51 protein-coding genes (1 of these 51 cut by a window edge) are annotated in these 56,893 nt (G+C 65.9%); 34 read left to right on the top strand and 17 right to left on the bottom strand.

Going from position 1 to position 56,893, the window contains the following annotated elements; genetic code table 11:
* Positions 1-446 carry the 3' portion of a DUF1631 family protein gene (locus tag WH367_RS08565; protein WP_339535488.1) on the top strand. It extends 1,927 nt beyond the left edge of the window, so 446 of the gene's 2,373 nt are visible here — the last part of the coding sequence; the start codon falls outside the window, past its left edge; its stop codon occupies positions 444-446.
* A gap of 11 nt (positions 447-457) precedes the next feature.
* On the opposite strand, the gene dprA is transcribed toward WH367_RS08565, so the two are convergent.
* Both dprA and WH367_RS08555 read right to left on the bottom strand, forming a co-directional pair.
* On the bottom strand, positions 458-1,633 hold the full coding sequence (dprA, locus tag WH367_RS08560) for a DNA-processing protein DprA (RefSeq protein WP_339535486.1): 1,176 nt from the start codon (positions 1,631-1,633) through the stop codon (positions 458-460).
* 30 nt (positions 1,634-1,663) lie between these two features.
* Positions 1,664-2,887 (bottom strand): LysM peptidoglycan-binding domain-containing protein, encoded by a 1,224-nt coding sequence (locus WH367_RS08555; protein ID WP_021026993.1) that lies wholly within the window; start codon positions 2,885-2,887, stop codon positions 1,664-1,666.
* A gap of 171 nt (positions 2,888-3,058) precedes the next feature.
* On the opposite strand from WH367_RS08555, the gene def reads away from it, so the two are divergent.
* The 9 genes from def (at position 3,059) to WH367_RS08510 (ending at position 9,891) form a co-directional block, all read left to right on the top strand.
* Positions 3,059-3,580: a peptide deformylase gene (gene def / locus WH367_RS08550; protein WP_312986833.1), complete on the top strand. Its 522-nt coding sequence runs from the start codon at positions 3,059-3,061 to the stop codon at positions 3,578-3,580.
* Positions 3,581-3,635: 55 nt separating this feature from the next.
* On the top strand, positions 3,636-4,106 hold the full coding sequence (locus WH367_RS08545; protein ID WP_312986832.1) for a hypothetical protein: 471 nt from the start codon (positions 3,636-3,638) through the stop codon (positions 4,104-4,106).
* 51 nt (positions 4,107-4,157) lie between these two features.
* Positions 4,158-5,141: a methionyl-tRNA formyltransferase gene (gene fmt, locus WH367_RS08540; protein ID WP_339535483.1), complete on the top strand. Its 984-nt coding sequence runs from the start codon at positions 4,158-4,160 to the stop codon at positions 5,139-5,141.
* Complete coding sequence (locus WH367_RS08535) at positions 5,138-5,962, top strand: AzlC family ABC transporter permease (RefSeq protein ID WP_021026997.1); 825 nt, start codon at positions 5,138-5,140, stop codon at positions 5,960-5,962. The genes fmt and WH367_RS08535 overlap by 4 nt, the downstream gene beginning before the upstream one ends.
* Positions 5,959-6,303 (top strand): AzlD domain-containing protein, encoded by a 345-nt coding sequence (locus WH367_RS08530; protein WP_021026998.1) that lies wholly within the window; start codon positions 5,959-5,961, stop codon positions 6,301-6,303. The genes WH367_RS08535 and WH367_RS08530 overlap by 4 nt, the downstream gene beginning before the upstream one ends.
* 129 nt (positions 6,304-6,432) lie before the next feature.
* Entirely contained in the window at positions 6,433-7,626 is a 1,194-nt protein-coding gene (locus WH367_RS08525; protein ID WP_339535480.1) for a phosphoglycerate kinase, read from the top strand.
* A 173-nt stretch (positions 7,627-7,799) separates the two neighbouring features.
* Positions 7,800-8,438 (top strand): hypothetical protein, encoded by a 639-nt coding sequence (locus WH367_RS08520; protein WP_021027000.1) that lies wholly within the window; start codon positions 7,800-7,802, stop codon positions 8,436-8,438.
* Positions 8,435-9,013, top strand: a complete 579-nt coding sequence (locus WH367_RS08515; protein ID WP_312986827.1) for a FlgO family outer membrane protein — start codon at positions 8,435-8,437, stop codon at positions 9,011-9,013. The genes WH367_RS08520 and WH367_RS08515 overlap by 4 nt, the downstream gene beginning before the upstream one ends.
* Before the next feature lie 359 nt (positions 9,014-9,372).
* Entirely contained in the window at positions 9,373-9,891 is a 519-nt protein-coding gene (locus tag WH367_RS08510) for a DUF2165 family protein (protein WP_312986826.1), read from the top strand.
* 31 nt (positions 9,892-9,922) lie between these two features.
* Here WH367_RS08510 and WH367_RS08505 read toward each other — a convergent pair whose 3' ends face one another.
* Positions 9,923-10,807, bottom strand: a complete 885-nt coding sequence (locus tag WH367_RS08505) for a DMT family transporter (protein WP_339535476.1) — start codon at positions 10,805-10,807, stop codon at positions 9,923-9,925.
* 84 nt (positions 10,808-10,891) lie between these two features.
* Between WH367_RS08505 and pyrF the strand changes: the two genes are divergently transcribed.
* Positions 10,892-11,713, top strand: coding sequence for an orotidine-5'-phosphate decarboxylase (gene pyrF / locus WH367_RS08500; protein WP_339516059.1), 822 nt, complete (start codon positions 10,892-10,894; stop codon positions 11,711-11,713).
* A 162-nt stretch (positions 11,714-11,875) separates the two neighbouring features.
* The gene (locus tag WH367_RS08495) at positions 11,876-12,862 is read left to right on the top strand and encodes a Bug family tripartite tricarboxylate transporter substrate binding protein (RefSeq protein WP_339535474.1); all 987 of its coding nucleotides are present in this window, start codon (positions 11,876-11,878) and stop codon (positions 12,860-12,862) included.
* 22 nt (positions 12,863-12,884) lie between these two features.
* Here WH367_RS08495 and WH367_RS08490 read toward each other — a convergent pair whose 3' ends face one another.
* A complete protein-coding gene (locus tag WH367_RS08490; RefSeq protein WP_339535472.1) occupies positions 12,885-13,826 on the bottom strand; it encodes an EamA family transporter in 942 nt (313 codons plus the stop codon).
* A 93-nt stretch (positions 13,827-13,919) separates the two neighbouring features.
* Entirely contained in the window at positions 13,920-15,119 is a 1,200-nt protein-coding gene (locus WH367_RS08485; protein WP_445228093.1) for an NAD(P)/FAD-dependent oxidoreductase, read from the bottom strand.
* A gap of 42 nt (positions 15,120-15,161) precedes the next feature.
* Between WH367_RS08485 and WH367_RS08480 the strand changes: the two genes are divergently transcribed.
* Entirely contained in the window at positions 15,162-16,319 is a 1,158-nt protein-coding gene (locus WH367_RS08480; RefSeq protein WP_339535468.1) for a PQQ-dependent sugar dehydrogenase, read from the top strand.
* Here the strand turns inward: WH367_RS08480 and WH367_RS08475 are convergent.
* Together WH367_RS08475 and uvrA are read right to left on the bottom strand one after the other, a co-directional pair.
* Complete coding sequence (locus WH367_RS08475; RefSeq protein WP_339535466.1) at positions 16,316-16,777, bottom strand: GNAT family N-acetyltransferase; 462 nt, start codon at positions 16,775-16,777, stop codon at positions 16,316-16,318. The genes WH367_RS08480 and WH367_RS08475 overlap by 4 nt on opposite strands.
* A gap of 46 nt (positions 16,778-16,823) precedes the next feature.
* Complete coding sequence (gene uvrA / locus WH367_RS08470; protein ID WP_339535464.1) at positions 16,824-19,967, bottom strand: excinuclease ABC subunit UvrA; 3,144 nt, start codon at positions 19,965-19,967, stop codon at positions 16,824-16,826.
* 315 nt (positions 19,968-20,282) lie between these two features.
* Between uvrA and WH367_RS08465 the strand changes: the two genes are divergently transcribed.
* Positions 20,283-21,482, top strand: a complete 1,200-nt coding sequence (locus WH367_RS08465) for an MFS transporter (RefSeq protein ID WP_021027011.1) — start codon at positions 20,283-20,285, stop codon at positions 21,480-21,482.
* 190 nt (positions 21,483-21,672) lie between these two features.
* Positions 21,673-22,266 carry a single-stranded DNA-binding protein gene (ssb, locus tag WH367_RS08460; protein WP_021027012.1) on the top strand — a complete coding sequence of 198 codons (594 nt, stop codon included), beginning with the start codon at positions 21,673-21,675 and terminating at the stop codon, positions 22,264-22,266.
* Positions 22,267-22,383: 117 nt separating this feature from the next.
* Here the strand turns inward: ssb and WH367_RS08455 are convergent, their stop codons facing one another.
* Both WH367_RS08455 and WH367_RS08450 read right to left on the bottom strand, forming a co-directional pair.
* Complete coding sequence (locus WH367_RS08455; RefSeq protein WP_339535462.1) at positions 22,384-22,845, bottom strand: DUF417 family protein; 462 nt, start codon at positions 22,843-22,845, stop codon at positions 22,384-22,386.
* Positions 22,846-22,884: 39 nt separating this feature from the next.
* The gene (locus WH367_RS08450; RefSeq protein WP_339535460.1) at positions 22,885-23,445 is read right to left on the bottom strand and encodes a TetR/AcrR family transcriptional regulator; all 561 of its coding nucleotides are present in this window, start codon (positions 23,443-23,445) and stop codon (positions 22,885-22,887) included.
* 352 nt (positions 23,446-23,797) lie between these two features.
* Between WH367_RS08450 and WH367_RS08445 the strand changes: the two genes are divergently transcribed.
* From WH367_RS08445 to WH367_RS08430, 4 genes are all read left to right on the top strand, one after another.
* On the top strand, positions 23,798-24,571 hold the full coding sequence (locus tag WH367_RS08445; protein ID WP_339535459.1) for a transporter substrate-binding domain-containing protein: 774 nt from the start codon (positions 23,798-23,800) through the stop codon (positions 24,569-24,571).
* On the top strand, positions 24,568-25,041 hold the full coding sequence (locus WH367_RS08440; RefSeq protein WP_339535458.1) for a YbaK/prolyl-tRNA synthetase associated domain-containing protein: 474 nt from the start codon (positions 24,568-24,570) through the stop codon (positions 25,039-25,041). The genes WH367_RS08445 and WH367_RS08440 overlap by 4 nt, the downstream gene beginning before the upstream one ends.
* 53 nt (positions 25,042-25,094) lie before the next feature.
* Positions 25,095-26,609 (top strand): rhomboid family intramembrane serine protease, encoded by a 1,515-nt coding sequence (locus WH367_RS08435; RefSeq protein WP_339535457.1) that lies wholly within the window; start codon positions 25,095-25,097, stop codon positions 26,607-26,609.
* 132 nt (positions 26,610-26,741) lie between these two features.
* The gene (locus WH367_RS08430; RefSeq protein ID WP_339535456.1) at positions 26,742-28,079 is read left to right on the top strand and encodes a hypothetical protein; all 1,338 of its coding nucleotides are present in this window, start codon (positions 26,742-26,744) and stop codon (positions 28,077-28,079) included.
* A 4-nt stretch (positions 28,080-28,083) separates the two neighbouring features.
* Here WH367_RS08430 and mnmA read toward each other — a convergent pair whose 3' ends face one another.
* From mnmA to WH367_RS08415, 3 genes are all read right to left on the bottom strand, one after another.
* Complete coding sequence (gene mnmA, locus WH367_RS08425; RefSeq protein WP_339535454.1) at positions 28,084-29,211, bottom strand: tRNA 2-thiouridine(34) synthase MnmA; 1,128 nt, start codon at positions 29,209-29,211, stop codon at positions 28,084-28,086.
* Between the two features lie 125 nt (positions 29,212-29,336).
* Positions 29,337-31,805 (bottom strand): penicillin acylase family protein, encoded by a 2,469-nt coding sequence (locus tag WH367_RS08420; RefSeq protein WP_339535452.1) that lies wholly within the window; start codon positions 31,803-31,805, stop codon positions 29,337-29,339.
* Between the two features lie 141 nt (positions 31,806-31,946).
* Complete coding sequence (locus WH367_RS08415; protein ID WP_021027024.1) at positions 31,947-32,450, bottom strand: NUDIX hydrolase; 504 nt, start codon at positions 32,448-32,450, stop codon at positions 31,947-31,949.
* 106 nt (positions 32,451-32,556) lie between these two features.
* Between WH367_RS08415 and WH367_RS08410 the strand changes: the two genes are divergently transcribed.
* The 6 genes from WH367_RS08410 (at position 32,557) to WH367_RS08385 (ending at position 41,233) form a co-directional block, all read left to right on the top strand.
* Positions 32,557-33,999 carry an aminopeptidase P N-terminal domain-containing protein gene (locus WH367_RS08410; protein ID WP_339535450.1) on the top strand — a complete coding sequence of 481 codons (1,443 nt, stop codon included), beginning with the start codon at positions 32,557-32,559 and terminating at the stop codon, positions 33,997-33,999.
* Positions 34,000-34,216: 217 nt separating this feature from the next.
* Positions 34,217-35,662 (top strand): pyruvate kinase, encoded by a 1,446-nt coding sequence (pyk, locus tag WH367_RS08405; protein ID WP_021027026.1) that lies wholly within the window; start codon positions 34,217-34,219, stop codon positions 35,660-35,662.
* Between the two features lie 401 nt (positions 35,663-36,063).
* A complete protein-coding gene (locus WH367_RS08400) occupies positions 36,064-37,266 on the top strand; it encodes an imelysin family protein (protein ID WP_339535449.1) in 1,203 nt (400 codons plus the stop codon).
* Between the two features lie 20 nt (positions 37,267-37,286).
* The gene (locus WH367_RS08395) at positions 37,287-38,846 is read left to right on the top strand and encodes a di-heme oxidoreductase family protein (protein ID WP_339535447.1); all 1,560 of its coding nucleotides are present in this window, start codon (positions 37,287-37,289) and stop codon (positions 38,844-38,846) included.
* A gap of 80 nt (positions 38,847-38,926) precedes the next feature.
* Positions 38,927-40,012: an imelysin family protein gene (locus WH367_RS08390; protein ID WP_339535446.1), complete on the top strand. Its 1,086-nt coding sequence runs from the start codon at positions 38,927-38,929 to the stop codon at positions 40,010-40,012.
* Positions 40,013-40,027: 15 nt separating this feature from the next.
* Positions 40,028-41,233 carry a DUF1513 domain-containing protein gene (locus WH367_RS08385; RefSeq protein ID WP_339535444.1) on the top strand — a complete coding sequence of 402 codons (1,206 nt, stop codon included), beginning with the start codon at positions 40,028-40,030 and terminating at the stop codon, positions 41,231-41,233.
* 12 nt (positions 41,234-41,245) lie between these two features.
* Here the strand turns inward: WH367_RS08385 and WH367_RS08380 are convergent, their stop codons facing one another.
* A complete protein-coding gene (locus WH367_RS08380) occupies positions 41,246-41,959 on the bottom strand; it encodes a phosphatase PAP2 family protein (protein WP_339535442.1) in 714 nt (237 codons plus the stop codon).
* A 99-nt stretch (positions 41,960-42,058) separates the two neighbouring features.
* Between WH367_RS08380 and WH367_RS08375 the strand changes: the two genes are divergently transcribed.
* The 9 genes from WH367_RS08375 (at position 42,059) to WH367_RS08335 (ending at position 53,275) form a co-directional block, all read left to right on the top strand.
* A complete protein-coding gene (locus tag WH367_RS08375; RefSeq protein ID WP_182344707.1) occupies positions 42,059-42,760 on the top strand; it encodes a response regulator transcription factor in 702 nt (233 codons plus the stop codon).
* A gap of 2 nt (positions 42,761-42,762) precedes the next feature.
* Positions 42,763-44,112 (top strand): histidine kinase dimerization/phospho-acceptor domain-containing protein, encoded by a 1,350-nt coding sequence (locus tag WH367_RS08370; protein ID WP_339535807.1) that lies wholly within the window; start codon positions 42,763-42,765, stop codon positions 44,110-44,112.
* Between the two features lie 121 nt (positions 44,113-44,233).
* Positions 44,234-45,298, top strand: a complete 1,065-nt coding sequence (fba, locus tag WH367_RS08365; RefSeq protein WP_021027034.1) for a class II fructose-bisphosphate aldolase — start codon at positions 44,234-44,236, stop codon at positions 45,296-45,298.
* Positions 45,299-45,467: 169 nt separating this feature from the next.
* The gene (gorA, locus tag WH367_RS08360) at positions 45,468-46,868 is read left to right on the top strand and encodes a glutathione-disulfide reductase (RefSeq protein WP_339535439.1); all 1,401 of its coding nucleotides are present in this window, start codon (positions 45,468-45,470) and stop codon (positions 46,866-46,868) included.
* A 103-nt stretch (positions 46,869-46,971) separates the two neighbouring features.
* The gene (locus WH367_RS08355; RefSeq protein WP_339535438.1) at positions 46,972-48,204 is read left to right on the top strand and encodes a M48 family metallopeptidase; all 1,233 of its coding nucleotides are present in this window, start codon (positions 46,972-46,974) and stop codon (positions 48,202-48,204) included.
* A 175-nt stretch (positions 48,205-48,379) separates the two neighbouring features.
* Positions 48,380-49,252, top strand: a complete 873-nt coding sequence (locus tag WH367_RS08350) for a hypothetical protein (RefSeq protein WP_339516104.1) — start codon at positions 48,380-48,382, stop codon at positions 49,250-49,252.
* Between the two features lie 188 nt (positions 49,253-49,440).
* The gene (locus WH367_RS08345) at positions 49,441-51,129 is read left to right on the top strand and encodes an AMP-binding protein (protein WP_021027038.1); all 1,689 of its coding nucleotides are present in this window, start codon (positions 49,441-49,443) and stop codon (positions 51,127-51,129) included.
* A 103-nt stretch (positions 51,130-51,232) separates the two neighbouring features.
* Complete coding sequence (locus WH367_RS08340; protein WP_339535436.1) at positions 51,233-51,991, top strand: 5'-methylthioadenosine/adenosylhomocysteine nucleosidase; 759 nt, start codon at positions 51,233-51,235, stop codon at positions 51,989-51,991.
* An 84-nt stretch (positions 51,992-52,075) separates the two neighbouring features.
* The gene (locus tag WH367_RS08335; protein ID WP_339535435.1) at positions 52,076-53,275 is read left to right on the top strand and encodes an MFS transporter; all 1,200 of its coding nucleotides are present in this window, start codon (positions 52,076-52,078) and stop codon (positions 53,273-53,275) included.
* A gap of 15 nt (positions 53,276-53,290) precedes the next feature.
* Here WH367_RS08335 and corA read toward each other — a convergent pair whose 3' ends face one another.
* The 4 genes from corA to tsaB all read right to left on the bottom strand — a co-directional run bounded on the left by corA (position 53,291) and on the right by tsaB (position 56,630).
* The gene (corA, locus tag WH367_RS08330; protein ID WP_021025633.1) at positions 53,291-54,277 is read right to left on the bottom strand and encodes a magnesium/cobalt transporter CorA; all 987 of its coding nucleotides are present in this window, start codon (positions 54,275-54,277) and stop codon (positions 53,291-53,293) included.
* 303 nt (positions 54,278-54,580) lie between these two features.
* Positions 54,581-55,441 (bottom strand): hypothetical protein, encoded by an 861-nt coding sequence (locus WH367_RS08325; RefSeq protein ID WP_339535434.1) that lies wholly within the window; start codon positions 55,439-55,441, stop codon positions 54,581-54,583.
* Complete coding sequence (gene rimI / locus WH367_RS08320; protein ID WP_312986787.1) at positions 55,438-55,914, bottom strand: ribosomal protein S18-alanine N-acetyltransferase; 477 nt, start codon at positions 55,912-55,914, stop codon at positions 55,438-55,440. The genes WH367_RS08325 and rimI overlap by 4 nt, the downstream gene beginning before the upstream one ends.
* Positions 55,911-56,630, bottom strand: a complete 720-nt coding sequence (gene tsaB, locus WH367_RS08315) for a tRNA (adenosine(37)-N6)-threonylcarbamoyltransferase complex dimerization subunit type 1 TsaB (protein ID WP_339535432.1) — start codon at positions 56,628-56,630, stop codon at positions 55,911-55,913. Before tsaB ends, rimI begins: the two co-directional genes overlap by 4 nt.
* Between the last annotated feature and the right edge of the window lie 263 nt (positions 56,631-56,893).

Below are 56,893 nucleotides of genomic sequence, written 5' to 3'. Positions count from 1 at the left end.
AGCGCATCATTGCGCTGGCAGAGCGCCTGGCCCATCTGGAAGATGCCCTCGATGAGGTGGTGACCGAGGAGTACCCGCTCAGCGCCGAGAGCATCGAGCTGATGCTGGGCATCGACACCAGCAGCATCCAGGTGATTGCCGATGATGGTGCGCTGGTACAGCCCGAGGTGCTGGAGTGGGCGAAAAACCTGTCGCTGGGTAACTGGTTCCTGCTGGACCACAATGCCAGCCCGCTGCAGGTGCAGTATGTCTGGCACAGCCAGCACAAGCAGCTGCATCTGTTTGCAGCGCTGAGTGGCTCGTGCTTTCTCTTCCAGATGCGGCGCATGGGCCACTACCTGCAGGCGGGCCTGCTGCTGCCGCGCGATGCCGAAGGCATCACCGCGCGCGCCGCGCGCGATGCGCTGGCCAAGATCGAGGCCAACCCCGAGCGGCTGCTGCAGTAAGGCTGCTGGGTCTAGCCTGCCGCCAGGCGCTGGAACAAGCCGCCCGGCATGCGTGCCACCTGGCCTTGGAGTTCGAGCTCCAGCAGCTGGATCTGCAGGCTGGCGATATCGATGCCGGTGCGGCTGCACAGGCTGTCCAGATCGACCGGGTCAAAACCCAGCGCCTGCAGCAAACCCTGGTCTTCATGCTGATCGTTGCTGGCCGCTGCGCCAGGCGCGGCCGCTGGGGCAGGTTCTGCAGCTGGCGCCCGCGCGGCTGCACCGCCCAGCGCCGGCAGCTCTTCCAGAATATCTTCCACCGATTCCACCAGCTTGGCGCCCTGGCGGATCAGCGCATGGCAGCCTTTGCTTTGCGGCGCATGGATGGAGCCGGGGATGGCGAAGACCTCGCGCCCCTGCTCGCTGGCCAGCCGGGCGGTGACCAGGGAGCCGGAGGCGGTCGCCGCCTCGACCACCAAGGTGCCGCTGGCCAGGCCGGCAATCAGCCGGTTGCGTTTGGGAAAGTTCTGCGCCAGCGGGGGCGTGCCCAGGTGGTATTCGCTGACGATCCAGCCCTGCTCGGCAATCTGCGCGGCCAACGGGTGGTTGGCCCGGGGGTAGACCCGGTCGATGCCGGTGCCGATCACGGCGATGGTGGCGGGTTGCGTCGCCGTTGCGGCCTCCAGCGCGCCGGCATGGGCGGCGGCGTCAATGCCCAGCGCCAGGCCGGAGACGACGGTCACGCCCTGGCGCGCGAGGGCCTGCGCAAAAGCGCGGGCATTGAGCTCGCCCTGGGGTGTGGGGTTGCGGCTGCCGACCAGCGCCAGCGCCCGGTGCGGCCAGGCCAGGCCTTGGGCGCCAAACCAGCGGGCATGGCCGGTGATGTATAGCAGCACCGGCGGGCCGGCGGTTTCCAGCAAGGACGCCGGGTAATCGGCATCGCCCAGGGTCAGCACATGGCGCTGCAAAGGGGCGGGCGCGCTGGTCAGCCAGGCCCAGGTGGCCGCCTGCAGCGCTTGCAGCTCGGGGCTGGGGTGGTGCAGCGCCCGGGCTTGCGCGGGCGTGATGCAGCTCTCCAACGCGGCGCTGGTCTGGGCCAGCACGTCAGCGGGCAGCCCAAAACGCGCGAGCAGCCGCCGGATGGCGGTATTGCCCAGGCCGGGCGTGGCACTCAGGCGCAACCAGTCATGCAGCTCTTGTTCGGTCATGGGCAAGAGCCGCCTTCCCGGTTACCCGTATCAGGGGCGGTAGTCGGGCGAGATCAGCGAGTCGCCCACCTTTACGCCTTCCTTGGCTTCCAGAATCAGCGCGTAGGACACCTTGTCGAACGTGCGGAACACCATGGCCAGGCCATTGGCCTCGTTGGGCAGCTTGATGACGGTCTGGTCGCTGTCGGTCTTGTCCTTGATGCGCGCGCCGCGCGTCATCAGGCGGAAGACATGGCCGAGCTCGACGCCGTCGGCCTGGCCCCGGTTGATGGCGATCACGTTGTTGCGCGAGGCATAGGCCACGCTGTTGCTGCCATAGATGGACACGACGCTGCCTTGCAGGTGCTCATCGGGCGCATGCGGCACATAGCTGGTGACATTGGCGCGCGGCATCGGCAGCAGCTTGTCGCCGATGCGGATTTCTTCCTTCACCGACGTGATGTCCAGCGATGCGGGCACCGGGTCGGTGTGGGCATTGCCCTTAGCATCCAGCGTCGTCTCCTTGCGCTCACCGGCCATCACCTGGACCTTGCCCAGGTACTGGGCTTCATAGCCCAGCACGGCATTGTTTTCGGGGTCAACCATCGGCACAGCATTGCGGAACACGCGGTAGTACTGGCGCTCCTGGCCCGTCTCCAGCGACTGGTCGGCCGAGCGGCCATAGACGCGGTCGCCGGGCGACAGCAGGGCGCGCTCTTGCGCGGCACCGACCAGGCGCGGGGCTTTTTCGCTCTCGCCAGCGGCCAGCACTTCGGGCTCGACCAGGAAGGCCTCGATGAGGCGCTGGTTGACGGCAGGCAGCGCGGTGCCCGAGAGGCTCTCGCTGCGCACGCGCGGCGAGATGCGGATGACTTCGTCCTCACCCGAGCGCGAGGTGACCAGGCGTGCCATGCCATTGCGGCGCTCCAGGTACAGGGTCTGGCCGGGGTAGATCAGGTGCGGGTTGGCGATGGCCTGCAGGTTCATGCCCCACAGCGCCGGCCAGCGCCAGGGCTGCTGCAGGTAGATGCGCGAGATATCCCACAGCGTATCGCCCCGCTTGACCACGTAGCTCTCAGGCGCATTGGCGACCAGGTCGGCCTCGGGGATGCCCTGCGCCGCCACTTGCTGGGCGGTGCTGCGCTGCTGCGCGGTGACCGGCAACTGCGCGGCCGGGGTGGCGGCCCAGGCACTCATGCCGGCGCAGGCCATGCAGGCGACTGCAACGGCGCTGCTGCGCAGCTGGTGGAACAGGGGCGTGGTGGATGCTCGCATGGCCGGGTGACTCCCTCTCAGTCGCTGGCAGGCCACAGTGGGCCTGCTGTCAATGTTTGTAATTGCCTCTGATTCTCGGGCCAAGCCCTTGATCGATCAATGATTATTGCAAGCCATCTGGGCATTGAAGCGCAAAAGTGGCGAAAATAACGACATTCAAGAGCGAAAACTATGTCTATCCTCCCGATTCTCTGTTACCCCGATCCCCGTCTGCACAAGGTCGCCAAGCCCGTGACCGTGGTCGATGACCGCATCCGTACCCTGGTCCAGGACATGCTGGCCACCATGTACGACGCCAGCGGTATCGGCCTGGCAGCCACGCAGATCGACGTGCACGAGCGCGTGGTGGTGATCGACGTCTCTGAAGAGCGCAACGAGCCCATGACCATCATCAACCCGGAAATCCTCTGGGCCAGCGATGAAAAGCAGGTCGGCGACGAAGGCTGCCTGTCCGTGCCCGGCATTTATGACGGTGTCGAGCGCTCGGTGGCGGTCAAGATCCGGGCACTCGACGAGAACGGCAACAGCCGCGAGATCGACGCCGAAGGCCTGCTGGCCATCTGCATCCAGCATGAAATGGACCACCTGCTGGGCAAGGTGTTTGTCGAGTACCTCTCGCCCCTCAAGCGCAACCGCATCAAGTCCAAGCTGGTCAAGCAGCAAAAGCGCGAGCTGGCCGACGCGAAGGGCTGATATGGGCACCGCGCGATCTTCACGGAGCTGGCTGCCCGGCCGCGCGTGGGGCGCGATGGCGCTGCTCATCCTGTGCGCCGCCCTGGCGGGCTGTGCCTATCCCACCCAGTTCAAGCCCGGCACCCCGCAGCAGGAGGTGCTGAGCAAGCTCGGCCCTGCCAATACCGTCAAAAAACTCGACGGCGGAGCTGAGCGCTGGCTCTACACCACCCAGCCGATGGGGCGCGAGGCCTACCAGCTGCGCTTTGGCGCCGATGGCCAACTGCAGACCACCACCCAGGTGCTGACGGCCGAGAACTTCGGCGCGATCCCGATGGGCCAGTTCAGCGAGCAGCAGCTGCTGCAGGATTTTGGCCCGCCGATGGAAATCACGTCGGTCTGGAGCTTCACGGGACAGGTCTGGACCTACCGATTCTGGGACAATGGCATCAAGCGATTCGCGCATGTGCACATCGATCCGCAAGGTGTGGTGCAAAAGCTGATGTTCATGGATGAGCCTTTGCCCGAGCCCCGCCAGCGCGATTGACAGCCGGTCAGCGTGGCCTGATCGCAACTGGCCTCTTACCTAAAAAAAGACATGAAAGTAGTTTTTGCCGGCACGCCGGAATTTGCCCGTGTGGCTCTCGAGCAGTTGCTGGCCGCCGGTCACGAGGTGCCGCTGGTGCTGACCCAGCCGGACCGGCCCGCCGGCCGAGGCATGAAGCTGCAGGCCTCTCCGGTCAAGCAATGCGCGCTGGCGCACGGTATCGCCGTCAGCCAGCCGCTCAGCCTGCGCCTGGATGGCAAATACCCCGAAGACGCCGCTGCCGCACGCGCGGCGCTGCTGGCCGCCCAACCCGATGTGATGGTGGTAGCGGCCTACGGCCTGATCCTGCCGCAATGGGTGCTGCACTTGCCCGCCAAGGGCTGCCTCAACATCCACGCCAGCCTGCTGCCGCGCTGGCGCGGCGCCGCCCCCATCCACCGCGCGATCGAGGCGGGCGATGCCCAGACCGGCGTCACCATCATGCAGATGGATGCGGGCCTCGATACCGGCGACATGTGCCTGGTCCAAGCGCTGGACATTGCCGCCCAGGACACCACCGCCAGCCTGCACGACAAGCTGGCCGACCTGGGCGGCCGCATGCTGGTGCAGGCGCTGGCCTTTAGCGCCGAGGGCCGCTTGCAGCGCGAGCCGCAACCGGCAGAAGGCATCACCTACGCGCACAAGATCGAAAAGGCCGAAAGCACCATCGACTGGACGCTGAGCGCCGAGCAGATTGACCGCCGTGTGCGCGCCTTCAACCCCTTTCCGGCTGCTTCGACCCGCGTCGGTGATGAGGTGGTCAAGATTTGGGCAGCGCAGCCCGAGCGGCATGCGCCTGCCGATGCGCTCCCCGGCCAGGTGCTGGCTGCGGACGGCCAGGGCATTGTGGTGGCCTGCGGCGAGGGTGCCTTGCGCATCAGCGCGCTGCAGCGGCCCGGTGGCAAGCGGCTGCAGGCGGCCGATTTTCTGCGCGGCCATGCGCTGCAACCCGGCCAGGTGCTGGGTGACGACAGGCTCTCCGTGGCGGCTCCATGAGCCTGCACCACCGGCGCCGCGCCATCGACCACCCCAGTTTCCGTGCCGGCGTGGTCGACATGTCGGGCACGGCCGTGGGCATTGCCGCATGGGCGCTGGTCACCGGTGTGGCCATGGTCAAGGCGGGTATCTCCGCGCCGATGGCCATCTTCATGTCGCTGGTGGTCTATGCCGGCAGCGCCCAGCTGGCCGTGCTGCCGCTGATGGCGATGGGCTCGCCGATGTGGGTGGTCTGGTTCACCGCCGCCTGCGTGAACCTGCGCTTTGTCATTCTGTCGAGCATGTGGCGCAGCTATTTTGCCCATCTGCCGTTGTGGCACCGGCTCTGTATTGGTTACTTCAGCGGTGATGTGATCTTTGTGGCCTTCATGCGCCGCTACACCGCGCCGGTGGCCAAGCCCCAGCAGGTGTACTACTTCTGGGGCGCCTCGTCGCTCAACTTTGTGACCTGGCAGGGCTTTTCGATTGCCGGCATCTTGCTGGCCAATGTGGTGCCGCTGGAATGGGGCCTGGGCTTTGCCGGCGTGCTGGCACTGCTGGGCGTGCTCTATTCGATGCTGATCGACCGCGCCACCAAGGTGGCGGCATTGGTGGCCGCCACGGCGGCGATTGCGGCCTATGGCATTCCGCTCAAGCTCAATATCCTGGTGGCGATTGCCTGTGCGGTGACCATCGGACTTTTGGTCGAGGCGGTGGACCAGCGCGGGCGCAAGCCCAAGATCGTGGTGGTGGCCAAGAACAAACCGCTGCCATCGCCCGGGCCCGAGCAGCCCGACGACGGCACCACGGCCGTGCCCGTGCGTGAGGAGCATGTGCGATGAGCCAGGACGACTGGGATCTGCTCTACCAGCTCACCGCCATCGTGGGCCTGACCGTCATCACCGTGGTCACCCGCGCGTTCTTCATGATTCCGAAGAACGAGCTGCCCTTGCCCGACTGGCTCAAGCGCGGCCTCAAATACGCGCCGCTGGCCGCGTTGATGGCCGTCATTGCGCCCGAGCTGTTGATGGTCAAGGGTGAGCTGACCGACACCTTGCTCGATGCCCGCATTCCGGCGGTGATCTGCGCGACCATCTATTACTTCAAGAAGCGCGGCATCCTGGGCACGATTGTGGTGGGCATGGCGGTCTACCTGCCGCTGCATATCGGCCTGGGCTGGTAAGCCGGGGCTGAGAGACGCAAGCGCGACCCGCTGCTTGGGGCGGGCCAGGCAGGCCTCTACAATGGCGGCCATGCGCAGGCCCTTGCATGGCGCGCGCCCCAGTTTCTAGACTCTTTGGTAGCCATTCCCATGAATATCCTTCGTTTCTCCGACCTGTGTGCCCAAGGCAAGGTGCAAGGCCAACGCGTTTTTATCCGCTCCGATCTGAATGTGCCGCTCAACGACGCCGGCGAGATCACCGAAGACACGCGCGTGCGTGCGTCGGTTCCTGCGATCGAGATGGCGCTGAAGGCCGGCGCCGCGGTGATGGTGACCAGCCACCTGGGCCGCCCCACCGAGGGCGCGTTCAAGCCCGAAGACTCGCTCGCCCCGGTGGCCCAGCGCCTGGCGCAGCTGCTGGGCCGCGAGGTGCCGCTGATCGCTGACTGGGTTGACGGCGTCACCGTGGCCCCCGGCCAGGTCGTGATGCTGGAGAACTGCCGCAGCAATGTCGGCGAGAAGAAGAACCTGCCGGCGCTGGCGCAAAAGCTCGCCCAGCTGTGCGACATCTATGTGAACGACGCCTTTGGCACGGCCCACCGCGCCGAAGGCACGACTTACGGCATTGCCGAGTACGCCAAGATCGCCTGCGCCGGTCCGCTGCTGTCGGCCGAGATCGATGCCATCACCAAGGCGCTGGCCGCGCCGGCGCGCCCGCTGGTCGCCATCGTCGCGGGCTCCAAGGTCTCGACCAAGCTGACCATCCTGCAGGCGCTGTCCAGCAAGGTGGACCAGCTGATCGTCGGCGGCGGCATTGCCAACACCTTCATGCTGGCGGCAGGCCTGAACATTGGCAAATCGCTGGCCGAGGCCGACCTGGTGGGTGACGCCAAGGCCGTGATCGATGCCATGGCCGCACGCGGCGCCGATGTGCCGATTCCGACCGATGTCGTGGTGGCCAAGACCTTTGCGGCTGACGCCGAGGCCATCATCAAGCGCGCCACCGACGTGGCCGATGACGACCTGATCCTCGATATCGGCCCCGAGACGGCCGCCCGCCTGGCCGAGCAGCTCAAGAAGGCCGGCACCATCGTCTGGAACGGCCCGGTGGGCGTGTTCGAGTTCGATGCGTTTGCACATGGCACCGAAACCCTGGCCCAGGCCATTGCCCAGTCGCCCGCCTTCAGCATTGCCGGAGGCGGTGATACCTTGGCGGCCATTGCCAAGTACGGCATTGAGAACAAGATTGGTTATATCTCCACCGGCGGCGGTGCCTTTTTGGAGGTATTGGAAGGCAAGACCTTGCCAGCTTTCGAGATTCTGCAAAAACGCGCGGCAGGCTGAGCTTATTCAGTGGGCAAATGGCGTTTCTAAAGTGTGAGCAAAAACAACAAAATGCGTGGCTCTGCTCGCACTTTAGATCGTTTCACTTGTCTTGGTAGCACCACATCTACAACAATGGATGCAAGCCTGGGCGGGTGTTGGCCCGTCGGCTATCTAATTCCGAGGAGGGAAACATGGCTTTGAAAAAGACCATCGGAGCGGCGGCGCTGGCAAGCGCCGTGCTTGCGTTGACGGGTTGCGCGGTAGAGGCGCCCGTTCCATACGGCGCCAACTATGCACAACCAACCCAGATGAAGGTGCGCGCTGCGGGCCACTGGGACCTGATGGCCAGCGACGTGGTGGCCGACACGCTGGCCACCCTGGAGCGCAATGGTCTGAACGCCAAGACGCCTTTGTATGTGGCCCTGCCACAGAACGCCAGCGCCTTTGACAGCGTGTTCCACGACCTGGTCGTGACCAAGCTGGTGCAGCACGGCGCATCGGTCTACACCACCCCCGGCCAGCAGCTCGAAGTGAGCTACGACGCCAAGGTCGTGCACCACAACCTGCAGCAAGCGGGCAACTGGGCCTATGAGGGCGACAACGGCCAGGTCGTCGCCGGCGTGAGCCCGACCATCGGCACCGACTACCAGGCCGCCACCATCGCAGGTGCCCCGGCGTACTCCGAAGTGCTGCTGACCACCACGGTGCTGCGCCAGGGCCAGTATGTCGCGCGCAAGTCCAATGTCTACTATGTTGACAATGCCACCGTCGGCCAGTTCGCCAAGACCGAAGCCTACCGCGCCGTCAACATGAAGGTGGTGGGCAAATGATGCAGCGTCTGACCACCCTGGCCGCTGTGGCCTCTGCCGCTGTGCTGGCCGGTTGCGCCAGCTGGACCGATCCTGCCCAGCCCGTGAGCACGGTGCGCAGCGAGCCGACCTACCAAGCTGCGGACGCCAGCGTCTTCCTGGCCAACAGCCAGGATGCGATCAACAAGCTGACCGCCTCGGTCGCTCCCCAGTCGACCGGTACCGGCCCTGTGCTGGTGGCCACCGTGGTCAATGTGAACAACATGGGCGCCTCGTCGCCACTGGGCCGCACCTTGTCCGAGATCTACGCCAACCAGATGGCCGCCCGGGGCTTCCACGTCAAGGAAGTCAAGCTGCGCACCGATCTGTATGTGCGCGAAGGCACCGGCGAGCTGCTGCTGTCGCGCGAGATGCGTGACATTGCCCGCAGCCAGAACGCCTCGATGGTGCTGGTCGGCACCTTCTCGCCGGCTGCCAACTTCACCTACGTCAGCCTCAAGCTGGTGCGTACCGAAGACAGCCGCATCCTGTCGGGCTATGACTATGCCTTGCCCAATGACCGCGATGTGACCCGTCTGCTGAACGCGCCTCGCTGATCACCCCCCCCCCCCGGGCCGCCGCCCGGTTGGAACCAAGAACGCACTCCCCTCGGGGCCGTGCGTTTTTTTATGGCCGGAGCGGCCAGCATTGACAGCCTCCACAGCGGGCTGGCAGAATCCAGCCTCCCTCCTGGCGCGACATTCGATCCGGTTGGCCTGCGTGTTTCCCAGGCCCGCTGCCGGCTTCAGGTTTTCCAGTCCCGATCTGCGCGCCTGCGTGCTTTTTGCACACCTCCCCGCCAACTCCGCGTTGGCACACTTTTGATGGATCAGGTGCCGAGCCTTGCTGTTCGGCGCCACGGCATCCGTCTGTCTTTTCCTATCCCTCTCTCACACTCTCACGTCTGGAGCTTCGAATGATGATTCGTCTGTCCAAGTCCGCCCTGGTGCTGGCCATGGCTTTCTTTGCCACCTTGGTGGCTTTTGGCAATATCACCGACTACGCCACCAACTTTGCCTTTGTGCACCATGTGTTCCTGATGGACACCACCTTCCCGGGCAACGGCATCCTGTACCGCGCCATCGATGCGGAATGGATCCACCACCTGGGCTATGCCGGCATCATTGCGCTGGAGACGCTGACGGCGCTGCTGTGCTGGGTCGGCGGCAGCCAGCTCTTGCGCGCCCGCCATGCCGATGCGGCCGGTTTTCGTGCTGCCAAAAAATGGGCGATTGCCGGGCTGACCCTGGGCTTTCTCACCTGGCAGGTGGGCTTTATGTCGGTGGGCGGTGAGTGGTTTGGCATGTGGATGTCCAAAGAGTGGAATGGCGTGCCCGATGCCTTCCGCTTCTTTATCACCCTGCTGCTGGTGCTGGTCTACCTGACGATGGACAACGACAGCCTGGCCTCGCCCACGCAGTCCGCAGGCCGCTGATACCCGCGGCCTGGCCTCGCCTCGTGCAGGCTCAGCGGCGCGCCCGGCTGGGCCAGAGCACCGAGGCGATGGCCAGCACCATCAAGGCCACCGCGGTCCAGTCCTGCCAGTGCAGGATCTCGCCCAGCCACCAGGCGCCGCTGAAGACGCCCAGCACGGGGATCAGCATCACACTCAGGGTGGAGGCAAGCGGCGGCAGGGTGCGCACCAGAAAGAACCAGGCCACCTGGGCAAAGCCGATCACCAGCACCGCATTGAACAGGATGGTGCCCCAGGCGACGGGGTCAGGCGCATGCCAGCGCGGGCGCTCCAGCAGCGTGGCCAGCAGGCACAGGCAGCCGGTGGTCATCACCGTCATCCAGAAGGCCAGGGTCAAGGTGGGCGCCGGGATGCGGGTGCGGCGCAGCAGCTGGGTGCCCAATGCCCAGCTGGCCGCTGCCAGCAGCATCAGCGCCACGCCGGTGGGCTTGCCGCCCAGCTTGTCCATCTCGTTCCACAGCAGCAGCAATACGCCGCCAGCGGCAGCGGCCACGCCCAGCCAGGCGCGCGGCGGCAGCCGGTCGCTGAAGAACAGCGCGCCCAGCGCTGCTGAAAAAATAGGCATGGTATAGCCCAGGATCGCTGCCCGGCCGCTGGGCAACAGCGGAATCGCCACGATGATCAGCGTGTGCCACATCACCATGTTGAAAAAGCCCAGCACCACGAGTGGCCCCCAGTAGCGGCGCTCCAGCCGGAACGGCACCTTGAGCACCAGCAGGCCCAGCGCCAGCAGCGGCAGGCCGATCAGCATCGACAGCGCGCGAAAGCTCAGCGGCGGGAAGTGCTGCACCCCCGTCTTCATCACCGGCCAGTTCAGCCCCCAGACCAGGGTCAGCAGGCACAGGATCACCAGTTGTTGTCTCGACAGGGTAGGCATGGGGCGCGATTGTGCCTGCAATCCCCGTGCGACGCAGTCAGCTCTGCGAAGGCCCTGGCACGGCCAGCTTTTACAATAGCGCCCATGCCTTTTATCGACCAGCTGCGCGCCGCAGCCACCCAAAACAACTCCATGCTGTGCGTGGGCCTGGATCCGGAACCCAGCCGTTTTCCCGCCGCGATGCGCGGCGATGCCAGCAAGATCTATGATTTTTGCGCAGCCATCGTCGATGCCACCCATGACCTGGTCAACAGCTTCAAGCCGCAGATCGCCTATTTTGCAGCGCACCGCGCCGAGGACCAGCTGGAAAAGCTGATGGCCCATATGCGCCGCGTGGCGCCCCAGGTGCCGGTGATTCTCGATGCCAAGCGCGGCGACATCGGCTCGACCGCCGAGCAGTACGCCAAGGAAGCCTTTGAGCGCTACGGGGCGGACGCGGTGACCTTGTCGCCCTTCATGGGCTTTGACTCCATCACGCCCTACCTGAAGTACGAGGGCAAGGGCGCCTTCCTGCTGTGCCGCACCTCCAACCCCGGTGGGGACGACCTGCAGGCCCAGACCCTGGCCGATGTGCCCGGCCAGCCGCAGATGTTCGAGCATGTGGCGCGCCTGGCCCAGGGCCCCTGGAACACCAATGGCCAGCTGGGCTTGGTCGTCGGTGCCACCCGCCCGCAAGAGATCGAGCGCGTGCGCGCCGTCGCCCCCCACCTGCCGCTGCTGATTCCCGGCGTCGGTGCGCAGGGCGGCGATGCGGTGGCCACCGTCAAGGCGGCCCGCATTGGCGGCGGCCCGATCATCATCAACTCCTCGCGCGCCATTTTGTATGCGAGCAGTGGCGAAGACTTTGCCAGCGCGGCGCGCGCCGCTGCGATTCAGACCCGCGATCTGCTCAACGCCGTGGACTGAGCGGCCTCCACGCCAAGAACGACAGGGTCCGTGCTGCAGGCTGGCACGGACCCTGCTTCTTTTTCCGGAATAGTGCGGGGGCTTCTTGGGCCAAGACACAATGCGCCTGCCGCTTTTCTTCTGACGCCTTTTCCACCGCCACAAGGACTTCCGATGCTCCCTATGCTTTTCTCTCGCCCGCGCCGGATGGCCTGCCTGGGTCTGCTGGTGCTGGCGGCCAGCATGGCGGCAGGCGCGCAAGCGGCTGCGCATTACCCGAACAAGGCCATCACCTTGGTGATTGCCTACCCGCCCGGCGGCAGCACCGATGCAGTCGGCCGCATGGTCGGCACCGAGCTGGCGCAGCGGCTCAAGCAACCGGTGGTGATCGAGAACCTGGGTGGTGCCGGTGGCGCCATCGGCGCGCAAAAGGTGGCCCGGGCGGCGGCCGACGGCTACACCCTGCTGCTGTCGGCCAACAACGAGATGGCGATTGCGCCGCTGATCAACAAGGCCATCAAGTACCGGGTGTTCGAGGATTTCACGCCCATCAGCCTGGTGGCGACCCAGCCCATGGTGCTGGTTGCCTCGCAGGCCAGCGGCGTCAAGAACACGCAGGAGTTCCTCAGCCTGCTGCGCCAGAACCCGGGCAAGTACAGCTATGGCAGCTCGGGCGTGGGCACGGCCTTGCACATCGCCGGTGAGATGGTGCAGCAGGCCGGCGATGTGGCGATGACCCATGTGCCCTACAAGGGCGTGGCTCCGCTGACCAATGACCTCCTGGGCGGCAGCCTGGATTTTGGCGTGTTTGTGCTGTCCTCGGGGCTGCCGCATATCCGCGCCGGCAAGGTGGTGGCGCTGGGCACGACCGAGGCCAAGCGCTCCAGCGTCACGCCCGATATCCCCGCCTTGGCCGAGACCTCGGCGTTTGCGAGGGTCGATATCAACAGCTGGTTTGCGCTGATGGGCCCGGCCAAGCTGCCCCCGCAGGTGCAAAAGGCCTTGCGTGCGGCCATCGATGACATGCTGCAGTCGCCCAGCTTTCGCGCCAAGCTCGAAGCCAGTGGCAATGTGGTGGCCGCGCCCGGCCAGGACATGGGCGCCTTTTTGAAGGCCCAGGTGGCCAAGTACCAGCAGATCGTCGATACCGCGAAGATCGAGGACCGCTGAGCGCGGTCTCGTTGGGCGCAGCTTAGCGCCGCGCCGCCTGCAGCCAGCGGCCGCCCCAGACCACGACCACCAGCGCCAGCACGACAAACACCGCGCCGGCCCACTGCCAGCCGGTCACCGTCTCGCCCAGCACCAGCATGCCGGTGGTCAGGCCAATGACCGGCACGCAGAGGCTAAAGGGCGCCACCCGGTTGGCGGAGTAGCGCTGGATCAGCCTGGTCCACAGCCCATAGCCGACGATGGTGGCCACCCAGCCCAGGTAGGCGATCGACATCCAGGCCAGCCCGGGAATCTGCTGCCAGGTCTCTGCCTGCAGCCACTTGCCGACGCTGCCCTCGTCCAGTGCGGCGCTCAGCCCGATGAAGGGCAGAATCGGCATCAGGCTGCTCCAGGCAATAAAGCTCACCGGGTCGTAGCGGGCGTTTTCCTTTTGCGCTAGGCGCACCACCACGTTGGAGCAGGCCCAGGATGTGGCCGCGCACAGCACCAGCAGCAGGCCGGCCAAGGTGGTGCCACCAGCGCCATTGCTGCGCAGCTCATTGATCAGCAGGCAGGCCAGGCCGAGCGCCGCAATGCCCATGCCGGCCACCAGTGGGCGGCCGGGCCGCTCGCGCAGCAGCACCCAGGTCCAGACCGCGGTGAGAAACACCTGGGTCTGCAGCACCACGCTGGCGAGCGATGCCGTCATGCCTACCTTGAGCGCGGTGAACAAGAAGCCGAACTGGCCCACGCCCTGCAGCAGGCCAAACAGCACCACCCAGCGCCAGTGCACGCGCGGCGGCTTGATGAACAGCACCAGCGGAAAGGCCGCGCAGAGGTAGCGCAGGGCGCCCAGCTCGAACGGGGTCAGGCTCTGCAGGCCCCATTTCATGATGACAAAGTTGATGCCCCAGACCACCACCACGACCAGCGCCAAGGCGAGGTCCGTAGGGCGAAAGGGGACAGGGGAGCTGGAAGCGGACATGGCTGGAGGCGCTGGTGTGCGCAGCGCCGGATGTTATTCAAGGTTTTCCAGCAGTGTGCCAGCAAGCGCAGCTGCGTGCTCGCGCTGCGCTATTCAGCGCAAATGGCGCGTGGGCGACAGTGCTTCAGGCTGCACACCCTGGCTGGCCAGCGCCGGGTCCAGCGGCTCCTGCAAGGCCAGGTTGCGCGCCAGCAGGCCGTAACCATAGGCGCTCTGGATGCCGTAGCCGCCTTGCGCGGCCACCCACAGAAACTGCGGCGCCTGGCCATCCCAGCCGATCACCATCTCGCCATCGGCGACAAAGGAGCGCAGGCCCGCCCAGCTGTGGCTGGGGCGGCGGATGTCGAAGTGGCTGGCCTGCATGATGCGGTCAATGCCCTCGGCAATGTCCAGCATCTCGGGCTGCACATCATGCGGGTGGGTGGCATCGGCATTGGCGGGCGAGCCCAGCAGCTGGCCGGCATCGGGCTTGAAGTACCACTGCTCACCAATATCGATGACGGCCGGCCAGTGCTGGCCATCCATGCCTTCGGGCATCGCAAAGGTAAAGGCGCTGCGGCGCTTGGGTGTGAGGCCAATGGCGGCCGCTCCAGCCATCTGGCCCAGTTCATCGGCCCAGGCGCCGGCGGCATTGACGACATGGCGCGCCAGCAACTGGCGGCCATCGGCCAGGCCGATCTGCCAGTGGCCGGCGCTGGCATCCCAGTGCAGGCCCTGCACCTGGGCGTCGTTCCACAGCTGGCCGCCACGCCGGCGCATGCCCTTCAAAAAGCCCTGGTGCAGCGCATGCACATCGATATCGCGGGCGCCATCGTCGCTAAATCCGGCTTCCAGCACCTCGGTGTTGAGCGCCGGCAAAAAGGCTTTCAGCGCGGCCTTGTCCAGCCAGCGGGCGCCGGGCGAGTGCTGGCGCGCCTCGTCGTAGGCGGCTTGCAGCGCGGGCAACTGCGCGGGCGTTGCCACATACAGCACGCCCCGGGGGCTGACCAGCGCATGCTCGGCAAAGTCGGCCGGCGGCTGCTCGTAAAACTGGCGGCTGGCGCGGGTGAGCGCCTGCACCTGGGTGGGGCCATAGTGCTCCTCAAACAGCGCGGCCGAGCGGCCAGTGGTGTGGTAGCCGGGCTGCGATTCCTGCTCCAGCACCAGCACCTGGGCGCTGGCAGCCAGGTGCCAGGCGGTGGCGCTGCCGGCCATGCCGGCGCCGATCACGACAAAATCCCAGACTGCCGGGCTGGCGGCGGCAGAAGCGGATGCGCTAGGGGAGGCCGAAGGGGAACTGTTGGGGGTTTCCATGGTCAGCATGGTAAGGTCAGAGGCACTTCGCAAAGGGCAAACATGAGACAGAAACAAGCACGCAAGGGTTTTTATTCATGGGCGCTGGGCGCCAGCGGGCTGATGGCCATCTGCGCCGCCAGCACGGTGCAAGCGCAGACGGCGGCGCCCGCGCTGCCCAAGCCCACGGTTGTGGGCAGCGGTTACCTCAACCCCTGGGCCATCGCGCCCTTGCCGGACAAACGCTTTTTGCTGACCGAGCGCAGCGGCAAGCTCTGGCTGCTCGATGCCGATGGCCGCAAGCAGTCCGAGCTGCAAGGCGTGCCCAAGGTGGTCGATGCCGGCCAGGGCGGCCTGCTCGATGTGGTGACCGACAGCCAGTTCGCCAGCAACCGCCGCATCTATTTTTGCTTCAGCGAAGCCGGGCCCCAAGCCGGCACCAACAGCACGGCACTGGCCACGGCGCGTGTTGCGGCCAATGAGCGCCAACTGGAAGACGTCAAAGTGCTGTTCAGCCAGCGCCCCAAGGCCAGGAGCAATGCCCACTTTGGCTGCCGCATCGCCCAGACGCCCGATGGCAACCTGTTCCTCAGCCTGGGGGACCGCTTTTCGCAGCGCGACGATGCCCAGACCCTGAACAACCACCATGGCAAGCTGGTGCGCATTGCCAAGGATGGCAGCGCTCCCAAGGACAACCCTTATGCAGGCCGCCAGGATGCGCTGCCCGAGATTTACAGCTACGGCCACCGCAACAGCCAGGGCCTGGCCGTCGCCGCCGATGGCAGCCTGTGGCAGCACGAGCATGGCCCGCAGGGCGGCGACGAGATCAACCGGCCCCAGCCGGGCAAGAACTATGGCTGGCCGGTGATCACCTATGGCGAGGAATACGGCGGCGGCAAGATCGGCGAAGGCACGCAAAAGGCCGGCATGGAGCAGCCCTTGCACTACTGGGTGCCCAGCATTGCGCCTTCGGGCATGGCCTTTGTCACGAGCGACCGCTATGGCCCGGCCTGGAAGGGCAGCCTGCTGGTGGGCGGCCTCAAGTCGCGTAGTGTCGCCCAGCTGGCGGTCAAGGACGGCAAGGTGACGGGCGAGAAACGGCTCTACGAATCGCTGGGCGAGCGCATCCGCGATGTGCGCCAGGGCGCCGATGGCCTGGTCTACCTGCTCACCGATGGGCCTGATGGCAAGCTGATTCGGCTGGAGCCCTCGGGCACTTAAAGCTTGCGCTTGAAACCCAGATGGCTGGGCACAAAGCCCAGCTTTTCGTAAAAGCGGTGGGCATCGGCCCGGCTTTTGTCGGTGGTCAGCTGCACCACCGTGCAGCCCCGCGCGCGGCACTGCGCCACCGCCCATTCCAGCATCTGCTGGCCCGCGCCGGCGCCGCGCAGCTGCGCGGCAATGCGCACCGATTCGATCTGGCTGCGCCAGGCCCCCGTGTGTGACAGGCCGGGCACAAAGGACAGCTGCAGCGTGCCCACCACTTGCCCGTCCAGCTCGGCCACCACCAGGCGCTGGTTGGTATCGGCGCAGATCGCGGCAAAGGCCGCGATATAGCGCGCATCGGGCGGGTCGGCCAGCACCTCGCGCTCGCGGCCCAGCGCATCATCGGCGAGCAGCGCAATGATGGCGGGCAGATCGGCCAGGGTTGCGGTGCGGAAAGTCAGGTTTGCTGGCATGGCTGCAGTGGGGATGGACTGGTTCGTTGACGCGCGGCAAGCTGCCTCAGCGCTGGAGGTAAGGCGCCAGATAGCGCCCGGTATGGCTGGCCGGGTTGGCGGCGACCTGCTCGGGCGTGCCCTGGGCCACCAGCTGTCCACCGCCAGCGCCGCCTTCGGGCCCCATGTCGATGACCCAGTCGGCCGTCTTGATGACGTCGAGGTTGTGTTCGATGACGACAATCGTGTTGCCCGCATCGCGCAGCTGGTGCAGCACCTTGAGCAGCAGGTCGATATCGGCAAAGTGCAGGCCGGTGGTCGGCTCATCGAGGATGTAGAGCGTGCGGCCGGTGTCGCGCTTGGACAGCTCCTGCGCGAGCTTGACGCGCTGGGCCTCGCCGCCCGATAGGGTGGTGGCGCTCTGGCCCAGGCGGATATAGCTCAGGCCCACATCGAGCAGGGTTTGCAGCTTGCGGGCAATGGTGGGCACATCGCGGAAGAAGTCGTGCGCGTCTTCGACCGTCATCTCCAGGATCTGCGCAATATTGCGGCCCTTCCACTGCACCTGCAGGGTTTCGCGGTTGTAGCGCTGGCCCTGGCAGATGTCGCAGGGCACATAGACGTCGGGCAGAAAATGCATCTCCACCTTGACCATGCCATCGCCCTGGCAGGCCTCGCAGCGGCCGCCGGCGACATTGAAGCTGAAGCGCCCCGGGCCATAGCCGCGCTCCTTGGCGGTGTTGGTCTCGGCCATCAGCTCGCGGATGGGCGTGAACAGGCCAGTGTAGGTGGCCGGGTTGCTGCGCGGCGTGCGGCCAATCGGGCTTTGGTCCACATTGATGACCTTGTCGAAATAGTCCAGGCCTTCGATCTCCTGGTAGGGCGCAACATCGCCCTGGGCGCGGTTGATCTTGTGGGCCGCGGCCGCATACAAGGTGTCGTTGACCAGGGTCGATTTGCCCGAGCCCGAGACGCCGGTGACACAGGTGAACAGACCGACGGGAAAATCGACCGTCACATCGCGCAGGTTGTGGCCGCTGGCGCCGATGAGACGCAGGCTTTGCACCGCATGCGGGTCCACTTCGGCGGGGGCAGCCGCTTCCTGCACGCTGCGGCCCTTGGCGCTGCTGCTGGCTTTTCCGCTGGGCTTTTTCTCCAGCGAGGTGCGCACGGTAGGGAACTGCGATCCGCCCTTGTCCGCTGCGGCTTTGCCCACGGGTGCCCCCACGGTGCTGGCCAGCACCGGCAGCCAGGGCGTGCGGCGCGTGGGCACGGCAATCGATTTCTGGCCGCTCAGGTACTGGCCGGTGAGCGACTGCGGATGGGCGCAGATGTCGGCGTAGCGGCCCTGGGCCATGATCTGGCCGCCGTGCACGCCGGCGCCCGGGCCCATGTCGATGATCTGGTCGGCCGCGCGCATCATGTCCTCGTCGTGCTCGACGACGATCACGCTGTTGCCGATGTCGCGCAGGTGCTGCAAGGTGGCGATCAGGCGGTCATTGTCGCGCTGGTGCAGGCCGATCGAGGGCTCGTCGAGCACATACATCACGCCCGTCAGGCCCGAGCCGATCTGCGAGGCCAGGCGAATGCGCTGCGCCTCGCCGCCCGAGAGCGTCTCGGCGCTGCGCGCCAGGCTCAGGTAGGTCAGGCCCACATCGTTGAGGAACTGCAGCCGCGTGCTGATTTCCTGGATCACCCGCGCGGCAATATCGGCCTTGGCACCCGTCAGCTGCACGGTGGTGAACCAGGCGTGGGCCTCGCTCAGGGTGACCTGGCTGATGTCCTGGATCGCACGGGCCTGGTCGCCATCACCCACGCGCACAAAGCGCGCCTCGCGGCGCAGGCGCGCGCCGTGGCAGTCGGGGCAGGGCTGCACGCTTTGGTAGCGGGCCAGCTCGTCGCGCACGATGCTCGAATCGGTCTCGCGGTAGCGCCGCGTCATGTTTGGCAGGATGCCTTCAAAGGGGTGCTTCTTGGTGACCATCTTGCCGGCGTTCTCGCCGCTGGCCAGCTCGTACTTGAAGGCGATCTCTTCGTCGCCCGAGCCATACAGCACCACCTGGCGCACCGCCTCGGGCAGGCTCTCGAAAGGCTGCTCGATGTTGAACTTGTAATGGCGGCCCAGGCTCTCGAGCATCGCAAAATAGTAGCCATTGCGCCGGTCCCAGCCCTTGATGGCGCCGCTGGCCAGGCTGAGCGTGGGGAAAGCCACCACGCGCTCGACATCGAACACCTCGTGCAGGCCCAGGCCATCGCAGGATGGGCAGGCGCCCTGGGGCGAGTTGAAGGAGAACAGGCGCGGCTCCAGCTCGGCCAGCGCATAGCTGCAGACCGGGCAGGAGAACTTGCTGCTGAACAGATGCTCTTCGCCCGTGTCCATCTCCAGCGCCAGCACGCGGCCATTGCCTTCGTTGCCGCCTACGCGCAGTGCCGCCTCAATGCTTTCGGCCAGGCGCTGCTGCAGCCCGGCGCGCACCTTGACCCGGTCGATGACCACATCGACATCGTGCTTTTCGTTCTTGGCCAGCGCGGGCAGGGTCTCGTGCTCGTACATCTGTCCATCGACCCGAAAGCGCACATAGCCCAGCGCCTGCATCTGCGCAAACAGCTCGACGAACTCGCCCTTCTTGCCGCGTGCCACCGGCGCCAGGATCATCAGCTTGGTGTCCTCGGGCAGGGCCAGCACGGCGTCGACCATCTGGCTGACGGTCTGGGCCGCCAGCGGCAGGTTGTGGTCGGGGCAGAACGGCGTGCCTGCGCGGGCATACAACAGGCGCAGGTAGTCATGGATCTCGGTGACCGTGCCCACGGTCGAGCGCGGGTTGTGGCTGGTCGCCTTCTGCTCGATCGAGATGGCCGGTGACAGGCCCTCAATCAGGTCGACATCGGGCTTGTCCAGCCGGCCCAGAAACTGGCGCGCATAGGCCGAGAGGCTCTCGACATAGCGGCGCTGGCCTTCGGCATACAAGGTGTCAAAGGCCAGGCTGGACTTGCCCGAGCCCGACAGCCCGGTGATCACCACCAGCTGGTGGCGAGGAATGTCCAGGTCGATGTTCTTGAGGTTGTGCGTGCGCGCGCCACGGATGGCGATGCGACTGTGTGCCAGCCGCGCGCCCAGGTAGCGGCTGTCGTCCTGCTGCGCCTCGGACAGGCCGAGTTCATGGTGCAAGTCGATGGCAGCGGAAGGGTCGGTGGGGGTGCGTGGTGGCATGTGGGCTTCAAGATCCAAAACCCCTCATGATAGCCAGCCTGCCCGTTCGTTGTGCAATCTGCCGGGTATCGCTGCACATGCGTTGCGGATAAACCCAGGGGCATGGCCCGCTGTCTGGCGCCAAAACCGAGGTGAGGGCTTGCTGCAGCTTTGCGCCTAGCTATGGTTTCTGATGCGCTGCTGGGCGCAGAGATTCCGTCTGCCAGCAGGGCTTGCGGCTGCGCTCTACACTTGCCGCTGGCGATCGTCGCCATCCGTCCCTTGTTTGCCTGCGTATCGCCCTTGTCTCTCACTTCTGTTTCTTCTTCCACGGCCATGCTGCCGGCCGAGCGGCGCGCCAGCTTCAGCCTGGCGCTGATCTTTGCATTGCGCATGCTGGGCCTGTTTCTGGTGCTGCCGGTGTTTGCGCTGGAGGCCCACAAATACCCGGGCGGTGATGACCCGGCCCTGGTCGGGCTGGCCATGGGCGTCTATGGCCTGACCCAGGCCCTCTGCCAGCTGCCGCTGGGCATGGCGTCTGACCGCTTCGGGCGCAAAAAGGTCATTGTGCTGGGCCTCTTGGTATTTGCCGCCGGCAGCCTGATCGCCGGCATGGCGGGCAACCTGCATACCCTGCTGCTGGGCCGGGCGCTGCAAGGTGCCGGCGCGGTGTCTGCGGCCGTCACGGCGCTCTTGGCCGACCAGACCCGCGACGAAGTGCGCACCAAGGCCATGGCCCTGGTGGGCGCCAGCATCGGCCTGATGTTTGCGCTGGCGCTGGTGCTCAGCCCGCTGCTGGTGGTGCATATCGGCCTGAGCGGCCTGTTTTTGATGACCTGCGGCCTGGCGCTGGGCGGTATTGCGGTGGTGCTGTGGGTCGTGCCCCCTGAGCCTTTGCTGCACCGGGGCGGCGCGCGCGGCGGCCTGCGCGAGGTGTTTCGCCATGCCGACCTGGTGCGCCTCAACGCCGGTGTGTTTGTGCTGCACACGGTGCAGATGTCGATGTGGGTGGCCGTGCCCGCGATGCTGGTGGCCGCAGGCCTGCCCAAGGCCGAGCACTGGCAGGTCTACCTTCCGGCCGTGCTGCTGTCCTTTGTGCTGATGGGTGGGCTGTTTGCGCTGGAGCGGCGCGGTTACCTGCGCGGCGCCCTGCTGGGCTCGATTGCGCTGGTGGCCCTGGTGCAGATGGCCCTGGGCCTGGTGGCGACCTCGGGCCATGCGCCCGCGCTGTGGCTGATGGGCGTGCTGCTGTTTGTGTTTTTCTGCGGCTTCAATGCGCTGGAGGCCACGCAGCCCAGCCTGGTCTCGCGCATGGCGCCGGCATCGCTGCGCGGCGCGGCACTGGGCAGTTACAACACCTTGCAATCACTGGGCCTGTTTGCCGGCGGTGCGCTCGGTGGGGCGCTGACCCGCTGGGGCAGCGTGACGGATCTGTTCATCGCCACCAGCGCGCTGGCGCTGCTGTGGCTGGTACTGACCTGGCCGCTGCAGCCGCTGGGCCGCGCCGTGGCTGCTGCTGGCGCTGCACAAAAGTAAGCACTGGCTGGGAATGGGGCAGGCCTGGCAGGCCCTGTTGCAGGATCTGCGGCCACCCGCAGAGAAGGACCGGCCGCTTTGGGGTAGGATACGCCCCTGAATCACAGTGATGGGCGCTTTGAAGGCTGCAATGCCTGCAACACTGCCAACGCATAGTAGGCGCCCATTTTTCAAAGGAACTACCTCTACCATGGCATCCGTCAACAAAGTCATCATCGTCGGCAACCTCGGCCGCGACCCTGAAATCCGCACCTTCCCCTCGGGCGACCAGGTGGCCAACGTCACCATCGCCACCACCGACCGCTGGCGCGACAAGAACAGCGGCGAGAACAAGGAGGCCACCGAGTGGCACCGCGTCGTGTTCAATGGCCGCTTGGCTGAAATCGTCGGCCAGTACCTGCGCAAGGGCAGCCAGGTCTATGTGGAAGGCAGCCTGCGCACCCGCAAGTGGACCGACCAGGCCACCGGCCAGGAACGCTACGCCACGGAAATCCGCGCTGACTCGATGCAGATGCTGGGCAGCCGCCAAGGCCAGGGCGGCGGTGGCGGTCAGGGCGGTGGCGATGACTACGGCTATGGCGACAGCGGCTACGGTGACCAGGGCGGTGGCGGCGGCGGTGCACCCGCAGGCAACTACCAGCGCCGGGCTCCCGCACCGGCGATGGCTCCAGCTGCCGCACCCCGCCAGGCACCGCCTCCCCGTCCAGCACCGGCACCCATGCCTGCGCCGGCCCCACGCGCTGCGTCGGGCTTTGACGATATGGACGACGATATTCCGTTCTAATTCACCATCAACGCATTTTTTTGTGTTGCGAAAGCCCCTGGCTCCCGAGAGCCAGGGGCTTTTTTGATGGCCGCGCAAGGCTGGCACGCCCGGCGGCCCCCGCCTTTGAGCCGGTTCTCAGCGGAACGGTGCGGCGCTGCCGGTTGCGCTCGCTTCTGGCGTGTTCAGCTGGCGCCGCAGATCGAACTTGAGCAGCACAACGCCGGCGCCAATCAGCAGCACGTCCTTGACGATGAAACCGTCCAGCGTGGAGAGTTGGGGTAGCAGGCTCAAGGTGGTGATGCCGGTGGCGATGACGACCAGGGCGCCGACGACGCCAAAAGCGGGCATTTTGAAGCCGACTATCAGTGCCAGAAATGCCAAGGTCTCCACCACGCCCAGAAAGTAGCTGCCCCCGTGCACACCGAAGAGCGTGTAGAGAAAGCTGAGCCAGGTGCTCGAGATCAGGGGCTCCAACTCGGCGACCTCAAAATCAAACCATTTGAAGGTGCCGAACAGCGCAAAAATAAAGATCACCGAGACTCGCAGCACAGCGATATCGGCATCGGAGCGAATAAAGCGATGGATGGCATTTTTCATGGTGGTCTCCTGGTTAAAAAAGGGGCTGGGATGCGGATGTCATGGGGCGGCGCTCAGCCAGTCCACAATGGCTTTGGCAGCGCGGTCATAGGCCCCATGGGGCGGGATGCGGTTGAGCAATAGCGCGCCCTTGATCGCAGAGCTGACCACCATGGCCAGCTCTGCCGGGGGCTGCGCAAAATGCAGGGCTGCACTGCGCAGGCCCGCGACCAGAATGTCTTGCAGCAGCTGCTGCTCGGTCTGTGCCAGCTGGTAGACCGCCGTTTGCAGTTCGGGCGAAAACAGGTGGCTGTCGGACAGCATCGCGTAGACACCGCACATTTGCCCCTGCGCCGCACAGTCGGCAAACGCATCCAGATAGGCCAGGAGTTGCGGCACGCCGGCGGGCAGCTTTTGCAGCTCGGCCTCCAGGGCTTTGAAATCGGCCCGCTTGTAGTCGCAGTAGGCAATTCCCAGGTCTGTCTTGCTGGGGAAATGGTGGTGAATACTGGCTTTGCGAATGCCAATACCCGCCTCCAGATCGGCATAGCTGAAGCCCTGGAAGCCACGCTGCTGGATCAAGTGGTTGCTGAGCAGGATGATTTTTTCGCGGGTAGACATTGTCAATGGACCTGGGTTATGGCGTTGATATTGACTATACCTACTAGAAGGTAGGTTGCCAAGCCACCATATGATTCAAAGCGTAAAACCCGCAGCGGGCAGGACCGGCGGCATGCGGGCCGGCTGCGCGGGCTTGGCTGGCCTGACTGGTTTAGCCAGCGCCGGGCCAGCGGCTTGGGCGCAAAAGGCCAGTGCCCACTGCGGCTTTGCCGCCGGTAGAGAATGCGGCATGGGCGCTGAACGCGCCGCGCGCAATGCCGGCCCGGCAGACCCCTGATGGCGGCCGTGCCGCCCTGAATAGGGGCGCGCAGCTGACGGCATGCCCTTTGTTCAACCTTGCATGAAAGCGGCCATGACTCCTAGCACCGATTCCGCCTATACCGCCAATACCTCGGATAGCTCCAAGATCGCATCCCTCATCGCGCCCGGCGGGCGCCTGCGTGCGACCATCAATGTGGGCAACCCGGTGCTGGCGCACAAAAGGCCCGATGGCTCGGCTGCTGGCGTCTCCGTCGATCTGGCCGCGCGCATGGCGGCCCAACTGGGTCTGCCGCTGGAGCTGCAGCTGTTTGAGGCGGCCGCCCATTCGGTCGATGCCGTCACCCAGGGCCAGGCCGATGTCGGCTTTTTCGCGGTGGATCCGGTGCGGGGCGCGGGCATTGGGTTTTCGGCCCCCTATGTGCTGATCGAAGGCGCCTACATGGTGCGCAGTGATTCGCCGCTGAGCGACAACGCGCAGGTGGATGTGGCCGCGCACGAGGTGGTGGTCGGCCAGGGCAGCGCCTATGACCTCTACCTCACGCGTGCGCTGAAAAACGCCCGCATCCTGCGCGCGCCCACATCGCCTGCGGTGGTCGATGTCTTTTTGCAACCCCAGGGCGATGTGGCCGCAGGCGTCAAGGTGCAGCTGGAGGCGGCGGTGGCCAGCCATGCCGGTCTGCGCCTGTTGCCCGGGCATTTCATGCTGATCCAGCAGGCCATGGGCCTGCCCAAGAGCCGGGGCGAGGCCGCCATCCAGTGGCTGGCCGCCTTTGTGGAAGCGGCCAAGGCCAGCGGTTTTGTCGCCCAGGCGCTGGCGCAGCACCAGGTGCAAGGCGCGGTGGTCGCGCCCGGAGTGCAGCCATGAGCGTGTTTGCGCATCTGCAGCAGTTGTTAGAGGGAGAGGGCGCGCGCTTTCGGGTGCTGGAGCACCCGGCCGAGGGCAAATCGGATGAGGTGGCGCGCATCCGGGGCACGACGCCAGGCCAGGGTGCCAAGGCCATGCTGTGCAAGACCCGCAATGCCGAGCACTGGGTGCTGGCCGTGCTGCCGGGCGACCAGAAACTGGACTTTCGCCTGCTGGCTGCCGCGCTCGGCCTGCCCAAGATGACGATGGCCAGCGCGGAAGAGGCGACGGAGCGGACCGGCTGCGTGATCGGCGCGATCCCGCCCTTCAGCCCTGGCCCGCAGGTGGCGCTGGTGGTGGACCCGGACCTGGTGGAGCGCCATGCCGAGATCGCCTTCAATGCCGGGCGGCTGGACCGCTCGATGGTGCTCAATGCGCAGGACTATGTGCGTGTGGCCAAGCCGGCGCTGCACCGCATCAGCGCCCCCTGAGCTAAGGCAAAAATCCAACACTGCGCCGGCATGGCGACTGCACAATAGTCGCCATGTTTATCGCCATCCCTCTGGAAAACAAGCCCTCCTGGCAGTCACCGCCGTGGATGACGCTGCTGCTGATCGCGATCAACTGCCTGGTGTTCTGGGTCTGGCAAGGCGGGGAGGAGCGGGCGGCAGAGCGCGCATCGAAAACCTATGCGCATACGGCGCTGCCGGCGATCGAGGTGCCGGCCTTTGTGACCTATTTGCAGGCACAAAGCCGCAAACCGGACAGCCGCATCCTGCCGCAGATGGTGCGCATGGTGCAGGGCCTGCAAAAAAACCAGGACTACGGCCAGATCTACATGCTGATGCAGCAGGAGGGGCGTTTTCGCCGCCAGCTGCTGGCCGGTGAGGTGATCACAGCGGCCGATCCGCTGTATGCCGAATGGCAGGCCGCCCGCGCCCGCTTTGCGCCGCTGGAGTCCAAGCCCTTTACCACCCGCTGGGCGATGAGCTATGAGGCCGGTGCCGGGCTGCAGCCGCTGCAGGCGCTGACCTCCACCTTCCTGCACGGCAGCACCGGCCACCTGCTGGGCAATATGGTGTTTCTGTTTCTGTTCGGGTTCACCTTGGAGATGGCGCTGGGCGCGGGGCTCTACCTGTGCTTCTACCTGGTCGCGGGGGTCAGCGCCTCACTGTTTGCGGGCCTGTTCTATGCGGGCTCCGGCAGCTATGGGTTGGGCGCATCGGGCGCGATTGCCGGCCTGATGGCCATGTATGTGGTGCTCTACCGCATGCGGCGCATCCGCTTTTTCTACATGCTGGCCTTCTACTTCAACTACGCCACCTGGCCCGCGCTGGTGGTGCTGCCGGTATGGATGGGCTTTGAGCTGGCCCAGCATTTCATGGGGCAGCAGGGCGTGGCCTACATGGCGCACTTTGGCGGCTTGCTGGCCGGTGGCCTGCTGATGGCTCTCTACCTGCAGCTGCGGCGCAAGGAGTCGGTGGTGGAGGTGGCCGCCCGTGACAAGCAGCAGGCCCAGGCCCAGAGCGCCGCACTGGCCGCCGCCGTGCAGCGCGCGCAAAAGCACACCGATGCGCTGGCCTTTGAGCTGGCAGCGCCCGCCTGGCGCCAGGCCGCCAAGCTGGCACCCAGCGATGCCGCTATCTTGCGCGCCTGGTTCGAGAGCGCCCGCCATGCGCCGGCGAGCGAGGATTTTCACCGCGCGGCCCGCGCCATCTTCAAGCTGCCGGCCAACACAGAAGCGCTGCGCCAGCTGCAGCACCACAGCTGGCAAAGCTATGTGGACCGCGCCCGGCCCGCCCCGCGCATCAGCGACAACAGCCTGCATGCATTGGCGCGCAGCTTTGTGCGCCTGGGTGCATGGGACGATGCCCAAAAAATCTGCCAGCAGCTGGAGAGCGCTGCCGACCACCCGCACTGGCCCGCCACCTTGGCGCTGGTGGTCAATGGCCTGGCCAAGGCCGGCCGGCTGGAAGACGCCCGGCGCTGGCTGCCCGCGCTGCAGCGCGCCGCACCGCAGGAGCCGGTGACGCGCTGGCTCAGCCAGGCCAGCACCTGAACGCGGGTCGAGCGCATGGGCGGCAGTGGTTAGCACCCTGGTGCGTCAGCTCCATGTAAAGTTTTCGTGAAGCCATGCCTTATGATCGCTGCCAAGCTGCGCCAGTGAGGGCGGCAGACAGAAAGGCTGGCCATGGGCCCACTGCGTTCACCACAGCAAGACGACGTTGACAGCGCCCAATGGGTGATCGAGCCTTTCTGGCGCAAGCTCAACAGTTTTTTCCTGTTCCCGCTGCAGCGCAAGCCCTTGCTGTATGCGCTGGTGCTGTCGCTCTGCGCCTATATGCTGATGTGGGGCCTATTGATCGGCTTGCTCGTCGGAGTGGGCCTGCTGCTGGCGATCAGCCGGCATGCGTTCAAGATTGCGGCCTATGCCTCGCACGGTGTGCTCGACAGCAATGACTACGATGACTACCCCTGCGATGCCGACCTCAAGGTGCTGCCCTGGAAGTTCTTTGGCGTGCTGCTGGTGCATGGCTTCCTGATCGGCATGCTCGCCCGGGTCAGCCCGGGACTGGGCGCACTGGGTGATTTGCTCTCATCTTTCTTGATCCCCGCCACCTTGATGGTGCTGATCACCAGCGGCAGCCTGCGCGCTGCCATCAACCCCTTCATGCTGCTGAGCACGATGGGCGCCATCGGTCTGCCCTATGGCCTGCTGTGCCTGTTTCTGTTCCTGCTGATGCAGGGCGTGCCGATGGCCTTTGCGCTCCTGGTCACGGTGATGCCCCAGGCGTTGCTGGCGCCCCTGCTGGCCTTTGTGGTGATTTATTTCAACGGCGTGATCGCCGCAATGATTGGCTATGTGATGTACCAGAACCATGCAGACCTGGGCATCACGCCGGACAAGGCGCCGCAGGCCGAAGCGGGCGCGCCGGTGCTGGACCCGCAGACCGCGCTGGCCCAGCGCCGCGATGCCCAGGTGGCCCAGCTGGTGCAGAACGGCGACATGAACGCCGCCCTGGCCGAAGCGCGCGAGTGGCAGCGCAGCGAGCCCGATAGCCTGGCCGACCAGCGCCGCTACCACCGCGTGCTCAAGCTCAGCGACAAGGCGGGTGAGCTGGCGCGCCATGCGCAAAGCTATATCGCGCTGCTGCTGCGAAAGCAGCGCAGCAGCGATGCGCTGGAGGTCTGGGGCAGTTGCTACAAGCGCGACAAGGGCTTTCGGCTGAACGAGGCCAGCCATACCTTGGCGCTGGCGCAGACGGCCTGGAAGCGCATGCAGCTGCCGCATACGCTGGCCCTGCTGCATGGTTTCGAGAAAAGCTATGCCGGCAGCGATCTGGTGCCCCAGGCGCTGGAGCTGACGGTGCGCGTGCTCAAGCAAGGCGCCAACAAGCCGGACCAGGCGGTGCGCGTGTTCATGCGCATGAAGATCCGCTACCCCGCGCATGCCTGCACGCAAGAAGCCGCCTGGATCTTGCGCGATGAGCTGCCGGGGGCAGCGCAGGCGCCTGGCGCGCCTGCTTAACTATTTAAGCGGCCGCCGAAGGCGCCACGCTGGCGATGATGCCGCCGCCCAGGCAGACTTCGCCGTCATACAGCACGGCCGATTGGCCTGGCGTCACCGCCCATTGCGCCTCGGGGAAGTCGAGGTGGAAATGCGCGGGCGTGGCATCGGCGCCGATGATGGCGGGCGAATCGGGCTGGCGGTAACGGGTTTTGGAGCCATAGGTGCCGGCAGCGGGCGGGTGGCCGGCCACCCAGCTGGTGTTGTCGGCGTCCAGCGCCTGCGACAGCAGCCAGGGGTGGTCATGGCCTTGCACCACGCGCAAGATGTTCTTGTCCAGCTCCTTGCGCGCCACAAACCAGGGCGCATGCTCGCCCGCGCCACGCGCTGCGCCTTTTTCCTTGATGCCACCAATGCCCAGGCCCGAGCGCTGGCCCAGGGTGTAGAAAGACAGGCCCACATGCTTGCCCAGCTTGCGGTTGCGGTCGTCCAGGATCAGGCCCGGTTCCTTGCTGATGTAGCGGTTGAGAAAATCGCGGAAAGGGCGCTCCCCGATAAAGCAGATACCGGTCGAGTCCTTTTTCTTGGCATTGGGCAGGCCGATCTCTTCGGCAATGCGGCGCACCTCGGTCTTTTTCAGCTCACCGACCGGGAACAGCGCCTTGGACAGCTGCGCCTGGTTCAGGCGGTGCAGAAAATAGCTCTGGTCCTTGGCCGGGTCCAGGCCCTTGAGCAGCTCAAAGAGCTGGGTGTCGGGGTTCTGGCGCACGCGGGCGTAGTGGCCGGTGGCGATCTTTTCGGCGCCCAGGCGCATGGCATGGTCCAAAAAGGCCTTGAACTTGATCTCGGCATTGCACAGCACATCGGGGTTGGGCGTGCGGCCGGCCTGGTATTCGCGCAGAAACTCGGCAAACACCCGGTCCTTGTAGTCGGCGGCAAAGTTGACGTGTTCGATCTCGATGCCCACCACGTCGGCCACGGCTGCGGCATCGACAAAGTCGATGTTCGACGAGCAGTACTCGCTGTCGTCGTCATCTTCCCAGTTCTTCATGAAGATGCCGACGACCTCGTGCCCCTGTTTTTTGAGCAAATACGCGGTGACGGCCGAATCCACGCCGCCACTCAGCCCCACTACGATGCGCTGTTTAACCATGGGTGCAATTATCCGCCTGGCGGCAGGCGCCTGCTTCGCTAGGGCTATGTGGCGTTTTGTCGCCCAACGGTGACCAACAGCGCCGATAAGCGCCCAAGGTCCCCAGCAGACGCCGCCCGCCGGGCTTATTGCGGCGTCAGCGCAATGCGCTCGCGGGTGGCTTTCTCCACCGCGCTGCGCGAGTAGGCCAGCGGAAAGTACTGGCCTGCCGCCCAGGTGTTGGCCAGGTCGCGGTAGTGGGGGCTGGCCGGGTTGCCCGATTGGCCGGGCGTGTTGACCACGCGCGAGGCATCCCAGTTGCCCACGTCGACGACCATGCGGAAGGACGCGCCCGAGGTCAGCTGGTAGGTATCGACGTTGTAGCTGGTGGCCATGGGCGTGGCCCAGGAGCCGCCGATGCCGCCCACGCCGACATTGAGCTTTTGCTTGGTGGCACTGTCCACCACGCCGGCGAGCGGGTGCACAAAGATCGCCTGGTGCAGGCTGCCCCAGGTCCAGCTCTTGGCATCGGCCCCCAGCTTGGTCTGGATCCATTGCATCGCCGGGGCGATGGACGAGAGCAGCACCTGGTCGCGTTCTGCCTCGCTCATCCAGCCCTGCGGGCTCTCCAGCACCGCGATCATGCGGGTGGCACTGGTCTCCTTGGCAAAGCTGCGCTCGTGGGCGGCCAGCACCTGGTCGGTCAGTGCTTTCTTCAGGGTGGCATTGCTCCAGACTTCGTACAGCGCAGCAGCGGCGCTGTCCTTGGCCATGGTGCCGTCCCAGCCCTGCAGCAACGCCAGGCCCTGGGCGGTCTGGGCATCGTTGCTTTGCAGTGGTGCCAGCAGTTTCAGCAGGCGCTGGGCCGGTACGGCGACGATGTCGGTCTGCCAGGCTTCGGAGTCGGCGACGCTGAGCTTTTTGCCGTCCTTGGCGGCCTTTTCAAACAGGCCATGCAGGCGCTGCGCGCGGGCCGAGTCGGACCATTCGTAGCCAATGCCTTTTTGGTAGAGCGGGTGCGTGGGCGGCACATTGTTTTCGTTGGCGGTCACCACATAGCCGCGCTGGGGGTTGAACTCCCAGGGCAGCTCATCGCCATGGCGGTAGCCCGTCCATTCATAGCGGCCGTCACCAGGCACCGGCATCAGCCCGTCCCAGTTGGGGCGGATGGGGGTGAGCCCGCCGGGGATCCAGCCGATATTGCCGCTGCTGTCGGCATAGACCTGGTTCTCGCCCGGTGCGCCCCAGCGGTTCATCGCGGCGCGGAACTGGTCAAAGTCCTGCGCGCGCATGTAGTCCATCGATCCGAAATAGGGCGCCATGCCCAGGTCCAGCCAGGCGGCGCGCAGCGCATAGGCCTTGTTGCCTTCGGCGGCCAGCACCGGGCCGTGGCGGGTGTACCAGTTCTCGACGATCACCGGCTGGGCCGCGCCTTTGACGGCAATGCTTTCCGTGACGCGGGTCATCGGCTCCCAGCGGCCCAAGTACTTGTACTCCTTGCTGTTTTGCGGGTTGGTTTCGTACACATACAGGTCTTCCTGGTCCATGTAGAAGCGCGTCAGGCCAAAGGCGATGCGGCCGTTGTGGCCGATGGAGATGCCGGGCAGGAAGGGCTCGCCAGCGCCGATCACATCCATGCCGGGAGCCGAGATGTGCGAGATATAGCGCAGGCTGGGCGCGCCGTGGGCGCGGTGTGGGTCATTGGCCAGAATCGGGCGGCCGGTGGTGGTCATGCCCGGCGCAATCGTCCAGTTGTTGCTGCCGTAGCTGGCCAGGGTGTTGGCATCGGGCTGGTTCAAGGTCGATTCGGCCAGTGCCAGCAGCTGCTCGGGGGCCATGTCCTGCACGGAGACCTTGACGTTTTCCTTGGTAAAGCGCGGGCTGGCGGTAGCCAGCGCATAGGCGCGCTTGAGCTCCTTGCCGGGCAGGCCGCAGACCTCCAGCCCTTGCGGGACCTGCGGCTTCACATCGGGCACCAGCTCGCGGCGCAGCCAGTCCACGCGGGCGCCGTTGTGCTTGCCTTCGCAAAAGGCCTGGGCGCGGTCCACCTCGCCAGTAAAGTTCAGGGTTAGGCCATGGTGGCGGATGCGCACCGTGTCTTCTGCGGCCCACTGCGCGGGCTGGTAGCCCAGCAGCTTGAACTCTTCGGGCAGCAGGCCGGGGTCGGCCTTCGTCTGGGCGACAAAGGCATTCACCCCGGCCACAAAGGCTTCGGCCACGCGCTTGGAGTCCGAGCCATAGGCCAGCCATTCGCGGTACATGTCGCCACGAAACAGCACCGCGCGCGCCGCCTTGTCGCTCTCGACCCAGGCCGGGCCAAAGTCCTGGGCCATCTGGCCCAGGCCGCGCTTGCGCCACAGGTCCATCTGCCAGAGCCGGTCGCGCGCGGCCATATAGCCTTGCACCACAAAGGCGTCATAGGTGGTGCCCGCGTAGATATGCGGCACGCCCCACTGGTCGACCAGCACCTCGGCGGGCTTTTCCAGCCCGGCAATCCTGGCGCTGTGCTGGCGGGTGGGCGGGGTGCCCAGCGAGCTGCAGCCGGCTGCCAGCAGCGCAGCGGCCAGCGGCAGCGCCAGGCGGGTGGCAAAACGACAGGGGTTGCGGTCTGGCATGGTGTGTCTCCTCGTTATGGTGTGGATGCACCTTGCCATGCCTGCCCGCTGCGCGCAATCGCGTTAGCGCCAAGCGCAGACGGCGCGCCGCCAAAAACAAAGCCCATGGTGCTGGGCCATGGGCTTGTTGTTGGTGCGCGCCTATTCGAGCGGTCTCACCCCGTCGGGCTGCACCAGCACGGACACATCGGTGTAGATCAGGTTCAGCGCAAAGCGCTGGCCGGCCAGGTAGTCGTCCAGCGATTGCAGCACCAGCGGGCTGCGCATCTGGTGGGCCTCGGCGCGCATCTCGTCGGCGGTCATCCAGACGGTGCGGCGTATGCCTTCGTCGAGCGGCTGGTTTTCGTAGAACGCGCCAACGGTGCCGGTAAAGGCAAAGCGCATATAGGTGGTGTCGGCGCCGCTTTTGCTGCGCACAAAGCGGTTCATGTAGATGCCCAGCAGGGCCGAGGGCTTGAAGTCAAAGGCCGTCTCTTCGAGCACCTCGCGCACACAGGCCTGGATAGGGGATTCGCCAGGGTCCAGATGGCCTGCCGGATTGTTCAGGCGGATGCCGTCCGAGGTGTCTTCCTCTACCAGCAAAAATCGGCCATCGCGCTCAATGACGGCGGCCACGGTGACGTTGGGTTTCCAGCGGTGGGGCATGCGGCATTATGTGCCAACTCTCTTAAATCATAAAAACGATCTCAAGGGCTTGTCACGCAGATGCAACCTCAGGCGCAGTGGTAAAGCTCTGCAGTACGATAGCAGCATGCAAGCACCCGCCCCCACCCCAGCCATTCCCGCACAGTCCGTCTATGCCGAGCGCCGCGCCCAGGTCGCGCGCCAGCTGGGCGAGGGCGGGATCGCCATCATCCCCACCGCGCCCGAGCACCCGCGCAACCGCGACAGCGACTTTCTGTACCGCCACGACAGCTATTTCTACTACCTGACCGGCTTCACCGAGCCCAACGCCAGCCTGGTGATCAGCGCCGATGGCAAGACCACCTTGTTCTGCGCACCCAAGGACCTGGCGCGCGAGATCTGGGACGGCTACCGGCTGGGGCCCGAGGCCGCCGTGGCGACGCTGGGCGTGAGCAAAGCCTATTCGGTGGCCGAGCAGGCCGCCCGCATGCCCAAGATGCTGGAGAACCGCAGCGTGGTCTGGTACCCGTTTGCGATCCACCAGGGGCTCGAGGGCACGGTGGCCCAATGGCTCAACGGCGTGCGCGCCCGCACCCGCTATGGCGCGCTGGTGCCCGAGCAGCAGCGCGATCTGTGTGCCGTGCTCGACGAGATGCGCTTGTTCAAGGATGCGCATGAGGTGCCGATCCTGCGCCGCGCAGGGGACATCAGCGCCCGCGCCCACATCCTGGCGATGCAGCGCTCGGCCCGCATGATTCGCGCCGGGCAGGACGTGCGCGAATACCACCTCGATGCCGAACTGCTGCAGGCCTTCCGCGAATACGGCTCGCAGTACCCCGCCTATGGCTCGATCGTGGCCGCCGGTGCCAATGCCTGCGTGCTGCACTACCGCGCCGATGCCGCGCCCATCCGCAGCGGCGAGCTGGTGCTGATCGATGCCGGTTGTGAGCTCGATGGCTATGCCAGCGACATCACCCGCACCTTCCCGGCCAACGGCCAGTTCACAGGCCCGCAGCGCGATCTGTACGATCTGGTGCTGGCCAGCCAGGATGCGGCCATTGCGCTGGCCCGGCCCGGCAAGCGCTTCAACGACATGCATGACGCCACCGTCGCCGTGCTGGCCCAGGGCATGCTCGATCTGGGCCTGCTCGACAAAAACAAGGTGGGCGGCGTGCAGGATGTCATCGACAACCGCAGCTACTTCCAGTTCTACATGCACCGTACCGGCCATTGGATGGGTATGGATGTGCATGACTGCGGCAGCTACATCGAGCCCAGCGAGCTCGGGCACACCAGTGAGCGGCGCGATCCGCTCTCGGGCGAGCTGATCCTCAACCGCCCCAGCCGCATCCTGCGCCCCGGCATGCTGACCACTATCGAGCCGGGCATCTATGTGCGCCCGGCCGACGGCGTGCCCGAGGCCTTCCACAACATCGGCATCCGCATCGAGGACGACGCGCTGATCACCGACGACGGCTGCGAGCTGCTCACGCGCGGTGTGCCGGTGAAGGCCGACGAGATCGAGGCGCTGATGCGCGATGGCGCGGCCCGGCCTGCCGATCTGGCCTGATACCAGCGACTGCCTCCTGACAGTACACCTGCCCGGCCCCCGTGCCGCGCAGGTGTTTTTTTGGGGCTACGCAATTGTGCAAACGCACATCGAATGAAACCGCGATGTAACTCCCTGTGCACGTTTCTCGTGTCAGAATGGAACTGAATTACATCGGGTCGGCATCTGGTGACGGAGCCGGCCCCACTTTTGAGACAAAGACACAGGGGACCTGCCCATGATTTCGCCCAAGATCCGCCGCGCCACCAAGATTGTTGCCACGCTGGGGCCGGCCTCCAGCGAGCCGGCGCTGCTCGAAGAGATGATCCGCGCGGGGGTCAACGTGGTGCGGCTGAACTTCAGCCACGGCAAGGCGCAGGACCATGTGGACCGCGCCCGCATGGTGCGTGAGGCTGCGCAGCGCGCCGGCCGCGAGGTGGCGATCATGGCTGACCTGCAAGGCCCCAAGATCCGCGTCGGCAAGTTTGCCGAAGGCAAGGTGATGCTCGAGCCCGGTGCCCGGTTTGTGCTCGATGCCTCGCGCCAGGAGCCCGGTGACCTGCAGGGCGTGGGCCTGGACTACAAGGAGCTGCCGCGCGATGTGAAGCCCGGCGATGTGCTGCTGCTCAACGACGGCCTGATCGTGCTGACGGTGGACGCGGTGCGGGGTGATGCCGTGCACACCACGGTCAAGTTGGGGGGCGAGCTGTCCAACAACAAGGGCATCAACAAAAAGGGCGGCGGCCTCACCGCGCCGGCGCTCACGGCCAAGGACATGGAAGACATCAAGACCGCGATGAGCTTCCAGGCCGACTATGTGGCCGTCAGCTTTCCCAAGACCGCTACCGACATGGAAATGGCGCGCCAGCTGTGCATGGTGGCCGCGGCCGAGTACCGCCACCGCCCGGGCCTGATCGCCAAGATCGAGCGTGCCGAAGCCATTCCGCACCTCGAAGACATCCTGCGCGTGTCCGACGGCATCATGGTCGCGCGCGGTGACCTGGCTGTCGAAGTGGGCCATGCGGCCGTGCCGGCGCTGCAAAAGAAGATGATCCGCATGGCGCGCGAGATGGACAAGGTCGTCATCACTGCCACGCAGATGATGGAGAGCATGATCACCAACCCGGTGCCCACCCGCGCCGAGGTGAGCGACGTGGCCAATGCGGTGCTCGACGGCACCGATGCGGTGATGCTGAGCGCCGAGACCGCCGCTGGCAAGTTCCCGCTCGAGACCGTGCTGGAGATGGTCGATATCTGCGCGCAGGCTGAGGCCTCGGCCGACTGGGATGTGGACACCGACTTTGTCGGCAAGACCTTCCAGCGCATCGACCAGAGCATTGCGCTGGGCGCCTTGTTTACCGCCACCCACCTGGGCGCCAAGGCCCTGGTTGCGATGACGGACAGCGGCTCGACTGCGTTGTGGATGAGCCGCCACCGCACCCAGATCCCCATCTACGCGCTGACCCCCAAGGTGGCCACCCAGCGCAAGATGGCGCTGTACCGCAATGTGCGCCCCTTGCTGATGGACACCAGCGCCGACCGCGACACCGCACTGGCCCAGGCCGAGGTGCACCTGAAGGCCCGCGATATCGTGCAAAGCGGCGATATTTATGCGATCACCTGCGGCGAACCGATGGGCTCGCCCGGCGGCACCAATATGATGAAGATCAGCCGCGTGATTTAAACCTGCGCGGTTATTGACAGACACAGGGGCGCTGGCTGGCGCCCCTTTTTTGCGCCTGCTTTTTGGCCTTTTTGTGCGGCGCCACCGCACGGCAGCCAGCCTCTGTAGATCCGTCCAATTTTGTGCGGATTTGTGACTGCGGCGATACTATGGCGCTTCAGCGAGCCTGCCCGCACGTCCGTGTGGATCAAAGGACTGCGCTGAATCCATTCGAAGCCAGGCTTTTTTGCCCCCCGGAGACAGGGGAAAACCGGTGGTTCACCAGCCTGGCCTTCGATCACCTAGCCAAGCTGCTGCGATAAGAATTCACAACACGCACGCACATAGCAGCCCAGCCAAGCCCTTGTTGTTGAGCAGCACAGCGCCGCTGTGCCTGCCTGTTTTTTTGGAAGAGGGAATCTATGTCGCAACGACTAGTACGCCGTTCGGTGTTGGGGTTGGCCTTGGGCCTGGGTTTGGGCGCAGTCGCGGGGGTGTCTGCACCGGCGTTTGCACAGACGGCGGTCGCCAAGGCCAGCAAGCTGGACGCCCGTGCGGTAGCCACGGGCTACAGCGAATTGGTCTATGCCAACTACAGCGACAGCCTCGCATCGGCACGCGACATGCAAAAGGCCATCGCCGCCTTGCTCGCAGCCCCCTCCAAAGACACGCTGGAAGCGGCGCGCAAAAGCTGGATCGACGCGCGTGAGTTCTACGGCCAGACGGAAGCCTTCCGCTTCTACGGCGGCCCGATCGACGACGAAAACGGCCCCGAAGGCCAGATCAATGCCTGGCCGATGGACGAGTCCTATGTGGACTATGTCGAGGGCAAGGCCAATTCAGGCTTTATCAACGACCCCAAGTTCAAGATCACCAAGGCCAACCTGGCCAAGCAAAATGAGCGCGGTGGCGAGGAAAACATTGCCACCGGCTGGCATGCGATCGAGTTCCTGCTCTGGGGCCAGGACCTGTCCGAAACCGGCCCGGGTGACCGTTCGTTTGAAGACTATGTGGATGGCAAGCGCGCCCATGCCGACCGCCGCCGCCTCTACCTGAAGGTGGTGACCGAGCTGCTGATCGACGACCTGGCGGGCGTCACCAAGGCCTGGGCACCGGGCCAGAAGATCTACCGCGCCCAGTTCGACAAGGGTGGTGTGGAATCGGTGCGCAAGATCATCGTCGGCCTGGGCTCGCTCTCGCGCGGCGAACTGGCCGGCGAGCGCATGGAAGTGCCGCTGAACTCGCAGGACCAGGAAGACGAGCATTCCTGCTTCTCCGACAACACCCACCGCGACATGGTCGCCAATGCCACTGGCATCCAGAACGTCTGGCTGGGCCAGTACAAGCGCCGCGATGGCACGACCTTGAAGGTGGCCTCGCTGGCCGACCTGGTGGCGGCCAAGAATGCCGAGCTGTCGGGCAAGACCAGCGCGCAGATTGCCAGCACGGTCAAGGCGACCGAAGGCATCCAGGCACCGTTTGACCGCGAAATCATTGGCGGCGCCGACGCCCCCGGCCGCAAGCGCATCCAGGCGGCGGTGGACAGCGCCACCGAGCAGTCCAAGCTGCTGGTGCAGGCGGCCAATGCCATCGGCATCACCAAGCTGACCCTGGTCCAGCCCTGACGAAGGACCGTTGCTGCACTATGTCTGTGAAGATGAATGACAAGAAGCCCGGTGGCCGCGTGCAGCGGCTGGCATGGGCAGCAGCGGGTCTGTGCGCGGCCACCGCCCTGGCGGTGGCGCTGCGCCCTGAGGCGAGCGTCGCGCAGACCAGCGCGCCTGCAAAGCCTGCCGAAGCGGCGCCCGCGCAAGACCCCAGCGAGATGACCGGCGGCGACACCACGGTGTTTGCCACCGGCAAGAACGCGTTCTCGTTTCCTTTTGCCTCCCTCGCCGATGAAGAGCGCACGCGCTTTGTCATTGGCAACTCCTTTTTCAAGCGCAACTGGGTGGAGGCACCGGCCTCGACCCGGGCGCGCGATGGCCTGGGCCCGCATTTCATTGCGCGCAGCTGCGGCGGTTGCCACATCATGGACGGGCGCGGTGAGCCGCCCGAGTTCCACCGCACGCTGGGCCCCGATCCCGACCCCACGGTGGCGCTGCTGATCCGCCTGTCGGTGCCCGGCAAGGCCGACCCGCATGCGGGCGTGGTACCCGAGCCGACCTATGGCGACCAGTTCAACAATGCGGCGGTGCAGGGCGTCAAGCCCGAGGGCATTGTGCGCATCCATGGCACGCCCATCCAGGGCCGCTTTGCCGATGGCACGCCCTACGAATTGATCCAGCCCCGCTACGAGCTGACCGACCTGGGCTATGGGCCCATGGCCAAGGATGTGATGATCGGCCCGCGCATTGCGCCCCAGGTGGTGGGTGTGGGCCTGATCGAGGCGATTGCCGAGGCCGACATCCTTGCCAATGTGCGGGAGCAGGCGGCGCTGGCCGGCCCCATCAAGGGCCAGGTCAACCGCGTCTGGGATGCCTATGGCCAGCGCGAGGCGATTGGCCGCTTTGGCTGGAAGGCCAACTCGCCCAGCGTGGCGCACCAGACGGCCAACGCCTTCTCGGGCGACATGGGCATCACCTCGCGCATCTTCCCGAACGAGAACTGCACCCCGGCGCAAAAGGACTGCCTGGCCGCACCGCATGGCGGCGGTCTGGACAAGTCCAGCGCCGGCCGCACAGCGGCCCAGGCGCGCGCCGATGCGCCCGAGATCGATGACAAGACGCTCGACGATGTGATCTTCTACCAGGCCACGCTGGCGCCTGCGGCACGCCGCAACGTCAATGACTCGGCCGTCAAGCTGGGCCAGCGCCTGTTTGCCCAGGCGCAGTGCGCCGTCTGCCACAAGCCCAGCTATGTGACCGGCCCCGGCCCCTTCCCCCGGCTGACGGCCAAGAACATTGCCGGCCAGAAGATCTGGCCCTATACCGATCTGCTGCTGCATGACATGGGCCCGGCGCTGGCCGATGGCCGGCCGGACTTTCTGGCCAACGGCCAGCAGTGGCGCACGCCGCCGCTGTGGGGCATTGGCCTGATCCAGGATGTGAACGGCCACCAGCGCCTGCTGCACGATGGCCGTGCGCGGGGCGTGCTCGAAGCGATCCTCTGGCATGGCGGCGAGGCCGAGCAGGCCAAGCAGCAGGTGCTGAACATGGATGCCGCCGAGCGCGAGGCCTTGGTCAAGTTTGTGGAGTCGCTATGACGCAAGTTGGTTTGAAAACGGGGCCCGTCCAGGCCGCGCAATCCTGGGGCAGAGCTTGCGCTCTGGTTGCCCTGGCCGCCATGGGCAGCGCTGCCCCATTTGCGCAGGCGGCCGACACCCCCATGCCGTACTACACGGCCGCCCAGGCGCTGCAAAGCCTGTATGGCCAGCACCTGCCAGCCCGTGCAGCGGCTTTTACGCTGGCCGCCAATGCGCAGGACCAGGCGCTCGCCAGCTTCTGCGCCGGGCCGGCCGCTGCCGCCAAAACCGCAGCGGCGGAGCTGCGCGGCCAGTGGCAGCGCAGCCATACCGCCTGGCTGCAGCTGTCCACGCCCAGCGTGGGGCCCTTGGTGGAGCGCCGCTCGCTGCGGCAGATTGATTTCACGCCGATCCGCACGGCGCTGATCACCCGCGCCGTCAAAAAAGGCCCGCAGAGCGCTGCCGACATGGAGCTGGTGGGCACGCCCGCCAAGGGCTTTGGCGCGCTGGACTGGCTGCTGAGCCAGGGCCTGCAGCCGGCCAGCCCGGAATGCGCGTTTGCGCTGCAGGTGGCCAAGGCGATCAGCGCCGAGGCCCAAAGCCTGCAAGCGGCGCTGGAGCCCCTGCGCAGCAAGACCTGGAGCGTCGAAGGCTCGGAGAGCGAGCCCGAAGATGTGGCCAGCCCCGGCGCCAAGGAGACCGGCGCGGCGATCGAGGAATGGGTCAACCAGTGGTTGGGCGGCCTGGAGCGCCTGCGCTGGGCGCAGATGGAAAAGCCGATCAAGGTGGTGGGCGGCGGCGGCAAGGCCCCCGCCTTTGCCCGCATTGCGATGGCCGACAACTGGCGCGAGTGGCAGACCCAGTGGCAGGCCCTGCATGCCCAGGCCTTGCTGACCCCGGCGCAGCGCCAGCAGCCGCCCGTGCCCGGCAAGGACCTGATCTCCATCGAGGCACTGCTGCTCAGCAAGGGCCATATCGCCCTGGCCCAGCGCTGGCGCGACGCGATTGGCGTGGTCGATGCCGCCATGCCGGCCTCTGGCAAGCTGCCTGCCAAGGAGGGCGCCCAGGCCAATAGCGAGATTCTGGCGCTCGCTACCAAGCTCAAGGGCATCACGGCGCTGTACCAGGCCGAGGTGGCGCCGGCGCTCGATATTCCACTGGGCTTTAGCGACAGCGATGGCGACTGAGGACAAGCTGTGACCGTGTTATCCACATCCCTGCCCCGGCGCGCGCTGCTGCGCGGGCTGGGCGCATCGGCGATGGGCGCGCTGGGCCTGGCCGAACTGTCGTTTGCCAAAGATGCGGGCAGCACGGCTGGGGTGACCCGGCTGGCAGCCGTCTGGCGCGATGGCCCCAGCGCGATGGCGCAGGACTGGGCCGGTGTGCTCGAAGTGCTGCCCCAAGCCAGCGGCGGCCATGCCTGGCGCATTGCAGCGCGTACCGAGCTGCCCACCCGTGGCCATGGTGTGCAAACGCTGCCGGATGGTCAACTGGTCTTTGCCGCCCGCCGGCCCGGGGATTGGCTGCTGCGCTGGCAGCCCCAGACAGACGCGCTGCAATGGGCCTGGATGCAGGAGGACCGCTGCTTTAACGGCCATGTGGCGCTGGCGGGCGCCGCGACGGCACGGGCCTGGCAGGCCCAGGCGGGCGCAGGCGGCAGCGGGATGCTGTTCACCACTGAAACCGATCTGGAAGACAGCCAGGGCTGCATTGGCCTGCGCGATGCCACGAGCCTGGAGAAACTGGCCGAATGGCGCAGCCATGGCATGGACCCGCATGAGCTGCTGGTGCTGCCCGCCGCGCTGGGCAGCCTGCCGGCCGGCACCTTGGTCGTTGCCAATGGCGGCATCCCCACGCAAAGCGAGACCGGCCGCAGCAAGAAATGGCTGGACAGCATGGACCCATCCCTGGTCGCGCTGCACCCCGCTGACGGCCGCCTGCTGGGCCAGTGGAAGCTGCCCGACCCGCGCCTGTCGATCCGCCACCTGGCCTGGGATGCCGCGCGCCAGCGCCTGGGCATTGCGCTGCAGGCCGAGCATGACGATGCACGGCGCCACAGCGCACCTATCTTTGCCGTCTGGGATGGCCAGCGCCTGCAGCTGGCGCAAGACCAGCCGCCGCTGGCCGGCTACGGCGGCAGTGTGGAATGCGCGCCGCTGGCGCAAGGCGGTTTTGTCGTGAGCTGCCCCAAGTCCGACTGCATGGCCTGGTTTGACGCCCAGGCGCGCTACCTGGGCAGCAGCCCCCAGGGCGATGTCTGCCCCGTGGCCCGCGATGGCGCGCGGCTATGGGCTGGCGGCGGCCACGGGGTGGCCGAACGGACCAGCCGCAGCAGCGACCAAGCGGTGACCGCACTGGATACGGTCACCGGGCTGATGTTTGACAACCACTGGCGGCTGGTCGGCTAAGTCAGCAAGCCTTTAATCCGCAGCCTGGCTGCGGCGGCGTGCCATGCCCATGTCGATAGCCAGGCCCGCCGTCCAGCACAGCCAGGCGGTCCACAAGGTGTGGCTCATGTAGTGGGCGCCGCGCATCTGCTGGCCCAGGCCCAGCAACAGGCCCATCACCAGCGCCACCGCCAGCCACCAGCGCGCGGCGCGCGGTGTGTCACGCGCCAGCGCAAAATAGCCGCCGACAAAGGAAAAGCCCGCGGCCGCATGGCCGGCCGGAAAGCAATGGCCCGCGCCACCATCATGCAGGCCCCAGCACCAGTGCGATACATACTCGGCCACGCCGCCAAAGACCGACAGATCCCAGGGGCAGCTGGTGGCACTGCTGCGCTTGAGGATGGCCACCACCGCGAGAGACGCCAGAATGCTGACGAGCAGCTGCACCCGGCGGGCCGTGGGCAGCTGGCGCAGCACGCCAAAGGGCAGCCAGACCCCCAGGCTCAAGGCCAGCACGACCAACCAGCCGAGGTTGCGCATGCCCTGGTGCATATAGGTGACCAGAAAATGGTCATCGCGCAGCGCAAAGCCCTGGGCCGTGCCCCAGAGCTGGGCCAGCGCCAGGTCCTGGCCCCCGGCATCCCACAGCGCGATCAGCACAAAACTGAGCACCGTGGCCAGCAGCCAGCGGCGGTTGTACAAGGGAGCGCGTGTATCGGCGAACGAGGCAGGGGGGCAGGAAGGCATCTGGCGATGCTGCGGCGGCAGGCTTAAGGCTTTCTTAATGTCCCAGGTGCAGGGCCCAGGCCATAGGCGCAATGACGCAAGTCATGCACAATGCCAGCCATGCGCATACTCATGGTGGAAGACGATGCCGGCATTGCAGAGGGCCTCAAGGCCAATCTGCAGCAGCGCGGCCATGCGGTGGACTGGTGCCCCAGCCTGGCCGAGGCCTGGCGCGCGCTGACGGCCGAGGGCTTTGACGTGGTGCTGCTGGACCTGGGCCTGCCCGATGGCGATGGCTCGCGCCTGTTGCAGCAGCTGCGCAATGCGCCGCCGCCCACGGGCCTGCGCAAGACCCTGCCCGATCCGGCCACGCCGGTCATCGTGCTGACCGCCCGCGACGGCGTGCATGACCGCATCGAAAACCTGGACCTGGGCGCCGATGACTACCTCTCCAAGCCCTTTGATGCCGAAGAGCTGCAGGCCCGGCTGCGTGCGCTGCTGCGCCGCGCCGCTGGCCGCGCCAATCCGCTGATCCACTACCGTGATCTGGTGCTGGATCCGGCCTTGCACCAGGTGCGCCTGGGGGGCGAAGGCGTCGAGCTCTCGCCCCGGGCCTACACCATCTTGCTGATCCTGCTGCAGGCCCATGGCCGGGTGCTGTCGCGCCAGCAGCTCGAAGAAAAGCTCTACAGTTTTGATGCCTCGGTCGAGAGCAATGCAGTGGAGGTGCATATCCACCACCTGCGCAAAAAGCTGGGTGCCGACTACATCCTGACCATGCGCGGTGTGGGCTACTTCATGCCCCAGGACCAGGCCTCGTGAACCTGGCGGCCAAGCCCCAGCGCCTGCCCCAGCTGCGCACCCGGCTGCTGGTCTGGATTCTGGCGGCGCTGGTCATCGTCTGGGCCAGTTTTGTTTACTGGGCCTACCAGACCGGCATTGAAGAGGCCGATGAGCTGACCGACGGGCACCTGGCCGGCGTCGCTGCGCTGGTCCTCAATATCCCCTCCAACGCGCAGACCCCGCCGGGCCTGCCGACCGAGCGCGTGCCGCTGCCAGGCCTGCATGCGCATGACTACCAGCAGTCGATGAGCCTGCAGGTCTGGAGCGCCGAGGGCGATCTGGTGCTCAATGTCGGCAGCGCGCCGCGCCTGCATTTTGCCGATGGGCGCAGTGGCTTTTTTGATGCCCAGCTGGGCCCCAAGCACGAGGTCTGGCGCACCTTCACGCAGTGGAACACCGAGCACACGCGCAAGGTGGCCGTGCTGGTCAACCTGCAAGAGCGCGATGACTTGGCCGATGACATTGCCGGGCAGATGATTCTGCCCGGGCTGTGGCTGCTGCCGGTAGTCACCCTGGTGCTGGGGCTGACGATACGTGCCGGCCTCAAGCCCCTGACCCAGCTCTCGCGCGATGTCGAGCAGCTCGAGCCCGAGCAGGGCCAGCGCCTGTCCACCGGCCACAACTGGCAGGAGTTCCGGGCGGTGACCCTGGCGTTCAACCGCCTGCTGGACCGCAATGACGAGGCGATGGAGCGCGAGCGCACCTTGGCCAACCAGGTGGCGCATGAGCTGCGCACGCCGCTGGCCTCGATCAGCCTGCATGCGCAGTCGCTGCAAGGCGGGCTGGACCCCGCCCAACAGGCCCAGGCGGTGCAACGCCTGCATGCCGATGCGCTGCGCGCAGGCCATGTGCTCAACCAGATTCTGGCCTTGGCCCGCAGCAGCCGTGTGGCGCTGACCCAGCAGGCCGCGCCGGTCGATCTGGCGCAGCTGGCGCGCAACGTGGGCGCCGAATATGCCCAGGCGGCCTGGCGGCGCGGGGGCAGTGTGGCGGTGGAAATGCCCGAGCAACTGTGGGTGAAAGGCCACGCCGTGCTGCTGGAGGTGGCCGTGCGTAATCTGGTCGAGAACGCGCTGCGCCACACCCCCGAGGGCACGCAAATCGAGGTGCAGGGCGGCAGCGATGGAGGCCAGTGCTGGCTGCAGGTCTGTGACGATGGCGGCCGCCTGCAGGAGACGGCCCTGCCCGAGCCGGTGGACAGCCTGCAGCTGGGCCACCAGATTGTGCAGCGCATCATGGCTTTGCACGGGGGCGCTTTCGGGCAGCCGCAGGCGCTCGCACCCTATACCACTTGCTACCGCCTCAGTATGCCTCTCGCCCAGATGGCCTGAGCTTGCTAAAATAGGCAGTTACCAAGCGGTTACCATGCCGCAAATATGAATCCAGGGTGTTGACGCGGCTGCTGTGGCCGCTGCAGCACTCTTTCTTTGCATTAGAACGGACCCGACCACCATGCCTTTGATCTCGATGCGCGAAATGCTCGACCATGCCGCCGAAAATGGCTACGGCATCCCTGCCTTTAACGTCAACAACCTGGAACAAGTCCAGGCCGTGATGGCGGCGGCAGACGAAGTCGGCGCGCCCGTGATCCTGCAGGCCAGCGCTGGCGCGCGCAAGTACGCCGGTGAGCCCTTCATCAAGCACCTGATCCAGGCCGCAGCCGAGATGTACCCGCACATCCCGCTGGTGATGCACCAGGACCACGGCACCACGCCGGAGATCTGCCAGGGCGCGCTGAACCTGGGCTTTGGCTCGGTGATGATGGACGGCTCGCTGATGAGCGACGGCAAGACCCCTTCGTCCTTCGACTACAACGTCGATGTGACCCAGAAGGTCGTCGCGATGGCCCACCAGATCGGTGCCACCGTGGAAGGTGAACTGGGCTGCCTGGGCAACCTGGAAACCGGTGAAGCCGGCGAAGAAGACGGCATTGGCGCCGAAGGCAAGCTGGACCACAGCCAGATGCTGACCGACCCCGAAGAGGCAGCCGTGTTCGTCAAGGCCACGCAGCTGGACGCGCTGGCGATTGCCATCGGCACCAGCCACGGCGCCTACAAGTTCAGCCGCAAGCCCACGGGCGACATCCTGGCGATCTCGCGCGTCAAGGAAATCCATGCCCGCATCCCCAACACCCACCTGGTGATGCATGGCTCCTCGTCGGTGCCCCAGGAGCTGCTGGCCATCATCAACCAGTACGGCGGCAAGATGAAGGAAACCTACGGCGTACCCGTCGAAGAGATCCAGGAAGCCATCAAGTACGGCGTGCGCAAGATCAACATCGACACCGACATCCGTCTGGCGATGACCGGCGCGGTGCGCAAGTTCCTGGCTGAGAACCCCGACAAGTTCGACGCCCGCGAATGGCTCAAGCCCGCCCGTGAAGCCGCCAAGCAAGTCTGCAAGGCCCGCTACATCGAGTTCGGCTGCGAAGGCCAGGGCGGCAAGATCAAGGGCTACAGCCTGGAGCAAATGGCCAAGAAGTACAGCGCCGGCGACCTGGCCCAGCTGGTCAAGTAAATCTGCCTGCCCTGCCAGTGCCTTTGGGCGCTGGCCTCCAAAGCCTGCAATCGCACCCGCATTGCAGGCTTTTGCTTTGGGCCTACGCGATGCGGCGATAACCGCACACGCGCACTGCGCCCGGTGTTTTTGCACAATGCCTTGCATAGCAAACAAAGGAGCGCAAAGCATGCAGACAAGCCATTCCTGGGATCTGGATCTGGTGGTGATTGGCGGCGGATCGGGCGGCGTGCGGGCCGCACGCATGGCGGCAGCACGGGGCGCCAAGGTGGCGGTGGTGGAGTCCAAGGCCATGGGCGGCACTTGCGTCAACGTCGGCTGCATCCCCAAAAAGCTCTACAGCTATGCGGCCGGCTATGCCGAGGCCTTTGCAGAGGCGCGCGGTTACGGCTGGCAAATGCCCGAGGCGATTGCGCTGGACTGGCAGGCGCTCAAAGCGGCGCGCGCGCAGGAGATCTCCCGGCTCAATGGCATCTACGAGGGCCTGATGCGCAACGCGAATGTGGAGCGCATTGCTGGGCAGGGGCGGCTCGCCGATGCCCACACCGTGGTCGTCTCTGCCGATGGCACCGATGTGCGCACCTTGACCGCGGCCCATATCCTGATCGCCACCGGTGGCACGCCGGTGCGCCCCGATCTGCCGGGCAGCGCGCATGTGATCGTCTCCGACGAGATGTTTGACCTGGCCGAGCTGCCGCGCCGCCTGGTGGTGGTGGGAGGCGGCTATATCGGCTGCGAGATGGCCAGCATCTTCCATGGCCTGGGCGTGCAGGTGAGCCTGCTGCACCGGGGTGACCAGATCCTGCGCGGCTTTGACGACGAGGTGCGCAGCTTTGTCGCCGAGGAAATCCGCAAGAGCGGCGTGGACCTGCGCCTGAAGACCGAAGTGAAAGAGATCAGCTGCGATGCGGCCAGCGGCGAGCGCACATTGACCTTGGCCGATGGGTCACAGCTGAAGGCCGACCAGGTGCTGTATGCCACCGGCCGCAAGGCCAACGTGGCCGGCCTGGGGCTGGAGGCGCTGGGCATTGCGCTGGACAAGAGCGGCGCCATCGTCGTCGATGCGCAGTTGGCCACCGCCCAGCCCAGCGTGCATGCACTGGGCGATGTGGTGGGGCGCATGGAGCTGACGCCAGTGGCGCTGGCCGAAGCGATGGCCTGGGTGGACCATATCTGGGGCCCCGAGGCCGGCAAGGCCGCGCGCGTGATGGACTACGACAATATTCCGACGGCAGTGTTCACCCATCCACAGATCGGCACCGTGGGCCTGACCGAGGCCCAGGCCCGCGAGCGCCATGGCGCGGTGCGCATCTACCGCAGTGATTTCAAACCGCTGCGCCACACCCTGTCGGGCCGCAGCGAGCGCTGCCTGGTCAAGCTGGTCGTCGATGACGCCAGCGACAAGGTGCTGGGCCTGCATGTGGTGGGCGCCGATGCGGCCGAGATCACCCAGGGCTTTGCAGTGGCGATCAAGGCTGGTGCCACCAAGGCGCTGTTTGACCAGACGATTGGCATCCATCCGACGATGGCCGAAGAGCTGGTCACCTTGCGCGAAGTAAGCCGCATGTAAGCAACAGAACGCGGTAGTTGCTGCTTTGCAACATCTTATAAATTCTCTCTATAAAGCTCGCGTGTCTCGGGCATGATACGCGCTCTTTACAGAGGAGATACATATGAAGGAGTGGGTGTATCCGCGTGAGCGGACACTGGGCGCCATCACCCTGGTTCTGGGTCTGCTGGCATGGTTGCTGATCTTGTTGCTGACCCTGGGCACGGTGCTGATCTACCTGCTCATCGGTTTCATTTTTTATCTCTTTGCCCAATCCGCCTTGATTGCCTGGCTGCGTGGCACCGCCGTGCGGCTGTCGGACGAGCAGTTCCCCGAGCTCTACCTGCAGTACCTGCAGTGCTGCAAAAAGCTGGAGCTGGTCGACCCGCCCGAGGCCTATTTGCTGCAAGGCGATGGCCTGATGAATGCCTTTGCCACCCGCTTTCTGGGCCGCAACTTTGTCATTGTGCTGAGCGACACGGTGGATGCGATGCGCGCGCTGCCCGATGGCATCAACTTCTACTTTGGCCATGAGCTGGGCCACATCAAGCAAGGCCATTTGACCGGCCATTTCTGGCGCATGCCGGTGCTGTGGCTGCCGCTGATTGGCGCGGCCTATGCGCGCGCCCAGGAATACACCTGTGACCTGCATGGCCGCGCCTGCTGCGAAGGCTCGGAATCGGCCGGCCGCGCGCTGTCGGTGCTGGCCGCTGGCGCGCAGAAGTGGAAGACCATCAACCTGGTGCAGTATGCGCGCCAGACCATGACGAACCGGGGCTTCTTCCCCGATCTGCATGAGCTGCTGGGCGGCTACCCCTGGCTGACCAAGCGCGTGGCGCGCATGATCAGCCCCGGCATCAAGATGCCGGGCCGCAACCCCTTCTCTTACCTGTTTGCGCTGTTTGTGCCCTATGGCGGCCGGGCCGGTGGCGGGGCCGTGGGCTTGCTGATGGTGATCGCGATCATCGGTATCGCGGCCGCCGTCGCGATCCCGGCGCTCAAGGGGGGAGCCGGGGGCGGTGCCTTCAGCCAGATGCTGATGCAGGGCATGCAGTCGCAAAAGGGCAAGGAGGCCTTCGAGAAGGAATGGACCCAGGCCGAGCCGGTGCGCCAGGCGCTGTCGCGCTACTACCAGACCTATGAAGAAGTGCCGGATTCACTGGCCGATGCGGGTGTGTCGCCGGAGCAGGAAGGCCGGCTGATGTATGACAGCGACGATATGTCGCTGACTGCGCTGACTATCCATGGCCAGTTGCAAATGCAGCCCATGCAGGGCGAGGGCGGCAAGGTGCTCTGGCATTGCAGCGCTGATGGTGCGGCGCAACAGTATCTGCCAGCCAGCTGCCAGAGTAAGTGAAGCATTTAGATACATTCACGGCCAAAGTCTCCTGATTCAGCCCGGCGGCCTCGGACAGAATCCGCAACGGCCTAGAACAGAATCCGCAAGGGCCTTGCTATGATGCAGGGCTTGGCGGTGTGGCACAGGCCACGCACTGTCTGTTGGCCGCCGCTACTGTTTTCAGGATCCGTCTATGTCTTTTTCCGCTGCCCGTTCTCTGTCCTGGCTGGGGTGTGCCGCCGCAGCCGTGGTGCTGAGCGCCTGCGCGCCGCTGCCGTCGAATGTGGAGCCGGTGGGCCGCACCTTGGTGTCGATGGACCAAAACACCGATCTGCGCTGGACCTACTGGGGCACGGACAGCGAGGTGCTCGATGTGCTGCCCGAAGACCTGGCCAAGGACAAGCCGCTGCAGGCCAAGCTCTGGCAGATGCGCACCAAGCTGGGCGAACTGGTGGGCGTGATGTCGCTGCGCTCCAGCGTCGATGACCTGAACAACAAGAACACCGTCTGGACCCAGGACTGCCCCAAGCAAAAGGGCGTGCTGGTCGAGCGCACCCAGGGCCTGAACATTGGCCGCGTGGACTGCCTGCGCATCAAGCGCACCGCCAACAGCAGCGACTGGCTGGCCCAGAACGATGCGGCCATGGCGGGCCGGCTGGAGGCGGCCGGTGTCTACTTTGCGCGCCCGGTGGCCTATGTGTCCTACCAGTTCACCACCAGCAATGGCGGCTATGTCGAAGCACAGGTGCTGGTGGACCAGCGCCTGGTGCGCCCGCCGATCCGCAGCAGTGTCGACTTTCTGGCCGCCGGCCGCTCGCTGGACCACTGGGCCCAGGACCTGGCGCGTTCCATGCGTGAGAGCACCGGCTACTTCAACGGCGTGCTGACCGTGCCACCGTTCCCCTACGAGATCGACCAGCAGCCCTACTACGAGACCAAGCAGGACGACTCCGATGTGCTGTTTGGCAAGGAAAAGCCCAACCCCCAGGCCGCCGAAGAGAAAGCAGCTTCGGTGGTTGCGCCGGCAGGGGCGGCACCTGCAGGGGCCGCAGCCGCCAAGCGCTGATCGCGTCCCTCGCCCAGCAACCGCCATGACCTCGGTCATGGCTTTTTTTTTGCTTTTTTACGGGTATATCCAGACTTGGAATGGGCGCAGAATTTGCACAATAGGGCGAGATCGAACAACATGGCTCAGCAGCGGGCTGTGCGCACAGGGCGCCGGCACCCGCTGTATGACCGACAGGAGACTTGTGCATGACCGAACGCCCATGGCTGGCCGCTTACCCACCCGAGATCCCCGAGGACATTGACCCTGAGCGCATTCCGACCTTGGTGCAGTTGCTCAACCAGGCCTTTATCCAGTATGCCGACCGCACGGCGCTGCACTTCATGGGGGCGCGCTTCAGCTACCGCCAGCTCGACGACTACAGCGTGGCGCTGGCTGCCTACCTGCAGACCCTGCCGCTGGCCAAGGGCGACCGCGTGGCGCTGATGATGCCCAATGTGCCGCAGTACGCGGTGGCCGTCGCAGCCGTGCTGCGCGCCGGGCTGGTCGTGGTCAACGTCAACCCGCTCTACACCGCCTCGGAGCTGGACCACCAGCTCAAGGACAGCGGTGCCAAGGTGATGATCGTGCTGGAGAACTTTGGCGCCACCGTGCAGAACTGCGCAGCGCACCGCCAGCTCGACCAGATCATCGTCTGCAGCATGGGCGATTGCCTGGGCCTGATCAAGGGCAGCATCGTCAACTATGTGGTGCGCCACAGCAAGAAGCTGGTCGCGCCGTTCACCCTGGAGCGCAGCATCCGCTACCCCGATGCGATCAGCCAGGGCGAGCGCCACACGTTCTCGCCGGTGGACATCGGGCCCGACGACATGGCCGCGCTGCAGTACACCGGCGGTACCACCGGCGTGGCCAAGGGCGCCGTGCTGCTGCACCGCAACCTGGGCGCCAATGTGATGCAGGTGCAGGCCTGGTATGGGCCGGCGCTCAAGACCATTCCGCAAGGCGAGCAGCCGCTGTGCGTCTGCGCGCTGCCGCTCTACCATATCTTCGCGTTCACGGTCTGTTTTCTGCTGTCCATGCGCCTGGGCCACCAGGTGCTGCTGATCCCCAACCCGCGCGACATGAAGGCGGTGCTGGGCGAGCTGGGCAAGTACGAGTTCCACACCCTGCCAGCGGTCAACACCTTGTTCAACGGCCTGATGAGCCACCCCGATTTCGACAAGGTGAACTGGAAGAACCTGCGCGTGGTCGTGGGCGGCGGCGCGGCCGTGCAGTCGGCCGTGGCCGAGCGCTGGCTGCAGCGCACCGGCCAGCCCATCGTCGAGGGCTATGGCCTGTCCGAGACCAGCCCGGTGGCCAGCTGCAACTTTGTCGGCACCGGCCAGAAGGCCTCGGGCTCGATCGGCTACCCGATGCCGGGCACCGACATGGCCATCCTCGACGATGCCGGCGAGCCGGTGGCGCAGGGCGAGCGCGGCGAGGTCTGCATACGCGGGCCGCAGGTGATGGCCGGCTACTGGCAGCGCCCGGACGAGACCGCCAAGTCCATGACCGAGGACCAGTTCTTCCGTTCGGGCGACATCGGCATCATGGAGCCCGACGGCATGTTCCGCATCGTTGACCGCAAGAAGGACATGGTGCTGGTGAGCGGCTTCAACGTCTACCCCAATGAGGTCGAAGACGTGGCCGCGTCCTTCCCCGGTGTGGCCGAATGCGCGGTGGTGGGCGTGCCCGATGAGAAGACTGGCGAGGCCATCAAGCTGGTGGTCGTGCGCAAGTCGGCCGATGTGACCGAGGCGCAGCTGCGCGCCCACTGCGCCGAGCACCTGACTGGCTACAAGCGGCCCAAGTACATCGAGTTCCGCGACAACCTGCCCAAGACCCCGGTGGGCAAGATCCTGCGGCGCGAGCTGCGCGACGAAACCACCAAGGCCTGAGCAGGGCGGCGGCGCTGAGCTATAGCGTCCTCACCGCCAACCCACCCGGCAAAGCGGAGATTGCAGCGACAATCTCCGCTTTGCTGTTTTTTGGGATTCCCACGTGACCCTTGCCATTCTCAGCGCCCTTCCCGAGGAGCAGGCCGGCATTGCCGCGCTGCTGGCGGAGGCCCGCACCAGCGACTATGCCGGCCGCCGCTATACCTGCGGCCAGCTGCACGGCCATACGGTGGTGCTGGCGCTGTCGGGCATTGGCAAGGTGGCGGCGGCCAGCACGGCCGCCACCCTGATCGAGCGCTTTGGCGCACGCGGCATCGTGTTTACCGGCGTGGCCGGCGGCCTGGGCGCGGGCGTGCAGCTGGGCGATGTGGTCGTGGCCAGCAGCTATGCGCAGCACGACATGGATGCCTCGCCGATCTTTGCGCGCTACGAGGTGCCGGGCTATGGCCGCGCGCGCTTTGACTGCGACGCCGCCTTGAGCGCGCAGCTGGCCATGGCCGTGCAGCAGTGCCTGGCCGGGGGCGCTGCAGCCTGGACGGCCGAGCTGGGCCTGCCCGCGCCGCAGATGCACCAGGGCCTGGTCGTCAGCGGCGACCGCTTTGTCAGCAGCGCCGCCGAAGTGCAGGCGCTGCGCAGCGGCTTGCAGGCCGCAGGCATGGAGGCGCTGGCCGTCGAGATGGAAGGCGCCGCCGTCGCCCAGGTCTGCGCCGACCATGGCCTGCCCTTTGCGGCCATGCGCAGCATCTCTGACCGGGCCGATGACAGCGCGCACCTGGACTTTCCGCGCTTTATCAACACCATCTCCAGCCGCTACGCGCAGCACATCATCGGCAGCCTGGTACGGAGCTTGCCCAGCCGTTAGACGTCTGCCCGGTAGCGCGGGTGACTGTGCACTGCGGCAAGCCTCGTCACAATGGCGCGCTGCCTTGATGCGCTGTTGCCGACCATGCCCCTTTTTTCCGCCCACTCCTTTGCGCCCGGCCAGGTGCTGACCACCTGCAAGCTGGGCCTGGGGCAGATGCTGTCCTGGGGCTCGGCCTTTTACCTGCCCGCCATCCTGGCCGGCGCGATGGGCGAGAGTCTGGGCATAGCGCCATCGCGCATCTTTGCGGCGTTCTCCGTGGCGCTGCTGATGATGGCGCTTACCGGCCCGGTGGCGGGGCGGCTGATTGACCGCTGGGGCGGGCGGCCGCTTCTGATGGCCACCAATGTGCTGTTTGCGCTGGGCTTGGCGCTGCTGTCGCAGGTGCAGACCCAGGGCCAGCTGTTTGCGGTCTGGTGGTTGCTGGGGCTGGCGATGGGGGCGGGCCTGTACGAGGCGGCCTTTGCCACCTCGGTGCGCCTGTATGGCAAGGCCGCGCGCGGCAGCATTGTCGGCATCACCTTGTTTGGCGGCTTTGCCAGCACCCTGAGCTGGCCGCTCACCACCTGGCTGCTGCACAGCTGGGGCTGGCGCGAGGCTTGCCTGGTCTGGGCGGCGGTGCAGCTCTTGGTGCTGCTGCCGCTGCATGCCAGCTTGCCCCATGCAGCGGCTCGCGCCCGTACCGATGCGGCAGCCGCCCCAGCGGGCGTGCCTGCAGCGCCTGCTGCTGCGCTGCGAGGCCAGTGGCTTAGCCTGGTCTTGCTGGCGCTGACCTTTGCCGCCATCTGGTTCATCGGCACCTCGATGATGTCGCACCTGCCGCGCCTGCTGGTGGTCAGCGGCGCCACGGCGACGGCGGCGGTGGCTGCGGCGGCGCTGGTGGGCCCGGCCCAGGTGGCCAGCCGCATTGCCGACTATGTTTTTCTGCGCCGCGCCCATCCGCTGTGGTCGGCGCGCATTGCCGTCATGGCCTACCCCGTGGCGGCGCTGGCGTTGGCGCTGTTGGGCGCCTCGGGCGCCTGGGTCTATGCGCTGGCCTTTGGCCTGGGCAACGGCATCATGACCGTGGTGATCGGCACCTTGCCGCTGGCCATGTTTGGTGCGCAAGGCTATGGCCAGCGCCAGGGCCTGCTGATGGTGCCCGCCCGCATGACCCAGGCCAGCGCCCCTTTTCTGTTTGGCCTGGCGCTGGAGCAGTGGCAGCTGGGTGCGCTGTGGGTGCTGATGCTGGCCGCATCGATTGCCGGCACGGCGCTGTGGTGCCTGCGGCCCAAGCAGGTGTAGTGGGCGCTGCCGTGCTTACTTGAGCCAGCCGCGCTTGCGGAAGTACAGCATCGGTATCAGCGCGCTGCCCACCATCAGCGCAATGCCGTAGGCATAGCCGTATTGCCAGTCGATTTCGGGCATGTACTTGAAGTTCATGCCGTAGACGCTGGCGATCAAGGTGGGCGGCAGCAGCGCCACGCTGGCCACCGAGAAGATCTTGATGATCTTGTTCTGGTTGATGTTGATGAAACCGACCGTCGCATCCATCAAGAAGTTGATCTTGTCAAAGAGGAAGGCGGTGTGGTTGTCCAGCGATTCGATGTCGCGCAGGATCTGGCGCGCGTCCTCGAACTGGTCGGAGTTGAGCATCTTGCTGCGCATGACAAAGCTCACCGCGCGGCGGGTGTCCATCACATTGCGGCGAATGCGGCCGTTCAAGTCTTCCTGGCGGGCGATGGCCGAGAGCACTTCACTCGCGTGGGTGTCGGTCACATTGCCGGCCAGCACCTGGGTGCTGACTTTTTCCAGGTCGTCGTAGATGCCTTCAAGCGTGTCGGCCGAGTACTCGGCGTCGGCGTCAAACAGCTTGAGCAGCACGTCCTTGCTGTCCTCGATCAGGCCCGGTGCACGGCGGGCGCGCAGGCGCAGCAGGCGGAACACCGGCACATCCTCATCGTGGATGGAAAACAGCACGCCATAGCTTTTGAGCGCAGCATTGTGCAGGTTCATGATGAAGGCCACACGCACGCTGCGCGGGTCGTCTTCGTCATCGATCAGGAAGTCGCTGCGGATGTGCAGGTCGCCGTTGTCTTCCTCGTAGAAGCGGGCCGATTCCTCAATGTCCTGGTCCATCGCGTCTTCGGGGATGGACAGGCCATAGTGCTGCTTGATCCAGCGCTTTTCTTCGAGGGTGGGGGATTCGAGGTCAACCCAGATAGGCTGAAAACGGGCCAGGTCCTGGAGAGACTCGATCTCTTCCTGCACCAGACGGCCATTGGCAAGCGTAAAGATGTTGAGCATGGGCTCACTTCCTTGTTGTTAGTGGTCTGCAAAAGGGGGCGGGGGGCGCTTCCGACCCTTGTGCAGCCATGTGCTTGCCAGGGTGGAAGCTACCAACTAGGGTAGGGATCCAAGGAGAGACTCCGGTTTGTGAATGGGCGCCATTATGGCATTCCCGCATCCGCTGCGCATGACGATGCGCTTTGTCCGCGCGCAGCGTTGTCAACGCCCCACGCCACAGGCTGTCAGTGGGCGCCTACACTCACCAAATGGCGGCTATTTGGCGGCCAAATGGCGGCAGATTGGCAGGTTTGTGAAGAAAAATTAACGCCCGGCCTGGGCCAGCGCAAAGCACAGATCGGCCCAGGTTGCTGCCTTGGCCAGGGGGGTGCGCAGCAGGTGGCTGGGGTCGTAGCTGACCACAGCGGGCAGCTGGCTGCCGCCCAGTTGGTGCAGTTGCTGGCGCAGGCTGGAGAAGGGCTGGTCGCCCGGCATCAGGTGGCGCACCGCTGGCAGGCCCAGCAGCAGGGCCATGGCGGGCTGGCATTCCTGCACCAGCGCCTCGATGCTGTAGCTGGGCAGGCCGTCGTCGCCTTCCTGGTTGGCGGGGATGCGGGCCAGCGGCACCCAGTAGACGGGGGCATCGGTCAGCCGCATGGCGCGCAGCATCTGCAGCAGCAACTGGCAGGCTTCGCCTTGCTGGGGCGCGCCCTCGGGCAGCTCGGCCACCACCAGCCAGGCCGGCTGGGTGGGGGGCACGGCGGGCTGCTGCTTGCCTTGCAGATCGAGCAGGACCGGTGCGCGCAGTGCAAAGCGCACGCGCGGAAAACCAGCGGGCAGCGGCTGTGGAGATGTGGGGCGTGCAGCTGCTGCAGGCGCTGGCGTTGGCTCAATAGCGGCAGCGGGCGCGGCCGTTTCTGGGAGCGCAGCAGCCGGCATTGCCGCTGGAGCGGGTGCAACAGTAGGTGCAACAACTGCTGTAGTCGCAGCTGCAGCCGCTGCCGTGGGCACAACAGCTGGGGCAGGCACCGCCTCCGCGCGCGATGGCGGTGCAGCCACTGGCGCAGGAGCGGAAGATGTCTCAGGCGCCGCCTGGGCGGCAGGCGCGGGCGATTCGGGCCACCACAGCGGGTGGCCCATCTCTTGCAGCATGGCGCGTTGGCGGGCGTCCAGGTTCAGGCTCATGGGGTGGTAGGCAGCAGATAACGCATGACCATGGCGTCCTCGCGTTCGACATGGGATACCGGATAGTAGCGCTTTCGCAGCCCTACCGATTCAAATCCAAAGGCCAGGTAGATCTGCTGGGCGCGCAGATTGCTGATGCGCACCTCCAGCCAGATCGCCTGCGCGCGCGCACTGACGGCCCAGCTGCGCAGCTGATCGAGCAGCACCTTGGCCCAGCCCTGGCGCTGGTGGCGCGGGTTGACGGTGATGTTGAGCAGGTGCAGCTCGTCGACGCCCTGCATCGCAATAAAGTAGCCGATCAGCTCCTCGCCGGCCCAGAGCAGCTGCATCGCATAGCCCATCGCCATCGAGTCGATGAAGTTGCCGCGCGTCCAGGGGTGGCTGTAGCACTGGTTCTCCACGGCCAGCAGTGCATCCAGGTCATCAATGCGCAGCGCGGACCAGCGCAGCTGGGGCGTGGCAGGCAGGCTCATGGCGCCGTGCCTGGGCTGCCAGCGGCCTGGGCCAGCTTTTCCGCTTCGCGCTCGGCCGTGGTCTTGGCGACCTTGTCGCGGATATAGAGCGGCAGCGCATCCTGCGCAGCGACTGCCTGGCCTTGTGCCAGCAGGTAGGGCGCCAGGCTCAGCAAGGCCTGGGCCGTGGGCATGGCCTGCAGATGGGTGGCGCCGGGCGCCAGGCGCTCGCCATAAATGGCCTGGGCATTGCCGGCCACGACAAAGCCCGCGGGCACCTGCACATGCTGCGGCGGGCAGACCTGCAGATCGCCCAAGGTCTGCCAGTGGCCATCCACATACTGGTAGACGGCGTTGTAGACCTCGTCCATGCGGGCATCGAGGCAGGCCAGCACCTGGGTGCAGCCGTATTGCAGGCGGGCCTCTTCGGCCACGGTCATCAAGGTATCGACGGGCAGCACCGGCACGCCCTGGCCGCCCTTGGCCACAAAGGCCAGGCCCTGGGCAATGGCGCAGGCGGTGCGCAGCCCGGTGAACGAGCCCGGGCCCCGGCCAAACACAATCGCGTCCAGCGCATCAAAGCCCAGGCCCGCATCGGCCATCAGGCCGCGCAGCGCCGGCAGCAGCTGGCTGGAGGTGTGCTGGCCACCGGCACCGCTGTGCAGCCAGCGCTGGTCATCCCGTGCGGTGGCAATAAAGAGGGTGTCGGTACTGGATTCGAGGGCAAGCAGATTCATGGGGTAGGGCGCGCACGGGCGCTATGCTGGCGCCCGGTTTCAGCCCCTGTAGAGGGGTGGCAACTCGCCATTATCGGGGCAAAGCCAAGGCTGCATGCCGGGCTTGGGCATAGCCGCTAGACTGCTGCCCATGCAACAGATTTCTCCGATGGCGCCCCTTTCTCTGTCCCTGGCGCGGCTGAGCGCTGGCCTGCCTGGCAGCAGCGGCCGCTGGCTGCTGCCGGTCGCGATTGCGCTGAGCCAGGTGGCCTGCGCGCAGACGC

Source organism: Comamonas sp. MYb21 (assembly GCF_037479395.1).
Classification (GTDB): Bacteria; Pseudomonadota; Gammaproteobacteria; order Burkholderiales; family Burkholderiaceae_C; genus Comamonas.
The sequence above is the reverse complement of the archived record's forward strand: the minus strand, read 5'-3'. Positions and strand labels throughout refer to the sequence as shown.

Coding starts and splice junctions, on each gene's coding strand:
- uvrA (WP_339535464.1), bottom strand. CDS start 19,967: ATGCCACCACGCACCCCCACCGACCCTTCCGCTGCCATCGACTTGCAC.
- rimI (WP_312986787.1), bottom strand. CDS start 55,914: ATGAGCCTGCCTGCCACGCCCCAGCTGCGCTGGTCCGCGCTGCGCATT.
- def (WP_312986833.1), top strand. CDS start 3,059: ATGTCTATCCTCCCGATTCTCTGTTACCCCGATCCCCGTCTGCACAAG.
- WH367_RS08400 (WP_339535449.1), top strand. CDS start 36,064: ATGTCGCAACGACTAGTACGCCGTTCGGTGTTGGGGTTGGCCTTGGGC.
- ssb (WP_021027012.1), top strand. CDS start 21,673: ATGGCATCCGTCAACAAAGTCATCATCGTCGGCAACCTCGGCCGCGAC.
- WH367_RS08475 (WP_339535466.1), bottom strand. CDS start 16,777: ATGCCAGCAAACCTGACTTTCCGCACCGCAACCCTGGCCGATCTGCCC.
- WH367_RS08375 (WP_182344707.1), top strand. CDS start 42,059: ATGCGCATACTCATGGTGGAAGACGATGCCGGCATTGCAGAGGGCCTC.
- mnmA (WP_339535454.1), bottom strand. CDS start 29,211: ATGGTTAAACAGCGCATCGTAGTGGGGCTGAGTGGCGGCGTGGATTCG.
- WH367_RS08480 (WP_339535468.1), top strand. CDS start 15,162: ATGAGACAGAAACAAGCACGCAAGGGTTTTTATTCATGGGCGCTGGGC.
- WH367_RS08420 (WP_339535452.1), bottom strand. CDS start 31,805: ATGCCAGACCGCAACCCCTGTCGTTTTGCCACCCGCCTGGCGCTGCCG.
- WH367_RS08350 (WP_339516104.1), top strand. CDS start 48,380: ATGTCTTTTTCCGCTGCCCGTTCTCTGTCCTGGCTGGGGTGTGCCGCC.
- WH367_RS08380 (WP_339535442.1), bottom strand. CDS start 41,959: ATGCCTTCCTGCCCCCCTGCCTCGTTCGCCGATACACGCGCTCCCTTG.
- WH367_RS08455 (WP_339535462.1), bottom strand. CDS start 22,845: ATGAAAAATGCCATCCATCGCTTTATTCGCTCCGATGCCGATATCGCT.
- WH367_RS08435 (WP_339535457.1), top strand. CDS start 25,095: ATGTTTATCGCCATCCCTCTGGAAAACAAGCCCTCCTGGCAGTCACCG.
- gorA (WP_339535439.1), top strand. CDS start 45,468: ATGCAGACAAGCCATTCCTGGGATCTGGATCTGGTGGTGATTGGCGGC.
- WH367_RS08445 (WP_339535459.1), top strand. CDS start 23,798: ATGACTCCTAGCACCGATTCCGCCTATACCGCCAATACCTCGGATAGC.
- WH367_RS08430 (WP_339535456.1), top strand. CDS start 26,742: ATGGGCCCACTGCGTTCACCACAGCAAGACGACGTTGACAGCGCCCAA.
- WH367_RS08390 (WP_339535446.1), top strand. CDS start 38,927: ATGGGCAGCGCTGCCCCATTTGCGCAGGCGGCCGACACCCCCATGCCG.
- WH367_RS08415 (WP_021027024.1), bottom strand. CDS start 32,450: ATGCCCCACCGCTGGAAACCCAACGTCACCGTGGCCGCCGTCATTGAG.
- dprA (WP_339535486.1), bottom strand. CDS start 1,633: ATGACCGAACAAGAGCTGCATGACTGGTTGCGCCTGAGTGCCACGCCC.
- WH367_RS08450 (WP_339535460.1), bottom strand. CDS start 23,445: ATGTCTACCCGCGAAAAAATCATCCTGCTCAGCAACCACTTGATCCAG.
- WH367_RS08510 (WP_312986826.1), top strand. CDS start 9,373: ATGATGATTCGTCTGTCCAAGTCCGCCCTGGTGCTGGCCATGGCTTTC.
- WH367_RS08535 (WP_021026997.1), top strand. CDS start 5,138: ATGAGCCTGCACCACCGGCGCCGCGCCATCGACCACCCCAGTTTCCGT.
- WH367_RS08355 (WP_339535438.1), top strand. CDS start 46,972: ATGAAGGAGTGGGTGTATCCGCGTGAGCGGACACTGGGCGCCATCACC.
- WH367_RS08410 (WP_339535450.1), top strand. CDS start 32,557: ATGCAAGCACCCGCCCCCACCCCAGCCATTCCCGCACAGTCCGTCTAT.
- WH367_RS08515 (WP_312986827.1), top strand. CDS start 8,435: ATGATGCAGCGTCTGACCACCCTGGCCGCTGTGGCCTCTGCCGCTGTG.
- WH367_RS08520 (WP_021027000.1), top strand. CDS start 7,800: ATGGCTTTGAAAAAGACCATCGGAGCGGCGGCGCTGGCAAGCGCCGTG.
- corA (WP_021025633.1), bottom strand. CDS start 54,277: ATGCTCAACATCTTTACGCTTGCCAATGGCCGTCTGGTGCAGGAAGAG.
- WH367_RS08335 (WP_339535435.1), top strand. CDS start 52,076: ATGCCCCTTTTTTCCGCCCACTCCTTTGCGCCCGGCCAGGTGCTGACC.
- WH367_RS08440 (WP_339535458.1), top strand. CDS start 24,568: ATGAGCGTGTTTGCGCATCTGCAGCAGTTGTTAGAGGGAGAGGGCGCG.
- WH367_RS08555 (WP_021026993.1), bottom strand. CDS start 2,887: ATGCGAGCATCCACCACGCCCCTGTTCCACCAGCTGCGCAGCAGCGCC.
- WH367_RS08545 (WP_312986832.1), top strand. CDS start 3,636: ATGGCGCTGCTCATCCTGTGCGCCGCCCTGGCGGGCTGTGCCTATCCC.
- WH367_RS08530 (WP_021026998.1), top strand. CDS start 5,959: ATGAGCCAGGACGACTGGGATCTGCTCTACCAGCTCACCGCCATCGTG.
- WH367_RS08505 (WP_339535476.1), bottom strand. CDS start 10,807: ATGCCTACCCTGTCGAGACAACAACTGGTGATCCTGTGCCTGCTGACC.
- WH367_RS08485 (WP_445228093.1), bottom strand. CDS start 15,119: ATGGAAACCCCCAACAGTTCCCCTTCGGCCTCCCCTAGCGCATCCGCT.
- WH367_RS08345 (WP_021027038.1), top strand. CDS start 49,441: ATGACCGAACGCCCATGGCTGGCCGCTTACCCACCCGAGATCCCCGAG.
- fmt (WP_339535483.1), top strand. CDS start 4,158: ATGAAAGTAGTTTTTGCCGGCACGCCGGAATTTGCCCGTGTGGCTCTC.
- WH367_RS08490 (WP_339535472.1), bottom strand. CDS start 13,826: ATGTCCGCTTCCAGCTCCCCTGTCCCCTTTCGCCCTACGGACCTCGCC.
- tsaB (WP_339535432.1), bottom strand. CDS start 56,630: ATGAATCTGCTTGCCCTCGAATCCAGTACCGACACCCTCTTTATTGCC.
- WH367_RS08465 (WP_021027011.1), top strand. CDS start 20,283: ATGCTGCCGGCCGAGCGGCGCGCCAGCTTCAGCCTGGCGCTGATCTTT.
- WH367_RS08495 (WP_339535474.1), top strand. CDS start 11,876: ATGCTTTTCTCTCGCCCGCGCCGGATGGCCTGCCTGGGTCTGCTGGTG.
- pyrF (WP_339516059.1), top strand. CDS start 10,892: ATGCCTTTTATCGACCAGCTGCGCGCCGCAGCCACCCAAAACAACTCC.
- fba (WP_021027034.1), top strand. CDS start 44,234: ATGCCTTTGATCTCGATGCGCGAAATGCTCGACCATGCCGCCGAAAAT.
- WH367_RS08525 (WP_339535480.1), top strand. CDS start 6,433: ATGAATATCCTTCGTTTCTCCGACCTGTGTGCCCAAGGCAAGGTGCAA.
- WH367_RS08325 (WP_339535434.1), bottom strand. CDS start 55,441: ATGAGCCTGAACCTGGACGCCCGCCAACGCGCCATGCTGCAAGAGATG.
- WH367_RS08395 (WP_339535447.1), top strand. CDS start 37,287: ATGTCTGTGAAGATGAATGACAAGAAGCCCGGTGGCCGCGTGCAGCGG.
- pyk (WP_021027026.1), top strand. CDS start 34,217: ATGATTTCGCCCAAGATCCGCCGCGCCACCAAGATTGTTGCCACGCTG.